We start from the raw sequence: 57,671 nt of genomic DNA on the forward strand, positions 1-57,671 counted from the left end.
AAAAGCAAATAATTCATCAGCACGCAACCCCACATGTCATCTTAGAAGCGCCACATCCGAGTCCATTAAGTGCATATAGAGGCTTTTTTGGTAGCAAACCGTATTCACAAGTCAATGCACAACTACTGGAGTGGGGAGAACAACCGATTGATTGGTGTTTAGTATAAAGTGGCACAAATCGTTTGCTTTATACACTAGAAAAATCATGGTACAGTTTATAATAGAAGAAAGAGGGGCACAGCGATGCAGGTAAATTGTTTTAAATGTCAATATTTTAAAGTAACGTGGGACCCGCAAACACCGCGTGCTTGTGTGGCATATGGCTTTAAAACGAAGCAAATGCCATCAGTTGTTGTTAAACAATCGTCTGGTATGAACTGCCTAAAATTCGTGCCAAAAGCAGAAGGTGAGAGAGCGCAATGATATCATATGAAGCTGTCATACAGCAGCTTGAAAAACAATTAGCTAGTGTAAAAAATGCAACGAATGAACAGCATATACGTGAAGCACTGACAGCTATTCGTGCATTATGCGATGTAGTGCTAGATTTACCTATAGAAACTTCCAATGTTCAGTCAAAACATCTACCGCAAATGTTAGCTACTGAACAAAAGCCGTCCAATTTATATACAGCAAAAATCCAACATGATGATGGCGCAAATGGTGATTCAATCTTTGATTTTTAATTAGTGGGCAACATTAGACTAAAAAATTGAGTAGTAGAGAAAAAGGTAGGGTAAATACGATGAAAAAATTTATTGTCACAGGGGCACTTCATGGCTTTTTAGCAGTGGCACTAGGTGCATTTGGTGCACATGCATTAAAAGATGTTGTAGATGAATATGGTCTTAGCATTTGGGAAACAGCTGTGCAATACCAAATGTTCCATGCTACAGGTCTGCTAGTCATCGGTCTTTTAATGAGCTCGAAATTGCTAGGTGAGGTAAAACAATTAAAGTTAGCAGGTATTTTCTTTAATTTAGGAATTGTTTTTTTTGCAGGAAGTTTATATGTGTTAGCAGTAAGTGGCATTAAAGTATTAGGGGCAATTACACCAATTGGTGGCGTGTTATTTTTAGCTGGTTGGGTGCTAATTATCGTTAGTGCGTTAAAACATGCAAAATGAGAAATGAATTTTTCCTCACAGGTATTTGTACAAAAAAATATGTAACGAGGGTATGGCCCTAAACTTTAAAATAGTATGCTAGGTAAACTGGCATACTATTTTTTTATCAATAGAACGTCTTTCCACAATAGAAATAGCATGTTGATTATATTAATTCCTATTGTTTTTGTAAGGATTTGTAGGGTACACTAGTATTACTAAAAAAAGGAACGAAAGTAGAAAGTGAGGTTAATGGTATATGGAAAAATTATTTGCGTTATTAGATGATGGCTATGAGGAAATGGTAGCAATTCGTCGTCATCTACATCAGTATCCGGAAATATCTTTTGAAGAAGTGGAAACACCTGCATACATAGCAGCTTTTCATAGAGCGTTAGGGCATGAAGTACGGGAACAAGTAGGCGGACGAGGCGTTGTGGCAACGTTACGCGGTGCAAAGACAGGACAAACCGTAGCGTTACGTGCTGATTTTGATGCATTAGCTATTCAAGAAGAAAATGATGTGCCTTATAAATCATTAATCGACGGTAAAATGCATGCATGTGGACATGACGGACATACAGCCACTTTACTTGGATTGGCTAAAGCGCTTAATGCAATGAAGGATGACCTGGTAGGTAATGTTGTGTTTATTCATCAACATGCGGAGGAAGTTGCACCAGGCGGGGCAAAGCCGATGATTGAAGATGGTTGCCTAGATGGGGTCGATGTGATCTTTGGGACACATTTATGGGCACCAACACCACTTGGGGATATTTTAGTAAGAGAGGGAGCTATAATGGCAGCCGCCGATAAAGCGGAAATTCTTATTCAAGGAAAAGGCGGCCATGGAGCAGAACCACACCATTCCATTGATGCAGTTGTACTAGCCTCTCAATTTGTTATCAATGTCCAGCAATTAGTCGCTCGACGAATTGATCCATTAAAATCAGCAGTTTTGACAATTGGACATTTTGAAGCCATTAATCCATTTAATGTTATTGCAGAACGAGTAGCATTAACGGGTACAGTACGGACATTTGAGGAACAGGTACGTACACAAATGGAACAAGAGCTTGAAGCGGTCTTAAAAGCTACTTGTTTGGCCTTCGGAGCAAGTTATGAATATCGTTATACAAGAGGGTATCCTCCTGTCTATAATCATGCAAATGAAACCCAGTTCGTTGCCCAGCTTGCGGCAGAAATTCCAGGGGTGGAAAATGTCATTACATGCCCGCCATTTATGATTGGTGAGGACTTTGCCTATTATCTTGAACAAGTGCCTGGTACGTTTTTCTTTACAGGTGCTAAAAAGCCCGAATGGCAAACAGCCTATCCCCACCACCACGCCCGCTTTGATTTTGATGAACGTGCAATGCTTATTGCAGCAAAAACATTAGGAAAAGCGACTTTGCAATATTTACAAGAAAATGAATAGCTGCTGATAGCCGTTGTATCGGATAATAAGTGCGCAGCAAAAAAGTGTTAGATTGATTGTGTCAATCTAACACTTTTTCTTTTTTCCTTACCCCATTTCAGTTATGGATTTTGATTGAAATAAGACATTTCCTCATCGTATTCTGCGAAATCAAAGTAAATCATTGGGAATAAAAAACGATGATTCGATTTGATTTCTCGTAAAATAACGTGATCCCGACCAGCTGCTTCTACAACACCTCTTACAGTCTTGGTGTTTTTCCCTTGCTCAATAGCATGTTCGAAGGAAAAGTGGAAAGTACCAGGTTTTCCTCGATTCAAACGTAAGATGTTTTCAATATACGATTCCTCACGTCCAGGTGGCCGTCCGCTTGGAAGCGTCACTGGAGGAGGCGTCATTTGTTGCTGTGTTGTCGGTGTCCAATAGTAAGGCATCATAAGTATCAACCTTCTTTCATTTAAATTTGAGGGCAATCTTCTTCCGTTGGAGAGAAGAAGCAATGCGATTTGAACCGTCCCGTATTCCACTGTCCATACCATTGTGCAGGGCAGTTACCCTCAGGTCTGAAAAACCACAGAGAGCGAGTAGCTGGATGAAATCTTTCACCTTCAATAACCCTTTTTGCTAATCGAAGATCTTGTTCACGTGCCCGTTGATAAAAATAACTTTTTGTTGTTGCTTCAAACCCCCCTGGTCGTTGATAAACCATTTGCTCCAGTGTTCGAATATCACCAAAATCTAGACAATCTGCTCGTACACGATTGACGCCAACATTGCCGACCATCAGCATGCCTAATTCACCTTCGCCTTCAGCTTCTGCACGCATAAGCCTTGCAAGCAAAGCTGTCTGTGCATCATTCGTCTTTATTACAGCGATTTTCAAACCTCCTCGCAAACAGTATATGCATGAAGGTATTGTAGACATGTTCAATTTTGATAAGAAAGAAATTCACAAATCAAAATGATGAAGCATATATTAGTAATAACGGGGGAGTCCGTCAACAAAAGGTCGTTTTCGATAGTTACTAATGAGGTAAAGATAAAATAAACATTACATTAGGGGATTATGAGAGAGAAAATTGCATGTGTATGAATACATGTGAGGTGACGAGAGATGGAGAAAGGTGTTTGGGTTGGAATTTTAATAAGTGCAGTGCTCGCATTTTTGCTTGGTAATATCTATGGTCAACCCCTCCATTGGTATCTTTTTATAATAATAATCTTGGTAGGTTTTTTCATTAATACGATTATTATAATTTTAAAAGTGAAGGATGAAGGCTCTTAAAGCTTTACGTAATGTACCATTCATAAGGTACTTCTTGTTGAATGTTCAACGAGGAGTACCTCATTACAATTAACAAGAAGATGTATATGCTCTCCCCACTTGAATAATGACCAAGTACAAGGGAAATAATAAATTTTTTATTATTTTTTTGCGAAAAAATGTGAAAAAACTTATGATTTGCAAGTATATTAAAAATGCATTGTGACATACTAAAGTGAAAATGATTATTGTTTTTATAAAAAGGAGTAGTACAATGCGTATTTTCGGTATGTTTGTAGCCATTATCGCAAGTGCATTTATGGCTGTTGGAATTGCTGAGTATTATGATCAGCCATATGATTGGTATTTAGTATTTTTCATGATTCTTATTGGATTTTTTATTCATACCATTATTTTAATAGTAGAATCGGAATACAGTGAGGAAAATGAAGTATAAAAAATGCGAGCCCATTCGATATGGACTCGCGTTTTTTTATTTAACTGATAGGAAATTAACCAATTTTTCGTTATCAAGTAGGTTACCGACGAAAAATTCACCGAACTCACCGTAACGAGCAGAAACTTCGTCAAAACGCATTTCATAAACGAGTTTTTTGAACTGTAATACGTCATCTGCAAATAATGTAACGCCCCATTCGTGGTCATCAAAACCTACAGAACCAGTGATAATTTGTTTTACTTTACCAGCATAGCCGCGACCAATCATACCGTGAGAACGCATTAATGACTTACGCTCGTCCATTGATAGCATATACCAGTTATCATTCCCTTGGCGACGCTTGTCCATTGGGTAGAAGCAAACATACTTAGAACGAGGTAGTTCAGGGTATAGTCGTGCACGGACATGTGGATTTTGGTATGGGTCTTCGTTTGATTCGCCAGCTAAGTAGTTTGAAAGCTCAACAACAGATACATAAGAATATGTAGGAATAGTAAAATCAGCAATAGCTAATTTATTAAATTCCGCTTCCAACTCTTGTAATTCATCCATTGTTTCGCGTAATGTCATAATCATAAAGTCGGCCTTTTGACCAACAATCGCGTAGAAAGCATGTGCACCTGTTTTAGCAACATCTGCTTCATTTAACTTTTCTAAATAAGCAATAAATTCTTCAACTGCTGCTTGACGTTCTTCTGCGGACACAAGTTTCCAAGAAGCCCAGTCAATTGAGCGGAAATCATGTAAAGCGTACCAACCGTCTAATGTAATTGCTGCTTCATTCATTATGCAAAGCACTCCTTTATAAGTGAAAATCATTCTTAATTTAGTTTATCATAGTTTGTACAAAATCCCTAAATTCATGATTGATTTTCACCAATTTGACACCATCTATGGATGATGTATGCTAAAGAGAAGAGATGATGGAAATAGAGGAGCTTTAAAATACATGAACAGTAATTTACAACAGCCCATTTGGCGTTTTTATGATCAATCTATTAGCTTGAAAAATAGCAGCCCCCTTGAATCATTTGCAACAGATGATACATTATGTCAATTGGTAGGACAGCTCGTATCACCCCCGACTATTCGTACATGGGTACATAATGCTTCGGTGGTACTTGGCATTCAAGATCATCGGTTACCTCATGTACAGCAAGGCATGAAGTTGCTTGAGAAGCGAGGCTATCATCCCATTGTTCGCAATTCAGGTGGTCTTGCTGTTGTGTTAGATGAAGGGATACTGAATCTATCAGTTGTTTTATCTGAACAAACAACAGCCATAGGCATTAATGATGGCTATGATGTCATGGTTGCGCTGATTAAAGCACTATTTCCTGAAGCTGCTGATAAAATCGAAGCCTATGAAATAGTCGGCTCCTATTGCCCAGGTTCCTATGATTTAAGTATTGAAGGCAAGAAATTTGCAGGTATTTCCCAAAGACGATTACGACAAGGTGTAGCAGTGCAAATTTATTTATGTATTGAAGGAAGCGGAGCGGAGCGTGCGGCACTAATTCGTGATTTTTACGCTGAAAGTTTACAAGGAGAGGTAACGAAATTTATGTATCCTCAAATACTACCAGATGTAATGGCTTCGTTAAGTGAATTAGTGGATGCCTCTTTGACAGTCAAAGACGTAGTAATTCGTTTACAGCAAATACTTCATACAATGGCTGAAGAAGTTCGGTTAGAGCCATTTCACGATGAAGAATTGCCATTATATGCATTTTATTTACAACGAGTATTAGAGCGAAATGCCAAAATGCTTGCGTTGAAGTAAATGTAATCATATTTTCTAGCAAAAAAAGGCGATGGTGCTAACTAAGCACATCGCCATTTTCTTTTTGATAGGTTGGACCGCTAACAACTAGATTTCCGTTTTTCTCCATTTTGAAAACAGGCGCAATACGTTCTTCCTCTTCATCTAACGTTACAAGGCGTCTAGCGCGGTTCATAATTTGTACAAACTGCTCATAGTCTTTGCGAATTGCACGGTTTTCTTCTTCTAGCAGTGCAATGGTTTTCTCTAGCTTTTTATTTTTCTCGGATGTTACGTGCACAAGTTGTCTCCATTTTGAAGACTCATTACCTATTTCACCAGAATGTTGTAAACGTAGTAAATATGCTATGACAATATCAAGAGATAGGGCAGATAAAGGAATTGACTTGCTATCTGTATCACTATTATTTATTGTAAACATACTTGTGGAACGACGTCTTGCTGGTGCACCCAACACTCGCATTCTCTCTTTTCTTTCTTTTTTCGCTTCAGCTAGTTGCTCCTCATAAGCTTTACGAACAACAGCATTCCAACGGAAACCACATGCAGCAGCCGTACGATTTAACGCATCACCAGCTTCTTCAAAAGCATTTAATTGTGTACTTCCTTCCGTTACGTGACGAATTACTGCCTCTGCTAGCAATTCATCATTTTCTTCTAACCAAGCATCTTGTCTTACTTTACTCATTATAAAATCCTCCCACCTTTATTTGGAATTTCTTTATTTATGTCTAGCATGACCAATCTTTTAACCTTTTATTCATCTATGTGAAAGGAATTATGCTTGAATACAAGGGGAATAATACGATACAATACCGATTGTAGGTTTGTGCGTATGCTACATACTTAAATATGTGAAGATTATGCGGACATTAGAAAATTTTATTGAAAAATACTATATAGAAAGGGTTGTTGACAAAATGGCAAACGAATTTAAAGTTTGCGATGAATGTCAGGCCGTTAACTTAAAAACGTTAATTCCAAAATTAAAGGAAATCGATCCTGATGCAACCATCGAAATTGGCTGTCACTCTTATTGTGGCCCAGGTCGTAAAAAAACATTTACATTTGTAAATAGTCGCCCTGTTGCTGCATTAACGGAAGAAGAACTAATGGAAAAAGTTTTAGCTAAATTAAAAAATAAGTAATAAAAGACTATCTTCACACGGTTGAAGGTAGTTTTTGTTTGTTTTAGGAAGATAATAACCTGTATGAAGTGGAAATTACGTTTAATTAGGTTGATAGTCTCTATAATTACAGTGTAATCTCTATGCTAGTTCTATCATGTTTGCATATAATAGAAGAAAGATGAAATGGAGGTGCTGTACAAATGACACATTATGCAAAGGCAAAATTACAAGAAGAAAAAGTATTTAAAGATCCTGTACATCGTTATGTACATGTACGAGATCAAGTTATTTGGGATTTAGTAGGAACAAGAGAATTTCAACGTTTGCGTAGAATTCGGCAACTAGGCACTACGTTTTTAGTATTCCACGGAGCAGAGCATAGTCGCTTTAGTCATTCACTTGGTGTTTATGAAATAGTGCGTCGCATTATCGATGATGTTTTTGTAGGTCGCCCTGATTGGGATGAAGACGAGCGACTGCTAGTGCTTTGTGCAGCCCTATTACATGATTTAGGACATGGTCCATTTTCACATGCATTTGAAAATGTGTTTGAGTTAGATCATGAATTTTACACAAGACAAATTTTGCTTGGGGATACAGAAGTACATGCAGTGCTAAAAAAAGTAGCACCCGATTTTCCTGAAAAAGTATCACAAGTAATTGAAAAAACATATCCGAACAAGCAAGTTATAAGCTTAATATCAAGTCAAATCGATGCGGATCGAATGGATTACTTACAACGTGACGCCTATTTTACAGGTGTAAGCTATGGTCATTTTGATATGGAACGTATATTACGTGTCATGCGTCCACGTAAAAATCAAGTAGTAATTAAAGCAACAGGCATGCATGCTGTAGAAGATTATATTATGAGTCGCTATCAAATGTACTTACAAATCTATTTCCATCCTGTATCGCGTAGTGCAGAAGTAATTTTGAATAATATTTTAAAGCGAGCAAAGCAATTAAGCAATGCAGGCTATAAGTTTAAGCATGAGCCCACACACTTTTTGGCATTTTTCCAAAATACTATTTCGTTGGAAGATTACCTTGCCCTAGATGAAAGTATTCTGTTTACATATTTTCAATTATGGATGCAAGAAGATGATGCGATATTAAGTGATTTAAGTCGCCGTTTTGTGAATCGTAAGCTATTCCAATACATTGATTTAGATCCAGGGGTAGAACTTGAAAAATATCAAAAGTTACAAGCATTATTTAAACAAGCAGACATCAACCCAGACTACTATCTTGTCCATGATACAACGGCAGATCTTCCTTACGATTTTTATCGACCAGGTGAGGAAGAAGTACGTGTCCCTATCTTTTTAGAAATGAAAAACGGAGAATTACGTGAATTATCACGCGAATCAATTATCGTGGATTCCATTTCAGGACGCATGAAACGAGATCATAAAGTATATTTTCCACTCGATATATTAGAGGACTCTAGTACACAAGTATCAGTGAAACAACAAATTTTAAAGTTATTACAAATACAATGAACACATCAAGTGTAAATCTATCTAATGCAGATATATATAAACTGCTTATTTTATAAATATAATACAAAAGCACTAAACTCACTAGAAAACAGTGACGGTTTAGTGCTTTTTCTTATGCATAATTACATATCCGATTATAAAAAGTGTCATTAATATAGGAATTGTTAATGAAAAAAATGGGAATGTTTAGAATTTGTTTAGAATCATTTTTTATAATGAATGAAAACTTAAAAGGGGGTGAGGCCATTCTATACAGCAGAAGGCGTCACACACCAGTTTTCGATACAAAAACGGTATGTGTACCGAGTGTATGAAGGGTTCTAATGTATCAATGAGACGACACGTTATTAGAGGGGAAGAGGGGCAAACCGAATGTTTGTAGCAAAGTTTTCGCATAGTGTGAAAGCTTATAATGTCGTCCGCAAACACTTTAAGGGATCTCTCTGAACTTAAAAAGGGAGAGAAACATGAAAAAATTAAATTTAGCAATCATTACATTATTGCTAGTGTTCCAAACGGTACTGTCGCCGATTTCCGTATTTGCGGAAGATACGGAGCCTGCTGTACCTCCAGCAGTTGAAGCCGGAAATGATGAAACTACTTCTAATTCGCCGGAAACAGGCAATCCAGATGCAACGGTGCCGACACCTGGGGAAACAGACAATCCAGATGCAACAGTGCCGACACCTGGGGAAACAGGTAATCCAGATGCAACAGTGCCAACACCTGGGGAAGTTGATGGGACTGATGCTAATACGGGGGGCACGGACAATTCAACTGTGACACCACCGGATGAGTCTGACAAAGTTGACGGAGCTGAAGGTGAAGAAAAGCCAAGTGAAGAGGCGACTGACGCAACGACACCGGAAATAGCACCTATGAACATAGCACCATTCGCGTTAACTGCTGGTGATATGCAAGGTAATGTAAGTGGTGTATCTGCGGGTATTCGACTAACTGGTCCAACAGGCGAGGTAATCGAGAACTCATCACAAATTCCAGCAGACGCTGCACCCAAAAAAGGTGACACAGTTTATTTAAACTATGTGTTTGAAGTGAAACCTACGCAAGGCTATGGTGTAGGTTCAACATTTACGTTTGATTTACCACAATATATGATTGAGCAAGTAGGTAACTCATTTTCAGGTTCGAAAACTACAGAATATGCTACTTATTCGTATAGCTATTCTGCTGGTAAAATACTCGTAACATTAGAGAGTGAGATTGAAGATGGCGTCGATGGAGAGATTGAATTTGATTTTATGGCCAAGTTTGGCAATTTCCAAGACGAGTCTAAACTTGAGCAAGAATTAGTAATGCCTGTGTTAGGCAAAGCGGATATTACGTTACCGTTCATATTTCAGCCTACTGGTAGTGGCGAACCAATCACTAAATCATCTGGTGCAATTACACGTGAAGCGGATGGCGCTGAAATTGATTGGACAGTCTGGGTCAACACAGAAGGTAAACCAATTGTTTCAGGTGCTACAGTAGACGATACGCCAGATGCCAATCATGCATTTATAGCAGGTAGTTTAGTAGTTGAGAAATATCCAATCGGTTTAAATGGTATTAACAAAAGTAATCCAGGAACGCCAGTAAGTTATAACAGTGGTTCAACAGCATTCCCTGTCAATTTGGATGCGGGAGGTTTTGCATACAAACTAACGTATAAAACGAAAGTTACAGCAGATCCAACAAGCTCCAATATGCAGTACAAGAACACTGCAGAATTCACGAATAATGGCGTTACTAAGGCAAGTCCAGGACAAGTAAATATCCCGTATGGACCAGCTTTACTAAAAACTATCACGTCGAATAATAAATACGAAGCATCTTGGGAAATTAAGTACAACTGGTTAGGAGAAGATCTTAGCAAAAAATCTTCCCAATCATTAACTGATACCATTCCAGCAAACAATAATGGGGCAAAGCACAATATACAATATGATGCTAATTTCCAAGTGTATCGTGTAACGTTAAATGATGATGGTCAAACAGCAGCGTCAGAAACACTGTTAACGAAAGATACAGATTATGCATTAAGTGATGATACTGCGCAAGGATTTACTATTGATTTTTCTAAAGATGTTGCTGCTAATCCGCGTGCAGCTTATTTGATTAAGTATAATACAGAGTTTGATCAAGAATTTGTCACAGATGCAAATGCAGGAAGTATCACCAATACTGTAAAGCGTTTAGATGATGATAGTTCAAAATCAGATACTGTAAGCATTGTATCGAATATCTTTAGCAAAGAGCGTGGCGCAATTGACTATGTCAACAAAACAATTACATGGAAACTAACAATTAACGCTGAAAAACCATTAACAAACTTTGTCATTGCAGATACTATTTCAACGAAAAATGCGAGCGGTAAAACGTTAAAGCATAAGTTAACATCGTGGGATGGTTCGAGTAAAATATTCCATGTTACAAATAGTAGTGCACCAACAATTAATAATGGGGGAGAAATCGGAGACGAAGCATTTACAATGACATTCGCATCGATCCCTTCAGGAACTGTAACAATTGAATACAAAACAAAGTTTGATATTGAATCAAACGGTGGCGTGGCACAAAGCTATGACAATGTAGCAGATGCTACGTGGGATGGTCAAACAAGTACAAATAATAAAGCACAAAAAAATGCTAGCTATAAACCATCCGCAACATCGCCTACAGGTAAAAATGGTTATAAAGACAATGCAATTGTCGATAATAGCAAACAAGAATTTTCTTGGAAAATTGGTATTAACATCAATAAGCAAAACATCGAAGGTGCCGTACTAATAGATACATTAGGTACAGGACACCATATTATTGTGCCAGATGGTCAAAGTTTAAAAGATGCTATTACTGTAAATCTTTTAAAATTAGGTGTGAACGATGAAAGAGGCACAAAAGATGCGCCACTAGATCCTACTAAATGGGATGTGAAATCTGTTACACAAGATGCCCAAGGCAATGTAACAAGTTATGAACTGACATTTACAGGGTTAACGGCTGCAGAAAATAATGAAGCGTACTTGATAGAGTACAAATCAAAAGATTCAGATGATGTTTACGGAAATGGAAGTACAGATGCTCGAAAATATACGAATAGTGCCGTTTTAGACACTCCAGATAATGGTAAATATTCGTATGATGCAATCGCAACGATTACAGATAAAGCGAACAAGTTAATTACTAAGACAGCTATTCCACAACCAACATCAGATACGATTGAATGGACAGTAACGATTAACGAATCCAACTCAAAGCTAGGTAATATTACGTTAACGGATACGCCTTCAGCTAACCAAAAGCTATTAACAAACACATTTACAAAGCAAGAAATTAAGTTAAATGCCACAGGAAAATCACAAAACGTTGGTACAGCAATTACGATTAGTCCTAGCGATATTCAAGTACAGCCAGATGGTACCTTTACATTAGATTTAGGAAATGTCGATGGTAAGGGCTATATTATTAAATACAAAACGTACTTTATGGGTGACCCGAATGAGGGTGAAAATGTATCTAATAATGCATCCATTAACTATGCAGGTGCTACTTCCGCAGGTACATCCGCTACAGGTGGAGATAAGAAGTTATTTAAGTACAGTACATCTGATACAAATGCTTCAGCTAAAAAGGGTACGTTTAAAATTAAGAAACAAGGTGTAAATCCGAATACAGGTGCAACAACAACACTTGATGGCGTAGAATTTAAGTTATTAAACCGTGATGGATCCATTACCTTAGCAGAAGGGTCGACAGTTGATGGTGAACTGACATTCGAAAATTTACGCTACGGTATTTATAAACTAGAAGAAACAAAACCTGCAGGCTATAAAGCAGTTTCAACAGTTGAAGTAAGGTTTAATGATAGCAACAACTTCGAGGTTACAAAGAAACCTTATACAATTGTTAACGTTGAAAATATTGCACCACCAGCAAATGCGTGTAAAGAATTTGAATTAACAATTAAAGATCTAGATGGTTCTGCTATAGCTGATCAAAATGTAACATTGAAAGATGCGAACGGTACAGTGAAATACACGGGTGCAACTACTAATGGTGTTGTAAAAGTGCCGAACACTGTATTAGCAGGACAATACGATGTTTATGATGCAAATGATACAAAAATTGGAAATGTAACTGTGAAATATACAGATGGCTGTAAAGATGAAATTGCGCCAATACCAGCTTGTCCAGCATTTACAATTACATTAAATGAGAAAAAAGCTGGAGTTGATGTACCTCGTGCAGGAGTAACTGTCACGTTGAAAGATTCAACGGGTAGCGAAATTGTAACTGTAACAACTGATAAAGATGGTAAGTTTACAGTTCCGTCAATTCAAGATGCAAATGGTGTTAAAGCAGGAGAATACTATTTATATGAGGGCAATCAATTTTTAAGTAAAGTTAATATCTCATACAAAGGGAATTGTGAAACTGCGATTACACAAGCACCAAAATGTGAAACGTTTAAACTAACTGTTAAGGATGTTGATGGCAACTTAGTTGCAGACGGTACTTCTGTAACAGTGAAAGATACAGATGATAAAATTGTTGCGACAAAACCGACAACGAATGGTGTGCTGGAATTAACAAATCTGCAACCAGGTATTTATAAAGTTGAAGTCAATGGCAAAGAAAATGGTAGCTTCCAATCGAATGTTGACTGTGAAGCAACAGTGCAACCAGCACCTTCTTGTCCAATCTTTACATTAACGGTGAAAGATGAAAATGGTAATGTTCGCCCGAATGTAAGTAATATTATGATTAAAGATAAAAATGGCGCAACAATTGCTTCAAACAAAACAACAGATGCATTAGGTCAAGTGACGATGCCATCTCAAGATATTCCTTCTGGGGACTATAGCGTGTATCAAGGCGACCTATTTATTGGTCAAATTACAGTTCAATATTCCGTTAATTGTCATGCAGAAATTGTAGCAGCACCTACATGTCCTTCGTTTACATTGACTGTACAAACTGCATTTGGTACGCCTCTTGCAAATGCGACAGTCACTGTGAAAGATGTGAAAGGAAATACGATTAAAGATGCGAATGGTAACGACAAGTTAACAACGACTGTTGCTGGAACAATTGTTTTACCAGATAAAGCAATTCAACAAGGAACGTATAATGTATACGAAGGAAGTCGTTTAATTGGCTCATTCGTTGTAAAAGATACATGTTCTGCACTTGTAAAACCGTCATTACCAGGTGATAACGGTGGAGGCGGTGGCGGTGGTTCAACACCACCAGAACCAGGTAAACCGGTGGAACCAAATAAACCAACACCAGAACCAGGAAAACCGGTAGATCCGAACAAGCCAACACCAGAACCAGGCAAGCCGGTGGATCCGAACAAGCCAACACCAGAACCAGGCAAGCCGGTGGATCCGAACAAGCCGACACCAGAACCAGGCAAGCCGGTGGATCCGAACAAGCCAACACCAGAACCAGAACAACCGGTGAATCCTGAAAATCCATCAACAAATACAGAAGAGCCAAGTAATCCAACGAATCCATCAACAGATTCAAAAGATCCAACAGCTCCTGGAAAAACAGAAACGTCTAAACCATCTGTACAAGATGTGATTGATCAAGGGAAAAACTTGCCGTCAATCAATCCTTCTACTGCAAATAAAGATACGCTAGATGCGTATAAAGATTTCATCAACAACTATAATCAATTATCAAAAGCAGAGCAGGAAGAAATTGCAAAATCACTTGATATTGATAAAATCAAAGCAGATGCAAAACGTTTAGAAACACAATTACAGGCACAAGGTAAGTTGCCTCAAACAGATGGAGCCAACCAAACAGCTCTTACACTAACGGGTGTAGCGCTTGTTTTAGGCGCATTGTTCTTCTTGCGTCGTCGTAAGGCAGAAATGAAATAATGTATAAAATAACCCCCCATGACCATTCAGTCTTGGGGGGTTTCCTATACTAAAAAGCTTCTGATAGCTTGGCAGGTGCATCGTTTAAAGGATATTGCTCCACGAAATCTGCATGGATAGCCAGGCGTTTTGTGCCATTATCTGCACATGTAATAAGGGTTAAAATAGTTTGATTTGGGATATCGTCAATGACATAGACATCTGTTGCTGCAATCACTTTTTTAGTTGTTAATTTGTACTCATAAATAGTTGTTAAATCCGTTACGTAAATCGCATCACCAATATTTGCATTATACAATGGACTAAATAATATATCTTTATTTTCAAAATAATGACCTGCTAAGGCGTAATTACCTTGCCCCAACGTTTGGTTTGCCTTCATCGTGCCTGCGCCAACAGCAAGGGAGGCATTCCCGACGCCTTTAATTATAGGAAGAGATAGCTCTACAGTCGGTATGGCAATACTGCCGATGACCGGTAAGTTATCCAGCTGTGTCTGTGCTTTTAAAACTTCAGCTATAGACAGGGATTGAACATCTTCAAATGCAAAATCTGCTGTCGCTTGATTGTTCTTTTCGATATCTTCAGCACTGTAATCGGTCGTATTTAATTGTTGACTTAAGTGCGCAATAACTGCATTTTGAATAGGATTAATAAAAATAAGTAGTAGACCGATTATCAATAAACAAATAAGTACTGCTATTTTAAACTTGTTCATATGGTAAGGTCACCTCCTTATATGTGAAAGAATCGCGGGTAGCAACGTGATTGATTTGGTTAAAAAAATGGGTAGAGCGGACTGTTGCTCTACCCGAATTATAGTTATTTATCGCTGAAGCGGACGCCTGCCACACCATAATGGTTTTTGGACATTTCCTCAATGAAAACTGTTACGTTTTCAACGGGTGCGTTTACTGTACGTGAAACGGCTTCTGTTACTTCTTTTACTAGTGCGCGTTTTTGCTCCTCGGTACGGCCTTCAATCATTTTTACTGTTACATATGGCATAATAGTGCCTCCTTTTAGAATTATGTTGTATAGTTAGTTTATAAGAAATTATAAACTTCTTACTTATGCACAAAAGCGCAAGAATATGCTTTACTTTATAATAGCAGAATGGAGGGAATTAAAGTATGGCAAATGAAGAGAAACCAAAACAAAAAATGGGCTTTACCATTATAAAAAATGACCCGACAGACGGCCATAAAGGATTCGGTATTGGTTCGCTTTCACTTGAAAACGTGTCACCAGTCATTATTGATATAGAGGAAGGTAAAGCTTCAGTTGAAATTGGGGCGATGCATGCACGTAGCGATGTAGAACGGGGCATTAAATTTACGACAGATCGTGCTGATTCAGAAGGTGGGAAGCCTTACTGGTTGGTTTGGGTAACGATTGACCATAAAGCGGATGGACCTTACTATGCTGGTGTAACAGCTTGTGAAATGGTAGTAAATCGTGAAAAACGCCGTGGATATAAAATTTTGGCAGATCACGTTAATAAAATGGATAAGTCGATGAAACGACAAATTATTGTAGACCATATGGATGAAGCGTCTAAAAAAGTATTAGCTTCTTTCCTAGAGGAGCTGAATCCAGAGCTGTGGATGCGCAGTGAGGAGCAATTACGTCAAGACTTATTTGTATAATAGAACTACAATGATTGAACAATCTGTGACATTTTGCAATCGCTTTCGATATAAGGTTGAAAGTAGATATGAAAAAAAGTACACTTGATTCAGAGCTTACATTTTAGTAAGCTAGGACACTTGGTCCCAGAATGTGATGAGTGCTATGCGGCATTTGAACAACCCAAACCCAAGCCAAATGCCCCATGATTCTCATCCTTTCCAGGACCAAAAATAAGAAAAGCTTTCTGTTCCCACGGACACGTCTCCGGGGAAGAGAAAGCTTTTCTTTTTCGCTTTATGTCTATAGCCTTTGTCGAGAGCTTTCATTAAATAAAACGATGATGACCCACTAAAGGTTGCGCATTATTGTTTATTATTGAAGAACGGTAGCATATTCCAAAATTCTCCCCACGTATTGCTATCCAGAATATCAAAGTTTGTACATTTTTCACTAGGTACATCTTTCGTTTCTAAATATACAAGACGTTGTTTAGGGCAGGCATCTGTTGCAAGCTTTCCTGTTTCAATATCAATTACTACTCCTTTAACGCCTTTTGGTTTTGTGAAATCTTCGTTTTTAGTCCCTTTATTGACGCTTTCCATAAAGTCGATCCAAATTTGCTTTGTTGCAGCTGAATCTTCTTTCGAAGTAAGGTTTTTACCTTGGTCGTAGCCGTTCCAAACACCCGCTGTTAAATTTGGTGTAAAGCCGATCAGCCACTGATCACTATTGGTAGAACCAGATTTTGCGGCATACGTATGGGTCATACGTGAACGAATACTAATCCCTGTAGCAGGTGAATAATCACTAAATACAGGATCGAAAATACCAGTCATCATTTCTGTTAGTATATAGGTATTTTCTTTTGACAGCACCGTTTCATTTTGTTTTTCAACGTTTTTATTATCGTAAATAACTTCTCCATTGGCATTTTTAATGGAGATAATCGTTGTCGGCACGGTTTTTTGTCCTTGTGACGCTAAAATATTATAAGCGTTGGTCATATCGTACAGTGTCGTTTCCATCGTTCCAAGAGCAAGTGATAGATTGTCTTTAGAGCCTATATTTACGCCAAAACGGTCTGCTATATTATGAAATGCCTTAAATCCTATATCCTCTAACGTTTTAACTGCATAAATATTATCAGAAATTGCAATTGCCTGAGCCATTGTCATGTCATGGTCTGCGAATTCACCGTTGACGTTTTTAGGAGAGTAAGTGCTGCGTCCATTATCAATAGTGAACGTAGTTTGTCCGACATCTAAAAACGTTAAAGGCGTATAACCATTTTCTAACGCTGCGGCATATAAAACAGGCTTAATTGTTGACCCTGGTTGACGTTTCGCTTGTGTCACACGGTTAAAAGAGCTTGCTGCATAATCTTTCCCTCCAACAAGCGCTGTAACAGCTCCTGTTTTCGATTGCATACTGACAAATCCTGTTTGCAAATCATTAGCTGGCATATTTTTAGCTACAGCTTCTTCTGCTGCTTTTTGATGACCTAGGTTAAGCGTTGTTTGAATGGTCCAACCGCCTTCGCTAATATCCAGATTTTTTGCTTTTAAAATTTCACTTGCTTCTTGCCAAGCTACATCTAAGAAATAAGGTGCCACGGATTTAGCGGCAACCCACATATCATTCTTTAAGACAAGTTGCTCTTCTTGTGCACGCGTTTTCTCTTCTTGTGTTATCGCGCCTTGATCTGCCATCAGTTTTAAAATGACGTGCTGGCGATTTGTTGCCTTTTCAAGATTGGCAATGGGTGAGTAAATACTTGGTCCTTTCGGTACACCTGCCAGCATGGATGCCTCCGCTAACGTCAAGTCTTTTGCTGATTTTCCGTAATAATAGCGACTTGCAGCTTCTACGCCATACATACCATGTCCGTAGTAAACCGTGTTCAAATAACCTTCTAATATTTCGTCTTTATTATAAAAAACTTCTAATCTATAAGCATACAATGCCTCGTTTGCTTTTCGAGTCCATGATTTTTCATGGGATAAATATAAATTTCGAGCATATTGTTGGGTGATCGTACTTGCACCTTGCACCTTACTACCAGCCTTAATATCAACTAATAACGCACCGGCAATACGAGAAAAGTCAAAACCGCTATGTTTGTAGAAATCTTTATCTTCTACAGCGACGGCTGCTTTTACTAAATAGGGTGACATCTCATCAAGACTTACCCAATAGCGACGTTCATTTGTAAAATGGTCTCCAATTTGGTTCTCGTTTTCATCTAAGAAAATAGAGGCTTTTGGTACAGTTAAAGGCGGTGCACCAGCCACTTGAACATAGACGCGTAGTGCAATAAATGCTACTACTATTGCAGATGCAAAGGCGACAAAAAGTGTAAGCGTTTTGCGTGTACGCTTTATACGCTTTTGCTTACGTTGATAGCTTTTTCTTTTCATCCGACTTCACCTCGATTTCTAACAACTTGCGTTTAGTATGTGTCTGAATATTCTTCTTTAATCGGAATTGTAAGCAAAAACTATTGCACTTTATTCAAAAACATCTATACTTTTTTTGTACTGATATGAAACGCTAGCTTTCGACAACAACATTGCACTTTGTAGATTTTAAATGAATTTTGCTAGACGTTCCAATAATGTATACGAGGATTTACTAAGTGAGGTTTCATTACAAACCTGTAAGTCCTTTTGGTGTAATGACTATAACAACTGAATTATAGGAAGTTCAGAGATTAATGGAGGCTAGATATGAGATTTGATGAAGCTTATTCAGGAAATGTTTTTATAAAAAGTCATCCTACTTATGAGGATGCGCAGGCAGTTATTTACGGCATGCCGATGGACTGGACAGTAAGTTACCGTCCAGGGTCACGTTTTGGTCCACAACGTATTCGTGAAGTGTCGATTGGCCTAGAAGAGTATAGCCCATATTTAGATCGCGAATTAGAAGAGGTCAAGTATTTTGATGCTGGGGATATTCCATTACCATTCGGCAATGCCCAACGTTCTTTAGATGAAATTGAGAAATTCATTGTGAAGTTATTAGAAGATGGCAAAATTCCTGTCGGTATGGGCGGCGAGCATTTAGTGTCTTGGCCTGTAATGAAGGCAGTGTCTGCAAAGTACGATGACTTAGCCATTATTCATTTTGATGCACATACAGATTTACGTGTGGAATATGAAGGGGAGCCACTTTCCCATTCAACACCGATTCGTAAAATTGCTGAGCATATTGGACCGAAAAATGTCTATTCATTTGGTATTCGTTCAGGTATGAAGGAAGAATTTGAATGGGCGAAAGAAAACGGTATGCACATTTCAAAATTTGAAGTGTTAGAACCGTTAAAAGAAGTGTTACCAACATTAGCAGGCCGCAATGTATACGTGACAATTGATATCGACGTACTAGATCCAGCGCATGCACCTGGTACAGGTACTGTAGATTGTGGGGGCATTACGTCGAAAGAGTTATTAGCTTCTATTCATGCAATTGCTGCAAGTGGCGTCAATGTAGTAGGCTTTGACTTAGTTGAAGTAGCACCAATCTATGACACATCAGAAATGACAGCCAATACGGCAAGTAAATTATTAAGAGAAATGATTTTAGGCTGGGTAAAATAATACAGGCTTTGTATAGGTTGTTATAAGGCGGTTTGAATGGGGTTAGCGAAGAGCTAACCCCATTTTTAGCTCCAATTGCCTTTAAACTCTCACTAAATAAGGATAAGGTTTGCTTCGCCATCTCTAACTATATAAAATGATTTTGAAAAACTATATGAGAGCCGTACTTACAGTCGAATTCTGATGTATTTGGTACGTTACGCAATGAGGAGTACTTAAACTTAAAGAAAGTTATTGCAACTAAAAAGGCTAGTGAAGAATATACAAGAAGTAGCTAACAATGATAAAGTTGGAGACGTTTCGAAGAACATTTTAAAATGATGATAGTAATTACCAAATAACTTTAAACAGGAACTACAACAATGATGAAAAGAAGATTCTTCACGGAATTATCGCATGGTATTCAAGAAGTTTCATCCCGATGCATGCGGTAATGATGGTAGCAAGATGAAGTTTTTGATGAAGTTAAAGGAGTAAAAGGGGTTATAAAGGAGAGGGAATAGATTTCTTCTATGCTTATTCCCTCTCTGACGAAGACTTCGATTTATCACAAACTAAATATTTACTGATTTAAAATAAAAAATTTTTAATTGTAAAGGGAGAATGCAGTGTATTCTATAGGTGAATTTTCAAAAATATGTGATATTCCAGTTAAAACAATACGTTATTATAGTGACATTGGATTACTAAAACCTTCTTACATAGATCCTGTAACAAACTATCGGTATTATGACTATGACAAAATTCAAATCATGAAAAAAATTATGCTTTTAAAGAGTTGTCAATTTTCTTTAACTACAGTTAAGGAATTTATTAACAGCACTGAACAAGTACAACTAAAAAGTATATTAGCATATAAAATTGATGAACTTGAGGGAAAAAAAGAACAAATCTCCGAACAAATAGAAGAATTGAAACGATTAAACATGCAAATAGAGAAAGAAATTTCTATAATCCCAGGGCCTTTTTTATCCGATTGCTTTATTGAAAACCGAGAGGAGACCCTAGTGTATACGATTCGTGAGAAAATAAAGGTCCAATTTATTGATGAATTGGTTAAAAATTTATTTAATCGAGTTTACGCTTTTAATCTCGTGATTACAGGGAAATTAATGGCTATCTTTCATGAAAGAGAATTTAGTCAAAAAGAGGCTGATATAGAGCTGCTTCTTCCAGTAGAACATATGAACAAAATAGAGGGCTTTAGGACTTTATCCAGCGGGATATACGCATGTATTACTGTTAAAGGCCCCTATTCGGAGTTGAATGAAGGCTATAAAAAATTGAATAGTTGGATCTTCGAACAAAATCTAACTCAGATAGGGAAAGAGATTGAAATTTATGAAGAAGGTCTTGTACCTGTCAATTTTAATAGTAGAGATATAAAACCAGATTTAAACAGACATCCATCAGAGTTTGTTACTAAAATTTGTATACCAGTAATTAAGAAATAAAGTTAGCTTATAGTTTTATATAAAAAACAGGGTAAACTCTCCACCAACTGGAGGGTTTATTCTTTTTATATACTAATATATTGGAGGGAATTAAAATGTATCATCCGAGATTAAAGGGAGATGCTTATGAGGCAGGAAAGCATTATGCAGAAATTCTTTATAAAAATGGATTTCGGTTTCCGAAAGTATCCGAAGAAAAATTAAAATTTGGAGAGTCATGCAAACATATTCTTACAGAATTTGATCCTAATGTTGTGAAAGAGATAAAAGGATTTGCAGAAGGCTGTCATACTTCTTATGAAGAAGTAAGTTCTTTTCTTTTAAGTATTGGGATATTTGAATTGGCCGGTCAATGTAGTATTTTCTCAGCTTTTAACGGGAGAGAAATTATTATTGGTCGAAATTATGATATGCTCTTTAATCTAAAAAATTTTACAGAGTCCTCACTTGTTTGTTTTGAAGGGAGAAATAAGTATGTAGGTCATTCAGATTGTTTTATTGGAAAAGTTGATGGTATAAATCAACATGGTTTATTTGTAGGAATTACATCAGTTCCTCATGAGGGAATTATGCCAGGATTGAATTTTTATTTTGCTGTTAAATATATTTTAGAAAATTGTTGTACTGTGGAAGAAGGCATAAAAGTGTTAAAAAGATTTCCAAGTTCGGTATCTAATAACTACTTGTTAGCAGATCCATTAGGGAATATGGCTGTTGTTGAAGTTACCCCTAATGATTATCAAGTCCGCCTTCCTACAAATAATTATATTCATTGTACAAATCACCATGAAAGTACATCACTATCTGAAAGTTGGAATTGGAGCAAATCAAAAGAACGTTTTGAAACATTAGATATACGTCTTAAAGAAAACGTCAATAAAATGAATCTTTCCACTGCACAATCAATTATGTCGGAAACCAAGGGACATGTTTGTTTAAATTTAAAAGAATATAATTTTGGTACGCTCTTCTCTGTTGTAGCAAACTTAAATACATTAGATATACTTAGAGCCGAAGGTCAACCAAACAAAGCAAAATATAAATCAGATAAACGATTGACAGATGCTGTTTTAAAATAACTTCCTTTTTTAAAAATAAATACATTAATCAAAAATTCGAATTGGAGAGTGATAAATATGAATTCAATTCAAGCTTCTATTTCTTATCTTAAAGGCACCAGTTATGAAATTGGTAGACTGCAAGGAGAGGAAATAAAAAAGAATCCTAATGCAATGAATGTCATTTTATCATCTGAATCAATAGATGAAACAAAATATAAGGATACGAAACAACTAATTGATCAATATGCTCCTGGTTTAAACGAAGAGCTACAAGGATTTGCAGATTCATTAAATATAAAGCCTAGTTGTCTTAACTTTTTTGATGAAACTTTACTACAACCAGGAGGATGTAGTTTAGGCGCTGTTTTACCATCTAAAACAAGTGATGGTAAAACCTATGTCCTTAGAAATTACGATTTGTCACCAGCTATATCTGATATGAGACTTTGTACAACTAAGGTAAAAGGGAAATACAGTCATACGGGATTCTCCGTTTCTTACTTTGGTCGAAGTGAAGGCTTAAATGAAGAGGGATTCTGTGTAGCTTTTGCCTCATGCGGTATTCCAGTTGGAAAACATCCAGGAATGAAAAAGCCTATCCTAAAAGGACTTCAGTTTATGGTAATAGTAAGAGCTTTACTTGAAAATTGTAAAGATGTTGAGGAAGGAATTATTTATTTAGGGAATATGCCTATTGGAACAAATATGAATTTGCTACTGTCAGATGCCAAAGGTAATGTAGCTTTAGTAGAAACGTATGATGGAGAAAAGGTCGTAAAAAGGGGCAATAAAAAATCAGGATTTCTGATTGCAACTAATCATGCTGTAATGCCAAAAATAATGAAGCTTGAAGACGGAAAATTAGAACAATCTGAAATACGTTATAATTTTTTGAAAAATAACTTAGAGAGTAATGATTTTTTTACAAAGAATAAATTACAACAATTAATGTTTAATGAATACCCTAATGGTGTAACAGTGCACAATTTCGAAGAAAATTTCGGAACTGTTCATTCTATTCTATTTAATCTTAACGACAAACAATTAGATATTTCTTTTGGTTCCCCTATAAATAATAAAATCTATAAATTAAAAGTAGGAGAAACCTTGCCTTTTAATGAATTAGAAGTTTTCATTGAGAACTCAAACTATGGACCAAACTTCTGGAAGTTAATCAAATAATAATATGGCCAAAGAAACACTTTCAGCTGCATGATGAGCCGAGAGTGTTTTTTTGTCATTCCTCTATTCAATAATAAATCTCTTATTTCACCTTCTTGGAGGTTTGAAAAATCCTCTTGTTTCATGAGGTTTCTGGCGTTTTCCTTTTTGACAAAGCACTGTTAAAGCTCTATCCTTTTTTGAAAAAAATATAGAAAATCAATTTTAATCTACCTTCCTCTCTACAAATGTGTTAACTTAATTATTATTAAGGTTAACTCAATTCAAAGAAGTTAGAATGGGAGGAATAGGAGGATGCGAAAGTTTTCTACATATGATCTTGCTCAGATTTCATTACTAGCTTGTCTTATCATCGTTACAGGCATGTTTAAGATTCCAACAGGTATTCCTGGGTCTGAGTTTCAATTATCAGCACCGATTGCCGTTGCGATTGCAGCAGTATTTGGATTTAAGCGATATTTTCTTGCGGGAATCATTGCAAGTCTAATCTTATTTTTACTAGGTATACACTCCATTTTAAATGTTGAAATTTCAATGATTTTCCGATTGACTGTTGGTCTAATCATTGTTTTATTAGGAACTTCAATTCCGGTACTAGTTGTGGCAGGACCGATTGGAACAATGGTTGCTAGACTTGGTTTGGCCTTTACATTAGGAACTCCGTTTTTGCCACTATTCGTTTTGGCGATTCCAGGGATGGTCATTACGGCTGTCAGTGTTTATCCGATAACGAAAATGTTACATGCAATTAATAAGAAAGTAGCAGGTGATCATCATGTCAGAAACGTGTTATAGCATTCGAATGCGTGCAGCTGAAAAAAATCTCGAAGTAGGAGAAAAGCATATATCTGGTGGTGAACGGATAGGAAATAATGTTCAAATAGAGCCAATTGTAAAACAGTTATTGAACAAAGCAAGAAATCATTCGCGCGGAGATGCTGACTTTATTCAAATTACCGTAGAAAAACTTACGGGTGATCAGATACTGTATATGCCACCGTTAGAAATTACGACAATTAATGAGGTTTCAATTGAAAAGGCACATAGTGAAGCTAGGAGTATATTAACCTCAGTAGGTGTTTCCAAGCAGGCTCAAAATGTTGCTTTTCATCTACTTGCTAGTAATCAAAATCTTCGTGGGGCCATCCTCCTTCATAGTCAAACTGGCTTGCGACTTGACAATCGCGGACTGAAAGGCGTTCGTGTATCACGAATCGATTGGCAAGACGCTAATGTGGGTTTCAATGAGCGTGTTCGTGAAGCGCTAGCTCTGGCAACGAAAGTGGCAAATTCTCCGTATACCATCGCAGAATTATGTTGGTCAGATGATCCAGAATATGTTACTGGCTATGTAAGTAATCATGAGATTGGTTATGTCAGAATTACGCCTTTAAAAAGGGCAGGCTGTGAAAGTGGCGGACGTATTTTTTTTGTGTCAGATGAAGTTGAGCTAGAATCCTATATACACTATTTAGAAAGAGAACCTATTCTCATTAGGGGGCATTAAAAATGGATGATCGCTTTCGAAGGAACCTACAAGTAATAGAAGAACAAGGATTGACAAGGAAGTTACGTTCATTTTCAACTGGAAATGAAAGCGAGGTAGTGATGAATGGTAAGAAATTTCTGCTGTTTTCATCGAATAACTACTTAGGCCTTGCAACAGATAGTCGGTTGAAAAAGAAAGCAACTGAAGGTATTAGTAAATACGGGACAGGGGCTGGCGGTTCTCGACTTACAACCGGAAACTTCGACATTCATGAACAGCTTGAATCTGAAATTGCGGCTTTTAAAAAGTCTGAAGCGGCCATTGTTTTCAGCAGTGGGTATTTAGCGAATGTTGGTGTGATTTCAAGTGTGATGAAGGCAGGGGATACTATCTTTTCTGATGCTTGGAATCACGCGAGTATTATAGACGGTTGTCGATTAAGTAAAGCCAAAACCATTGTTTATGAACATGCGGATATGGTGGATTTAGAGCGTAAATTAAGGCAATCACATGGGGATGGAATGAAGTTAATCGTAACGGATGGCGTTTTTAGTATGGATGGTGATATTGCGCCACTTCCAAAAATAGTTGAGCTAGCCAAAGAATACAAAGCGTACATAATGATTGATGATGCCCATGCAACAGGTGTTCTTGGCAATGATGGTCGTGGTACGGCTGATTATTTTGGTTTGAAAGAGGAGATTGATTTTACAGTAGGCACGTTAAGTAAAGCAATTGGTGCAGAGGGTGGATTTGTATCGATGTCATCCATTGCTAAGAACTATTTGTTAAATAACGCCCGATCTTTTATTTTCCAAACAGCTTTATCGCCAAGTGCAATTGAAGCAGCTCGAGAAGGGATTTCCATTATACAGAATGAGCCCGAGCGGAGAAAGCAATTGCTGAAAAATGCCCAGTACTTACGTTTGAAATTAGAGGAATCTGGTTTTGTAATAAAAGAAGGGGAAACACCTATTATTTCTCTTATCATTGGTGGTTCTCATGAAGCTATGCAGTTTTCTGCGAAACTAATGGATGAAGGTGTCTTTATTCCAGCGATTCGACCACCAACAGTGCCGAAAGGGTCAAGTCGGTTGCGTATAACAGTAATGGCTACACATACAATAGAGCAGCTCGATATGGTCATTAGTAAGATTAAGAAAATAGGAAAAGAAATGGGTATTGTATAAAAAGCATTAACATCGAGTTTTAGAGGCATTGTAAATGATGTTTAGGGAGCGTTTTTAGTAGGGGTAGGGTGCTAAATTTAAAAACATTGATACATCTATGTTTTATTAGTATTTCACGTTAATCTTGCAACAATTCCATATTAGGCACGGTGAAATAAAAATAGAGTAGCTATATGTGCTACTCTATCTTTTCACTTTCATCCATAAATAATACAGCTTTACTTAATCGCTAACTTAGATTCCATTAAGCGATATGTACCACTTCCATAAAGTTCTACTTTCATATGCGTGTTATACTCTACAGGAGCATATTTCAAAGCTTTAAAAGTGCCCATACTTGAAATTTCAACGACACTAGGATCCAATCTAGTAGCTTTCGTAGAATGTGTTTTACCATAAAAAGAACCATATAAAAAAGCATCATAAGAATAATTCCCTACTTTACCCGAACCCCACAAAAAACTACCTGTCAAAACATGGCCAAAATCAAATCCAGCTGTATTCTTTACCTCTGTTCTAAAAGTCTTTCTTTGTTGTACTGAAAATGGCGAAATACTAGAACCCGGTTCTTCGACTTGAAACGAAAGACTTATAGGTTCCTTCTGAAAACTCAAACTACCATACAAAGTTATATTTGTTTCACCATGTTCTAATCTAGTATTCACTTGATTTCTTAAAATCTCTAATACCACATTTATTTCTTCTATTTGGGCAGGCGTTAATACCTGAGTTTCTTCTTCTGCCGCTATTGCAGTTACATTGAACGATTCAAATGACAGTGACACAAAGACGGCAACAGCTAACAAAAAGCTGAAATAGAACTTTCAATCTCCTCCATTTCTATGAAACTATGTTATAATATATTGTTAATAATGTGAATATTCAGTTTATTAAAGTGGGAAGGGGCTTCTTCAAATGTATACAGTCATCCTAACATTTATTTTCACAACTATTACAGTGTTGATTCTCAATTATACTTTTCAAAAACTTATTGTGAATCCCTATAAATTTACGATAAAACAACTGTTTTTAGTTCCTTTAATAATATCTACAGTCATCACACTCTTGTTTATCGTTATATAATGCTCAATTTAACATTGCTAGACTTTACTAATAACATTGTCACAACCAGTAAAATAGCAAAGCTACTACTCTAGCCCAATGCATTTCAAACAAAATAATGGCTATGAAATCTTTTAGCCGAAGTAATTTTCCGTTAAACTTTTTAGATAATGATATTTTTCAGCCATGCCATTTAAAGTGTGTGTTCGGGTATCTTGTTGCCTTAACGTCAGGTATTGGCGTGCGCTAAGTAAGACTGCTTGAAGAAAGTCATATTCATTGCAAACTCCTTTGGTGATTTCCCCCCGACCATGCTTTGAGGAAAAAACAACCAAAGGGCTTGGTTTCGTCAGAATTTTTTCTAAAGTCCATTGAATGTCATTCAATGATGTAGCAGTTTCACCAAATCCATCATGCAAGTAATCAATGACCATCGTTAAAAACCCTGGCCATATTAAATCACAATCGTCCCAATCAAACAACGACGTAATTTGAACACCGTCTATTTCTACAATAATAGCACCATGTAAAAAATGACCTTTACTTTTCGTTAGATTTTTTGCAATAATCTGTAGTGCATTGTTACTTTGTATGCTAGTAAATTCCTGTTGAAGCTGTTCTATCGTTTGTGAATAGAAACTTTTTGTTTCGATTGCAATAAATGTATCTATTTTAATCATATAGTTCACCTATATGTGAGTAGCGTTGTTTATTAAATCAAAATCACTTGTTGCAGTGTTTGCTAGTGTGATACTACTACTCATAGGAGTAAGTACTATTGAAAAACATAAGTAGAAAGTTAAAATATAAGCTATTTTTTTCAAAACAAATTACCTCCTGTTTATACTTACTAAACATTCTTTTAAATGATAATTTGTTATAACAAATTTACTTATACTCGAGTTACTTAAAAAATATCATAATTAAAACTATTATTTCAATTATTTTGCGATAAATAATTTGAAAATTCGAAAAAGAGCATGTTTTGATGCTGTTTCTTATTAATTACCTAGCACTAACCTTTAAGTTCTGCAATTGCTTCTAATTCAATTAAGCAGCCATGGCTTAATTCTTTAATGGGGATAATGGCGCGGGCAGGCTTATGACTACCGAAAAATTGTGCATAAGCTTCATTTACGTCCGCCCATAAATCAGCAGATGTTATATAAACGCGACACATAACAACAGCCTCCTTCGTAAGACCGCTTGCTTGAAGCACGACTTCCATCTTTTGAAGAGCCATGAATGTTTCAGCGTGAATGCCACCAATTGCAGGTTTGCCTGTAGCTGGATTGACTGAAGTTTGCCCCGATATATATAAATTCCCGTTACTAATCATGCCTGGTGTATAATGCCCGATTGGCTCTTGTTCTATCAAAACTTTCTTCATAATAAGTTCCTCCTTATAAACGTTGTAATTGATTTAGCCCAATATTGCCACCTGAAATAAGGAAGCAAACATGGTCGTTTTTCGTAATCGGTAAAGTGCCTTGAAGAGCTGCTCCTATACCGATGGCAGAGGAGGGTTCAGCTAATATTTTGCCTTCTAGTAGCAATGTCTTCATCCCGTTAAGTATCGAAACCTCGTCTACACGCACAATGTCATCAACTAATTTTTCCACAATCGGGAAGTTTCGCTCACCAGGTTGTAAAGTTAATAGGGCATCAGCCAATGATTTTTGTTCTGCTAACTGCAATCTTTTACCAACTTGAATACTTTTGGAATAGCGTGGGACGACTGCTGGTTCAACACCGATGATTTTGATATGTGGTGCTAAAGATTTTACCGCAGTCGCGACACCACTTAGCAGACCACCACCGCCAATAGGAACAACAATTGCACTGACCTGAGAGAACTGTTCTAAAATTTCCAATGCTACTGTCCCTTGCCCTGCCATAATATCGTAATCATCATAAGGATGCACAATGGCATAACCATGTTCTACGCTTAGTGCTTCAGTCACTTGATGTCTTTCGGCAAGCGTACATTGGACAATGCGTGCACCAAGGGCTCGTATGCCTTCGACTTTGATAGGTGGCGCTGAATCGGGTAAAACGATGGTTGCTGGAATATTTAATAGTTGAGCCGCGAAAGCAACGCCTTTGCCATGATTACCAGAGGAAGCTGCAACAACGCCGTGTTGTAATTGTGCAACTGGCATTGACAGCAGTTTGCTAAGAGCCCCACGCAATTTAAAAGAGTTCGTTTTTTGCATATTTTCGGCTTTTATCGAAACGTTGCAATGTAATAATTCATCGAGTCCTTGCAAGCGAATAACAGGTGTTTCATAAATATAAGGCGCGACTTTCAGTTTGGCAGCTTGGATTTTTTCAAGCGTTAGCATAAAGTATACCTCATTTCTTTGAACAATTTGAAAATTCCAAAAGAATAATATAAATGTAGTATTGGAGTTAATATCTGTCAATGGTTGCTGGCATTGCAGATAAAAAGAAACTGCAAGACGTTTGCAAATATCGCAAAAGTTTCGCAGTTTCTTGTATAGAGAACCTAACATTAGCATCCTTTATGAAATTCACTATTGTTGGCATGTACTACTTGATTGCCACCTAAAGCTTTCACTTCTGTAGTAACCTGTGTGGCAATAATGGCAAGTTCATCAAAGTCTACAGCGTTATCAGGACTTGAACTAATACCAATAGAAACGGTCAATGGCGTAGTTTGCCTGTCATTAATTTTAAAAGAGTGATGTGCAATTACATGTCTTAGTTTTTCAGCATGATAGAGGGCGATAGCAGGTGGGGCATCTTTTAAAATAATATAAAACTCCTCACCAGCAACACGTGCGGCCATTCCGTTTTTCTTTTCAATATAGTGATGAATAATAGTAGCGAGTTGCTTAATAATCCCATCGCCAGCTAAATGGCCATACTTAATATTTATATCTTTCATATTGTCGACATCAAAATGAAGTACAGAAAAATTGTCCGTTTCTAGTACCATTTCTTGTGCAAATGATCGTATCGCCAAATTATTTGGTAGCTGTGTTAAATAGTCTTTTTCCTTAAGTCGATAAATGAGCTGTACTTTTTCACTGGTCGCTTGTAAACGTTTAATCACTGTGAAAATTGTAAAAAATGTAAAAAGAGCGTAGGCAATGAATCCTAAAATGGTCTCTATTTTCAGTATAGGTGGCAAGCAGATTACTAGTACGAGCATTACAATAATTTCTGCCATGACACTAAAAAAATAAGTTGTTAAAGTGTGAAGTGTAATAGGCTTTTTACAAGCGACAAGGGCAAGAATAATCGAAAGAACGATTAAATTAATGTTTGATAAACTTGATATGGACAATAAAGATTGTGTAGGAATGATATAGAGACTTCCTACACCCATGATTGCACCGCTTATTATAATTGACCACGGACCACCAATCAGTCCGCTATAAAGTAGCGGTACAATATGAATGTTTATAAGCGTCCCTTGTAAAAAACGTAACGATATAGCACTTAATACAAGGCCTGTCATACCAAAAATAATGCCGACTAAAATTGGTTTAAAATCTTTGATAAATGATTTTCTTCGAGTCGGATGAGTAAATGGCCAATACGTTAAAATAACTAAAGTAAAGGTAATACAAAAGCTGACATAAATATGAAGTAACATCTATTAATAGTAGTTCCTTTCTCGAACATATATAGATAATAGTAAATCTTTTCACTTTCTGTGCCAATGCTTGAAAACAATACGCACTTGTATCTTGAAAAAAAGCGGACATTTATCCTATAATAAAAAGGTTATAGTAAAAAGATTAAAAGGGAGCGTCCATGAAGGTGAACGAAGAAAAATCGCAGGTGAACATTAAGCTCATTTCGACGATTCGTCCGATTGATGGGGAGTCCGAAACCTTGGAAATGTGGTTGGATGGGCAGCTAATCAATAAAGCTGATTCCCTATATTTAAAATATGAAGAGATGCAGGATGACAAAACGATCCGCACGACGATGAAGTTAGACACGGAACGGGCACTTATTATGCGCGCTGGAGCAGTAAAAATGCGCTTACCACTCAATATTTTTGAACAACAAATTGGCCATTATGAAAGTGAATTAGGTTCGATGCCACTCGTAACACAAACAAAAAACATGCTATTTACTAGACATGAAATGCGCGGAGAGTTTCATGTGCAATACGATTTATTAATGGGTGGACAAAACGTTGGCAATTATACATTAGACATTACATTTACGGAGGTACAATGATGAACGCAGTAGAACAAGTACAACAAGCCATTAAAACGGCAATTGCGCAGGCTGTTGACAAAGCAGGCTTAGTCGAAGCTGGCACAGAGTTAACGATTCACCTTGAAACACCAAAAGACAAAGCAAACGGTGATTATGCAACAAATATTGCCATGCAATTAACAAAATTAGCGAAAAAGCCACCGCGTGCAATTGCAGAGGCAATTTTAGAAAACCTTGAAACAGCAGGAACTGATATCGAAAAAATCGACATCGCAGGTCCTGGTTTTATGAATATAACGGTTCGTAAAGATTTCTTAACAGGTGTTGTAACAGCTATCCTTGAACAAGGTGCTGATTATGGTCGTTCAAACGCAGGAGCTGGTGAAAAAGTGCAAGTTGAATTTGTTTCAGCAAATCCAACTGGCGACCTACACTTAGGTCATGCACGTGGAGCATCTGTAGGGGATACATTGTGTAATGTTTTAGATATGGCTGGTTATGCTGTATCTCGTGAGTACTATATTAACGATGCTGGTAATCAAATTAATAACTTGGCTTATTCACTGGAAGCGCGCTATAAGCAAGCATTAGGCCTTACTGCTGATATGCCTGAAGATGGCTATCATGGTCAAGATATTATCGACATTGCAGGTAAATTAGCGAGCGAGCATGGCGATTCGATTTTATCAAAATCAGATGAAGAACGTTTTGCATTTTTCCGTCAACATGGTCTTGCTTTAGAATTAGATAAATTAAAAACGGACTTAGCGAACTTCCGCGTGAATTTTGATGTGTGGTATTCTGAAACATCATTATATGACAACGGCAAAATCGAAGTAGCATTAGATAAATTAAAAGCGAATGGTCATGTATTTGAAGAGGACGGTGCGACTTGGTTCCGTTCAACAACATTCGGTGACGATAAAGACCGTGTCCTAATTAAAAACGATGGCTCTTTCACATATCTGACACCAGATATTGCTTACCATGAGGATAAAATTGTTCGTGGTTTCGATAAACTAATTAACATTTGGGGAGCAGACCACCACGGTTATATTCCACGTATGAAAGCGGCTATTCAAGCACTTGGCTATGACCGTGACACACTAGAAGTGGAAATTATCCAAATGGTGCAGTTATACAAAAACGGCGAGAAATTCAAAATGTCCAAACGTACAGGGAATGCTGTAACGATGCGTGAGCTGGTGGAAGAGGTTGGTCTAGATGCTGTGCGTTACTTCTTTGTGAAAACAGCTGGTGATTCACATATGGACTTTGACCTTGACTTAGCGGTTTCACAATCAAATGAAAACCCAGTGTACTATGCACAATATGCGCATGCACGTATTTCTTCTATTTTACGTTCAGCGACTGAACAAGGCTTTGCTACTTCAACAGCAAATTTAAGCCTGTTAACTGCTGAAAAAGAGATTGATTTATTGAAAAAAATTGGTGATTTCCCGAAAGTAGTGGCGGATGCTGCAAAACATCGTACACCACACCGTATCGCTAACTATATTCAAGAAACAGCAGCTGCATTCCATAGCTTCTATAACGCTGAAAAAGTGTTAGATGCATCGAATAAAGAGCTAACAGAAGCGCGTTTAGCACTGATTACAGCTGTTCGTACAACGATTGCCAACGCACTACGTCTAATTGGCGTATCTGCACCAGAAAAAATGTAATGTACATGTTTATCACCCCGACACAATTGAACTGCACCCCAATTGTTAGACACATCTAACAATTGGAGGTGCAGTTTTTTAATGGCTAAATATACTGCAGAGGAAAAATTACAAGCAGCTTTACGATACTTAGAAGGCAAAGAAAGTTCACATGAAATTGCTAAATCGATTGGGAAGATCATAAGGCTATTCTTAACTGGGCTAAACAATATGAGTATAACGGTGTTGAAGCGTTTATAAAATCATATACAAACTATACAGCACAGTTTAAACTAGACGTACTAAACTTCATGATTGAGCACGGCACGTCCTTAATAGAAACAGCGGCTATCTTTGGTATAGCAGCTCCATCGTCCATTATTCATTGGCGAAAACAGTTTGAAACAAAAGGATTCGATGCCCTTCAATCAAAGGAAAAGGGGCGTCCATCCATGAAAAAAGAAACCAATAAACAACCAAAACATACACCAGTAGAAGGCTCACCAGAAGCACTTCAAGCTCGTATCAAGCAGCTTGAAATGGAAAACGAGTATTTAAAAAAGTTGAACGCCTTAGTTCAAGCCAAAGAAACATCACCAAAGAAGACAAAGTAAAGGTCATCTATGAATTAAGGCATAAATACTCGGTGAAGGCACTTGTCGAATTCGCACAGATTCCACGTAGTACGTATTATGACATAGTGAAGAAACTGAATCGTCCCGATCCAGATACCGACTTAAAGGCTGAAATTCAATCCATCTATAACGAACATGAAGGCCGTTACGGATACCGTCGCATTCGTGATGAACTCGCAAATCGTGGACGAAGAGTGAATCATAAGAAAGTACAACGTATCATGAAAACACTTCGTTTAAAGTGCGTAGTCAGAATGAAAAAGTATAAATCATATAAAGGGACAGTCGGTAAAATCGCACCGAATATTTTAGACCGCAAATTTACAGCTGAAGCCCCTAATGAAAAGTGGGTAACAGATATTTCAGAGTTTAAATTGTTTGGTGAAAAACTCTATTTATCCCCTGTTTTAGACTTATTTAACGGAGAAATTATTACTTACACAATTGGTCATCGACCAACGTATTCACTTGTCTCAGAAATGTTGGAGAAAGCATTAGAGAAGTTACCAGAGGAACGCCAATTACTGATGCATTCCGATCAAGGCTGGCATTATCAAATGAAGCAATACCGTCACGCACTTGCATCAAAAGGCATTGTGCAAAGTATGTCACGTAAAGGCAACTGTTATGACAACTCGGTGATGGAGAATTTCTTTGGGATTTTGAAATCGGAATTCCTTTATTTAAAGGAGTTCGAAAGTGTTGAGCATTTTAAATTGGAACTTGAAAACTATATAACGTATTACAATACGAAACGAATTAAGGCAAAATTAAAACTGAGTCCGGTACAATACCGAACTCAGTTTACCCAAGCTGCCTAAATGAAATAACCGTGTCTAACTTTTAGGGGTCACTTCACAATTGCGTGTCGGGGTTTTTCTGTTTTTACGAACAAAATTGTTTGAGTGACTGGCACTCGTGTCAGGCACGCACGCAATTTTTGAAGCGCCTAGAATGGTGTCACTTTTTTTATCGTTCCCTATTTCTATTTTCATGTATAATAAAATCAACTGAATATTATAAAGGTTCTTTACTTAAGTAAAGTGAAAAGGGAAATCGGTGTAATTCCGATGCGGTCCCGCCACTGTAAGTGTGAGTTTTTTCAATGGATGCCACTGAAAGTTATTTTGGGAAGGCATGAAAAAGCATTTGGAGCACGAGCCAGGAGACCTGCCTTTATAGAACATTACATTTCAGCCTACGAGGATAGGATGGTGGTTTTTTGTGCAAGCCCGCCTCTCGTTAAATGGACGAGGGCTTTTTTTATGTTTTGTAAGGCGACTATCGATAACCATTGAAAATAAAAGGTGAGCAATCCCCATATTTAATAATGACAATCAACATACTATCGATCAATCAAGTTAACAGAGCTAAAAAATGCACATACAATCTAAGGAGGATTCTCAATGAAAAAGTATTGGAAGATAGGATTATCAGCATTTTTGGCAATGGGTTTACTTGCAGCATGTGGAGCACAACCGAAAAACGAGCAATCTACATCAGAACAGCAGGAGCAACAAGTAACCAAACAAGAAGAAGCAACATTTCCAGTGACAATAAAAGATGCTACTGGCAAAGATATCGTGCTAGAAGCACCGCCTGAAAAAATTGTTTCTCTTATTCCGAGTAATACAGAAATATTATTTGGGCTTGGCCTAGATGATGAAATTGTCGGCGTCAATGATTATGATGATTATCCACCGGAGGCAGCTAAAAAAGAAAAAGTCGGAAGTATGGAATTCAATATTGAACAAATTATCGCCTTACAGCCAGATATTGTGTTTGCTCATGAATCAGGAATGGCTTCTTTAGATGGAGCGATGGATCAGCTTGAAGCAGCGGGTGTAAAGGTATTTGTAGTGGCGAATGCAAGCGATTTTAATGAAACTTATACGACGATTGAGCAATTAGGACGCGCAACTGGTAAGTTACCGGAGGCACAAAAAATTATTGCTAATATGAAAGTCAAAGTGGAAGAAATCCAAGCGAAATTGCAAGATGTGGAACCAAAGAAAGTCTTTGTCGAAACGTCAGATGAGCCTGAAATCTACACACCTGGTAAGGATACATTTATGCAGGAAATGCTAAATATGATTCATGCTGAAAATATTGCAGCTGATACAACTGGTTGGTTCAAAATTGATGCGGAGCAAATTATTACAAAAAATCCAGATGTCATCGTTGTCACATACGATTATGTGCCAAATATTTTAACGAAAATTCCACAACGTGCAGGCTTTGATTCTATTACAGCTGTAAAAAATAAAGCAATTGTACAAGTAGATGAAAATTTAACAAGTCGTCAAGGCCCGCGTTTAGCAGATGGGCTTGAAGAGTTAGCGAAAGCTATCTATCCAGAGGCTTTCGAGTGAGTAGAGCATTTTTAGCCTATATTACAGCCATTACGTTACTTCTTGTTAGCATCTGGTGTGGCGTATCAATAGGCTCGGTTCATATTCCATTTGAAGTATTTTGGAATAGGGCGGCAGATGAAACAGCCGCTAATATTTTATGGAAAATTAGGTTGCCACGCGTATTGCTGGCAGGACTTGTTGGCGCATCGTTGGCGATTGCAGGGGCAGCCTTCCAAGGATTGTTAAAGAATCCATTGGCAGATCCTTATACGCTAGGTGTATCTTCGGGAGCGTCAGTAGGTGCTGTGGTGACATTATTTTTTGGTATCTCGATGCCTGTTGTCGGACTGTATGCATTACCAACGCTTAGTATGGTGGGTGCGGTACTAACAATGGTAGCTGTCATGAGCTTTGCCAGAATAGTCGACCGCGCACTGAAAATGGAAACACTTATTTTAACAGGGGTTATTTTTAGTTCTTTTTTAGGGTCTCTTATTTCCTTAATGATTGCATTATCAGGTGAAGAGCTCCGCCAAGTGATAGGCTGGTTGCTTGGTTCAGTATCAATGCGGGGCTGGCCGTATGTGCAGATGATTACACCATTTGTTGTTATAGGTTCTGCTATTCTGTGGACGCAAAGACGAGAGCTCAATGTTCTATTATACGGAGAAGAACGTGCGAAGCATTTAGGTGTCAATGTAAAGCGTAGTAAATATTTAATTTTAGTAGGGGGCTCCATGCTGACTGGTGCGGCTGTTGCTGTTTCTGGAACAATCGGTTTTGTCGGTTTAGTTGTGCCACATATGACACGTATGGTTTGGGGTTCGGATCACCGTCATCTATTGCCGTTATCATTTATCAATGGCGCAACATTGTTAATTATTTGTGATTTAGTGGCGCGGACAATCATTATCCCACGTGAATTACCAATAGGCGTTATTACTGCATTTATTGGTGCGCCTGTCTTTTCTTATATTTTCTATAAGCAACGTAGAAGCAAGGGGGTACGTGTATGATTATCGTCGAACACCTATCGGGTGGCTATGAGGACGTACCTATCGTCAAAGATGTTAGCTTTACCGTTGAAAAGGGGAAAATCCTTGGCATTTTAGGACCGAATGGTAGTGGCAAATCGACATTATTGAAAGTCATTAGCGGCCTATTGCCTGCAACAGCAGGAACGGTTTTTTTAGATGGCAAAAATATTAAACACTATAGCCCGCGCGCGCTGGCGAAAAAGATGGCCGTCTTACCACAATTACATGCCAATGCATTTTCAAATACCGTGCGGGAAGCGGTATCGCTCGGTCGTTATCCGCATCAAACTGGCTTTTTTTCCAATTGGTCAGAGCAAGATGAACGAGCTGTTCAATATGCTATGGACCAAACAGGGGTAGCACGCTATGAGCATACATCGATGGAGTTTCTATCGGGTGGCGAGCAACAACGGGTTTTTGTTGCGCAAGCTTTGGCGCAAACAGCAGAAGTATTATTGCTAGATGAGCCGACCAATCACTTAGATATTGCTCATCAACGTCAACTATTGGATATGGTGCGCAAAGAAGCAATCGAGTGCGGTTTAACCGTTATTATGGTGCTACATGACATGAACTTAGCCTCTCTTTATTGTGATGAATTATTGTTAATGGAGAGCGGCTCTGTGCGTGCTTTAGGTGTACCACATAAGGTGTTAATAGCTTCACAAATTGAGGATGTATATCAGGCACGGGTAACAACCTATGCCCACCCTGAAATACCGAAACCGCAAATTACAATTATGCCATCAACCAATGAATACCAGCAACGAGCTGACATAGTAAAAGAAGATTTTTGTGTAACGCCAGATTATATTCAACTAAAATCAACTATTCCTTTAAAAACCGTTTCTTCGGCTGTTCATAATCCTGGTATAGGATGGTATGACTGTCTATTAAATCGTTCAGTGCCAGGAGATTATGTTATTAGTGATGTTAAACAAGAAGTGGCGGACTTTTTACAAAGGGAGCATTTTTCACCGACAAGCACAGTTGTTATGTTAACGGCTGTTCCTACACAACTGTTTGCACTTAATGAATATAGCACTGCCTTTGGGAGTGTGTTTGTCGTAGTAACGGCAGGTGTGGGCAATGCTGTAGATGTCTCTCGTACACACGAACGGCAGGATACGCCATATATTGGTACTATCAATACGTGGGTTGTCATCAATGGCTGTTTATCGGAAGAGGCATTTTTTCAAGCATTGATGACTGCAAATGAAGCTAAAACAAAGGCTTTACAATCAGAAAATATTCGGGATCATCTAACTGATACGATTGCGACCGGTACTGCGACGGATAGTTTGCTTATTGCGGCAACGCAAAAGGGCGAGGAAATGCGCTATGGTGGACCAATTACGGCTGTTGGTAAGATTATTGGTAAAGGTGTTTATGAGACGACGGTGCAAGCAATTCAAAATTATAAAAATAAAGCATAGGAGTGGAACAGGATGAAACTTTACACAAAGACAGGTGATACAGGGAAAACAAGCTTAATTGGTGGGCGTGTCGACAAAGATAGTCTACGTGTGGAAACATACGGAGCAATTGATGAATTAAACTCATTTATCGGCAAGGCTGTTAGTGAATTAGATCGCGCGTTATTTAAAGATATTTTAGTGGATTTAGAAACGATTCAACATGAGCTTTTTGATGCAGGCGGTGATTTAGCGAACGTCATGAAGGAACGTCATTATAAGTTAACTGAAGCACCGATTGAAGTACTAGAGGTGCGTATTGATGCATTGTCTGACGAAGCGCCACCATTAGAGAAATTTATCTTACCTGGTGGAGCGCCGGCCGCTGCAACATTACACATTGCACGTACAGTTGCACGCCGAGCAGAGCGCCAAATGGTAACACTAATGAAAGAAATTGAAGATGTACCGACTATTGTACAAAAATATTTAAATCGTTTATCAGATTATTTATTTGCCGCAGCACGTGTTGTGAATGCACGTTTAAACTTACCTGATATTGAATATATTCGTAGTGGCAATGTCTTTAAAAAATAACTTAAGTAGAGAAGAAGGCAGCAACGCATAACAGCAAATAAACAAAAGATTTGAGCCTAACGATGCGAAAAAAGAATCATTTTTAAAATAAATATTTTAAGCGGAATTTATGACGATGAATTCAAGTAATTGAAGATAAAACGATAAATTTAAATGCAAAAAGCTACTCCGAAAGTAAAAATCAGGGTAGCTTTTTTTCTTATAAAATGTAAGAATATAAAATTATCAGAAATTTTTTCGTTTTATGTTGACTGAATGCTCACTCATTTATTAGAATGTGGATATAGTGGTGAAATGTCATACATTTACGTTTGAGCTAGAAATATTAACACAAAGAGAGAAAATTTACGACAAACTAAAGGGGGGACCAACCATGAGTCCATTAGTAATTGCAAACATTGTTCTAACAGTCGTGGTTGTGCTTTATGCAGTAGGGTTATTTATCTATCTGTTAAAAACACGCTATAAATTTGTGCAATTGGGGAAAAAGGTTGAGTTTGATGAAAGTGTCCAAGAACGCATTCGTTATTTAATGGTGAATGTGTTTGGTCAAAATAAGCTGTTAAAGGATCCTAAAAGTGGTTTAATTCACGTGATGTTCTTTTATGGTTTCTTAATGGTTCAGTTAGGGGCTATCGATTTAATTTGGAAGGGGTTAGTACCAGGCTCTCATTTACCACTTGGCATATTCTATGGTGTATTCACATTCTTCCAAGAGCTAGTAGTGTTAATGATTTTAGTGGCGGTTGTCTGGGCATTTTATCGTCGCTATGTGGAAAAACTAGTACGTCTAAAACGAGGCTGGAAAAATGGTCTTGTATTGATTTTTATTGGTGGCTTAATGCTTTCAACATTGCTGGCAAACGGTATGGGTCTTATCTGGCATGGCGAAGGTTTAACGTACACAGAGCCTGTTGCTTCTAGCATTGCAGCGATTTTTAGTTTTTTACCAACGTCTGCAGCAGCAACTGTTTTCTATATAGCATGGTGGGCTCATTTATTAATATTATTAACGTTTTTAATTTATGTACCGCAATCGAAGCATTTCCACTTAATTGTCAGCCCAATCAATGTGTATATGAACCGCTTAGATCGCACAGGTACGTTAACGCCAATTGACTTCGAGGCGCTAGAGGAAGCTGGAGAAAATGCTGAAAGTGAAGAAGATATCCCGTCTATCGGGGTAGGGCGTATTCAAGACTTTACGCAAAAACAAATGCTAGATTTATATTCTTGTGTAGAATGTGGCCGTTGTACCAATATGTGCCCAGCAACAGGAACTGGCAAAATGCTTTCACCGATGGATTTAATCGTCAAGCTTCGGGATCATTTAACATTTACGGGTGCGGTTGTAACAAAGCAAAAACCGTGGGTGCCTTATCAATTTTTTGCAAATACAAAGGGCAATCAGCTTGCAATGGCAGCAGGTGCTGAAGGTGCAGTAATTGAGGATATTTATAGTCCATCATTAATCGGGGATGTAATTACAGAGGAAGAGATTTGGGCATGTACGACTTGCCGTAACTGTGAAGATCAATGTCCTGTTATGAATGAGCATGTCGATAAAATCATTGACTTACGTCGTTATTTAACAATGACGGAAGGGAAAGTAAACTCAGATGCACAGCGAGCAATGACAAACATTGAACGCCAAGGCAATCCATGGGGACTAAATCGAAAAGAAAAAGAAAACTGGCGTGATTTAGACCCAACAATCAATATTCCAACCGTGAAAGAACTGAAAAAATCAGGCGAGGAAATGGAGTACTTGTTGTGGGTAGGCTCTATGGGTGCTTTTGATAATCGCTCTCAAAAAATTGCATTAGCCTTCTGCCGTCTAATGAACGAAGCGGGTGTGAAGTTTGCAATTTTAGGAAATAAAGAGAAAAACTCTGGGGATACACCACGTCGTTTAGGCAATGAATTTTTATTCCAAGAGTTAGCGACAGCCAATATTGATGAATTTGAGAAAAATGATGTCAAAAAAATCGTTACAATTGATCCGCACGCATACAATATCTTTAAAAATGAATATCAAGATTTTGGTTGGAAAGGCGAAGTCTATCACCATACGGAATTACTAAATCAGTTGATTGAAGAAAATCGTTTAGTACTGAACTATGAAGTAGAGGAAACTATTGTCTTCCACGACTCTTGTTATTTAGGTCGTTACAATGATGTCTACGATGCGCCACGAGAAATTTTACGAGGCATTCCAGGTGTGAAGCTGGTGGAAATGGAACGCAATCGTGAAACAGCCATGTGCTGTGGCGCAGGTGGTGGCTTAATGTGGATGGAAGAGCATGTTGGCAATCGTATCAATGTAGCGCGAACAGAGCAGGCTTTAGCAACAAATGCTTCAGTTATTTCTTCAGGATGCCCATACTGTTTAACAATGTTAGAGGACGGTACAAAGGCAAAAGAGGTTGAAGATACTATTAGCACATTCGATGTAGCAGAATTACTAGAACGCTCTGTGTTTGGGGAAAAAGTGAAAACTGTTGCAAACAATGTTGATGAACTAACAGAAGAAATGCTAGAAGAAGTGGTAGCATCTGTTGACTCACAAGAGCGAGACAAGAATGAAGAGCTAAACGCAGAGAAATGATAATTATTGTAGAAATATTTTCTTTATCTGAAAAATATAAATTGCACAATAATTAATTGTTTTGTAGAATAAGATTAATTGGAAATGGGAGTTATTAAAAAACTCCCATTTTTTATCGAGAAGAGTCGAGCGAGCGTTCAGTCAACAATGATTGCTTTGATACTTCTTCGAGTAACGTAAAACAAAAGGGGTGTTTTACTTGAATAGAGCTGTAATATTAGCAGGGGCAAGAACGGCATTTGGTAAATTTGGTGGTTCACTTTCCACGCTTAGCGCCAGTGACTTAGGTGCTATCGCCATTAAAGGGGCATTAGAAAAGGCAAATATCGCTCCAGATGCAGTAGGTGAAGTAATTTTAGGGTCAGTTTTACAAGGTGGGCAAGGACAAATACCATCGAGACAGGCTTCACTGAAGGCAGAATTACCAGTAGCAGTCAAAACTGAAACGATCAATAAAGTTTGTGCGTCGGGGATGCGCGCAGTAACATTAGCCGATCAGTTAATTCGTTTAGGGGACGAAGAAGTAATTATTGCTGGCGGTATGGAATCAATGTCAAATGCACCATATTATCTTCAAAATGGTCGCACAGGTTTACGAATGGGCGATTCAACAATGGTAGATGGCATGCTTTATGACGGTTTAACTTGTGCCTTTAATCAGTCAAGACCACCTATGGGGAGCTACGGTAATAAGGCAGCTAGTGAATTTTCCTTAAGTCGTCAAGAACAAGATGCGTGGGCTGTCCGCAGTCATGAACGTGCGATTGCAGCTATTGAAAAAGGCTATTTTGCCGAGGAAATTGTACCTGTACAAATCGCACAACGTAAGGGTGATCCACTTGTAGTCAATACCGACGAAGCACCAAGACCTGGCACTACACAGGAAGTGCTCTCTAAGCTCAAGCCAGCCTTTGAAAAGGATGGTTCCATAACAGCAGGCAATGCACCAGGTGTCAATGATGGCGCATGTGCTCTTGTCATCATGAATGAAGACCGTTCAATACGGGAAGGTAGGGAGCCACTTGCTGTCATTATCGGTCATACAGAACTGGCAATTGAACCAGAAAATTTCCCGCAAACACCTGGTCTTGTGATTAACAGTCTACTAAAAAAGACGGGGAAATCATTAGCTGATATCGATTTAATTGAAATCAACGAAGCTTTTGCAGCAGTAGCGCTTATTAGCAACCAGTTGGCAGACCTTGATGCAGAAAAAGTAAATGTCAACGGTGGTGCAGTAGCGCTAGGTCATCCGATTGGCGCATCCGGTGCACGCATTATCTTAACACTGGCACATGAATTAAAACGCCGTGGTGGTGGAATCGGTATTGCGGCAATTTGTTCAGGTGGCGGGCAAGGCGATGCCATAATGATTGAAGTACCAAAACAAAGGGGACATGAATAATGGGAATTCAAAAAGTAATGGTAATTGGTGCAGGGCAAATGGGCTCAGGGATTGCCCAAGTTTGTGCACAAGCTGGCTATGACGTGTTATTGAATGATATACAGCAATCATTTTTTGAGCGTGGATTAAGCGTTATCACAAAAAACTTAACACGTGATGTTGAAAAGGGTCGTAAAACAGCAGATGAAAAAATGGCTATTCTAAGTCGCATTCAGATGTCACTAGATTTAAAGGATGCTAGTGATGTTGATATTATTATCGAGGCAGCAGTTGAAAATATGGAAGTGAAGCAATCCATTTTCAAGCAATTAGATACAATTGCACCTGCTCACGCTATCCTGGCGACAAATACATCCTCTCTGCCGATTACAGAAATTGCGGCAGTCACAAATCGACCAGAGCAAGTAATTGGGATGCACTTTATGAATCCAGTACCTGTGATGAAGCTTGTCGAAATTATTAGAGGTTTAGCGACGGCTGACGAGGTGTATAAAGCTGTGGAAGAAATGACTGTAAAGTTAGCAAAAACACCAGTGGAAGTAAATGACTTCCCAGGCTTTATTGCAAACCGCATTTTACTGCCGATGATTAATGAAGCAATTTATGCACTATATGAGGGAGTCGCATCGAAAGAAGCGATCGACGATGTGATGAAACTAGGCATGAATCATCCGATGGGGCCATTAACATTAGCAGACTTTATCGGCTTAGATACATGTTTATCTATTATGGAAATTTTACATGAGGGCCTAGGTGATAGTAAGTACAGACCTTGTCCTTTATTACGCAAATATGTAGCAGCAGGTTGGCTTGGTAAAAAATCAGGAAGAGGCTTTTACGTTTACGAATAGTCCTATGGGGATGGGATATTCAGAATAATTACACCTAGGCGTAATGGTGTCCAGATTTTTGGGTGTATGCTCAATAAAAGTTGTGATAGCCGCCAAGGTCTTAACTTACTTTAGCTAGTCGTTATATTTTGAGGGCTGTTGTTAAAAGTAAGTTAATGTGTAATGCTACGTGACAGCATAGAGGGGTGACATTATAGATGCATTTACAATTTACAGATGAGCAATTAATGATGCGTGATATGGTGCGCAATTTCTCACTGGAGAAAATCGCACCTTGGGTAGAACGTATGGAGGCTGGTGAGTTTCCGCGTGAACTGCTTACACAAATGGGTAAATTAGGTTTAATGGGCATCACAACCCCAGAAGAACTAGGTGGCTCTGCGATGGATTTTACTTCGTACATTATCGCAATCAATGAATTATCAAAAGTGAGCGCAGTAATGGGTGTTATATTATCAGTACATACGTCTGTAGGTACAAACCCTATTATTTATTTTGGTAATGATGAGCAAAAACAACGTTATGTACCGAAGTTAGCAGCAGGTGAATATTTAGGGGCTTTTTGTTTAACAGAGCCAAGTGCGGGTTCAGATGCAGGCTCTTTACAATCAAAAGCAGTACGTGATGGTGATGAATATGTCATTAACGGCTCAAAAGTATTTATTACAAACGGAGGCGAAGCTAATGTTTATATTGTTTTTGCCTCAACTAATCAAGCTGCTAAAACACGTGGCATTTCAGCATTTATTGTTGAAAAGGGTACGCCGGGCCTAATTATAGGTAAGGATGAACACAAAATGGGCCTACATGGTTCACGTACGGTCCAATTAACATTTGATAACTGTCGAATACCAGTTGCTAATCTTCTAGGGGAAGAAGGAGAAGGCTTCAAAATCGCGATGGCAAATTTGGATGTTGGGCGTATAGGAATCGCAGCACAAGCTTTAGGAATTGCTGAAGCAGCTCTTGAAGCAGCGACTGCTTATGCCAAAGAGCGTGTGCAATTTAGTAAACCGATTGCAGCACAGCAAGGAGTCGGTTTTAAGCTAGCCGATATGGCAACGGCTGTAGAAGCGGCAAAACTGCTTGTTTATCGTGCAGCTGATTTACGTGCCAAAGGTTTACCGTGTGGAGCAGAGGCATCAATGGCTAAACTCTTTGCTTCTCGAACAGCTGTACAAACAGCGATTGAAGCTGTACAAATTTTTGGTGGCTACGGCTATACCGAGGATTACCCAGTAGAACGTTATTTCCGTGATGCTAAAGTGACAGAAATTTACGAAGGTACAAGTGAAATTCAAAAACTAGTGATTAGTAAATATTTAATTTAGTAGAGTGCCAACATCGTAAAACTTAGTTTATGCACACGTATTTATAGGCAATTTACTAAAGGAACAGGCGAACTTCATTAAAATTAAAGGGGAAATGGACAATGAACTTTCAATTAACAGAAGAACATGAACAATTACGTGAAATGATTCGCGATTTTGCTTTAAACGAGGTAGCACCAACAGCCGCAGAACGCGACGAAAATGAAGAATTTGATCGTGCAATTTTTGATAAGATGGCTGAATTAGGCTTAACAGGGATTCCGTGGCCAGAAGAATATGGTGGTGCGGGCTTTGACTACCTTGCCTATGTCATTGCTGTTGAAGAATTATCTCGTGTCTGTGCTTCAACAGGGGTAACATTATCCGCTCATACTTCTTTAGCTGGTTGGCCGCTATATAAATTTGGTACGGAAGAACAAAAACAAAAGTACCTGCGACCAATGGCAGAAGGTAAACATATCGGTGCTTATGGTTTAACAGAGCCAGGTTCGGGTTCGGATGCTGGTGGTATGAGAACGTATGCAAAACGCGATGGCGATGATTATATTCTGAATGGTTCAAAGATTTTTATTACAAACGGTGGCGTAGCAGATACATATATCGTATTTGCAGTAACAGACCCAGAAGCGAAAAATGGCACGTCTGCTTTTATCGTTGAAGCAGGTTTTGCAGGTTTTTCAGTTGGTAAAAAGGAGAAAAAACTAGGGATTCGTTCATCACCGACAACAGAAATTATTTTCGATAACTGCCGTGTACCAAAAGAAAACTTACTTGGGGCTGAAGGAGACGGCTTTAAAATTGCGATGACAACACTTGATGGTGGACGTAACGGCATTGCAGCTCAAGCAGTAGGAATTGCTCAAGGTGCTTTAGATGCTGCGGTTGAATATGCCAAAGAGCGTGTACAATTCGGTAAGCCAATTACTGCAAACCAAGGTGTGTCCTTTAAATTAGCGGATATGGCAACGCACATTGAAGCATCTCGTCTGCTTACATACCAAGCTGCTTGGTTAGAAACAAACAATCTTCCTTACGGTAAGGCATCAGCAATGGCAAAGTTAATGGCTGGTGATACAGCAATGAGCGTCACAACTGAGGCAGTTCAAGTCTTTGGTGGTTATGGTTACACGAAGGATTATCCAGTAGAACGCTTTATGCGTGATGCGAAAATTACTCAAATTTACGAGGGTACACAAGAGATTCAACGTCTTGTTATCTCGCGTATGTTGACGAAATAATCTATGACAGAAAAGAACAAAAGACCCCAAGTTCAGTCAACCGTGAAAGACGAAAATCTCATTGCCATTCGCCGAGAACAAATGATTCAAGGTGCTATTAAATTATTTAAAGAAAAAGGTTTCCATCGTGCTACCACAAGGGAAATTGCTAAAGCAGCAGGTTTTAGTATCGGTACATTATATGAATATATTCGTACAAAAGAAGATGTACTATACCTCGTTTGTGATAGTATCTACCACCATGCGATGGAACGTCTATCAAGCTATGAGATCAAGGCAGGAACGATAGAAGAGTTAAAAGAAATGATTCGTGAATATTTTTTACAAATTGATAGCATGGTAGATGAATTAACAATCATGTATCAGGAAACGAAATCATTATCAAAAGAAGCACAGCGTTATGTTTTTAGTAAAGAGTTTGAAATGGTTGCTACTTTTGAACGATTGTTAAAACGGTGCGTGCAGTCAGGGGAACTAACAATGACTGATCAGCAAATTCATTTAGCAGCAAATAATTTAGTTGTTCAAGGTCAAAGCTGGGCGTTCCGCAAATGGGCGCTTCACCGTCAACATACGCTTGACGAGTATATTGAAATGCAAACAACATTGTTCATTTCAGGCATTAAGGGGTTTTAATAAGTTCCAAAGGGGTTTGTCGGTAATTGCATAATGCGACATTGCAATTACCGATTTTTTTATAATGGCGTATGGCACAGAGCTGGTGGTATTTCACTAGGCTCATGAAAGCCCATACAATGTGTCGATTTTTCATTTGAACAGGGTGGAAGCTGGCATTAAACAGTGATTCACTGCTTGCTAGCAAAGCATCGGTATGAAGCAAAATGGTTCTGTGTTCGTACTTTTTAAATGATGAACTAAATGCAAACATTGATGAAAAGATTTACTAAGGGGAGAAAGTAGGGGTTTCATATGACAAAGGTAGAAGTGTATCGTCCAAAAAATCACGTACGTTTTGTTACAGCATCAAGTCTTTTTGATGGTCATGATGCTTCGGTCAATATTATGCGACGGATTTTACAATCGAGCGGTGTGGAAGTAATCCATTTGGGCCATAATCGCTCTGTAGAAGAAGTTGTAAATGCTGCGATTCAAGAGGATGCGCAAGGTATTGCTGTATCTTCTTATCAAGGCGGCCATATGGAATACTTTAAATATATGTATGATTTACTGCGTGAGAAAGGTGCACCGCATATTAAAATATACGGAGGCGGTGGCGGTGTTATCTTGCCACGTGAAATTAAAGAATTACATGCTTACGGCGTTGCAGGTATTTTCTCACCAGAAGATGGTCGTGTATTAGGGTTGCAAGGGATGATTAATGAGCAAATTAAAGGTACAGATTTTCCAACTGCAACTGGTGACTATTTAGAAAAGCTAGATGCTTTAACAACTGAAACACCAGAAATTTTGGCAAATTTAATAACAGCAGCTGAATCGAATAATGATGATGAAACGAAAAGAATGCTAGAGGAAGCACGAAAACGCTCAAAAGGAACACCGATTTTAGGGATTACAGGTACAGGTGGTGCTGGTAAATCCTCTTTAACGGATGAGCTTATCCGTCGTTTTTTAAAAGAATTCCCAGAAAAGCGTGTAGCTATTTTATCGGTGGATCCAACAAAGCAAAAAACAGGTGGCGCATTACTTGGAGATCGTATTCGTATGAATGCTATTTTCAATAATCGTGTCTATATGCGAAGTTTAGCAACACGTGGTTCTCGTACGGAGCTTTCGGCTTCTATTGGGGATGTATTAGATGTCGTACGTGTGGCAGGCTATGATTTAATCATCGTTGAAACAAGTGGTATTGGTCAAGGTGATGCAGAAATTACAAAATTCACTGATCTATCCATGTATGTAATGACGAGCGAATTTGGTGCACCGACACAACTTGAGAAAATCGATATGATTGATTTTGCTGATGTCATTGCCATCAATAAATTTGAACGAAAAGGCTCAGAAGATGCACTACGTCAAGTACAGAAGCAATACCAACGTTCTCGAGAGCTTTGGGATGAACCAATCGATAAAATGCCTGTTTACGGCACGATTGCCAGTCAATTTAATGATAAAGGAACGAATGCGTTATTTGCTGCATTGGTTCATATTATTAACCAAAAAACAGGAAGCGATTGGGAAACAGGTTATGAACAATTTGCCAAAACGCAAAAACAGGATGTTATTATTCCGAACGATCGTCGCTATTATCTACGTGAAATAACTGATACAGTGCGTGGCTATCATAAAAAAACAGAGCAGCAAGTGGCATTTGCTCGTCGTTTATTCCAATTAGAAGGAGCTATCGCGGCAGTACAGGAAAAGGCGCCAGATGATGCCCTTGTCGCATCACTTACTTCTTTAGCGGAAGGTGTCCGAGATGAATTAACAGCAGAATCGAAGCGCATTTTAGATAATTGGCAAGCATTGAAAGAAGCCTACGCTGGGGATGAATTTGTAACCAAAGTGCGCGATAAAGAAATTCGTACAATTTTAACGACAACGAGTCTTTCCGGTACAAAAATACCGAAAGTTGTATTGCCGAAGTTTGTAGACTACGGTGAAATTTTACGTTGGGTGTATCGTGAAAATGTACCGGGAGAATTCCCTTATACAGCAGGTGTATTCCAGTTCAAGCGTGAAGGAGAAGATCCGAAACGACAATTTGCCGGCGAGGGTACACCAGAACGTACTAATAAACGCTTCCACTATTTATCGAAAGATGATGATGCCAAACGTTTATCAACTGCGTTTGACTCGGTAACGCTTTACGGTGAAGATCCTGATTACCGTCCAGATATTTACGGTAAAGTGGGAGAATCAGGTGTTTCAATTTGTACGCTTGAGGATATGAAGAAGCTCTATGCTGGCTTTGACCTGTGTGCTCCTTCAACCTCTGTATCTATGACAATTAATGGACCAGCGCCAATTATTTTGGCGATGTTTATGAATACAGCTATTGATCAGCAAGTTCAATTACGAGAAAAAGAACTAGGAAGACCTTTAACAGTTGAAGAATTTACAGAGACGCGTGAGAAAACATTGCAGGTTGTGCGTGGTACAGTACAGGCTGATATTTTAAAAGAAGACCAAGGGCAAAATACATGTATTTTCTCTACGGAATTTGCGCTTCGCATGATGGGCGATATTCAACAATATTTTATCGACAAAAAAGTGCGTAACTACTATTCTGTCTCTATTTCGGGCTATCATATTGCCGAAGCAGGAGCAAACCCAATTTCACAGCTCGCATTTACACTTGCAAACGGCTTTACGTATGTAGAATACTATTTAAGCCGAGGTATGAATATTGATGATTTTGCGCCAAATCTATCATTCTTCTTCTCAAACGGTTTAGATCCGGAGTATACGGTAATTGGCCGGGTAGCACGTCGCATTTGGGCAGTTGTAATGCGCGATAAATACGGTGCAAATGACCGTGCACAAAAGCTTAAATATCATATCCAAACTTCTGGGCGAAGTTTGCATGCTCAAGAAATTGATTTTAATGATATTCGTACAACATTACAGGCGCTTATGGCATTGCAAGATAATTGTAACTCTTTGCATACAAATGCATATGATGAAGCCATTACTACGCCAACAGAGGAATCTGTACGACGGGCAATGGCGATACAAATGATTATTACAAAAGAACATGGCTTAGCGAAAAATGAAAACCCATTACAAGGTGCATTTATCGTAGAGGAATTGACGGATTTAGTAGAGGAAGCTGTGTTAGAAGAGTTTGACCGTATTAATGATCGTGGCGGGGTATTGGGTGCGATGGAAACCCAATATCAACGAGGTAAAATTCAAGAAGAATCCATGCATTATGAAATGTTAAAGCATTCAGGTGAATTACCGATCATCGGTGTTAACACATACTTAAACCCGAATCCGCCGACAGATGATGCGATTGACAATATGGAAATTGCTCGTGCGTCATCAGAAGAAAAAGAAACACAAATTCGTAATTTACAATTATTCTGGCAACAGCATGAGGGGGCAACAGAAGCAGCGATAGCACGCTTACAAGAGGTTGCTGTAAACAATGGCAATATTTTCGAAGAGCTAATGGAAACTGTAAAAGTAGCGAGTCTAGGACAAATTACAAAGGCTTTATATGAAGTCGGTGGACAATTCCGTCGCAATATGTAAATCAAAAGATTACGAATTTGCTTATAGAGGAACGGTAATGCTAGTTTATCTGAAATACTGCTGATTTTTTAGTGTCTAGTCATACGATTAGGCACTTCTTTTTATTTTCGTTATAATAGAAATGTAAAAAAGAGGGGGGCGCAGTAGAGGATGAAATCAATTATTCACTACATTATTGTTTTAGCTTTAGTATTAGGAGTCATTTTCCTGTATAATAAGCAAGTTGGCGCTATTCCTTTACTTTTATTATCGATATATTTGTTTTTTCTAGGGATAAAAAAAATGTGTAATATAAAAAACAGTAATTGAAGGTAGCAAAGAGACTAAAACATTGTATATAATGGGTATTATGCTTATGGTATGGAAAGTTACTTTTGTGCGGTCTTTTTTAGCTGCGCTCCGAAAATAAAGCACTATTTAATTTTAAAACGTCCATTGTGATGAGAGGAAGGAAGTGCACGAATTGAATTTTCGTGAAATGACAAAGGAACAATTAGCGGAAGAATCGTTAATTAACTTAGCTTATGCAATTTTAACAGAAAAACGTGCTTCAGTGTCATTTAATGACCTGCTTACAATTATTAAAGAGCTTGTTGGCTACAGTGATGAAGAAATAAAATCACGCCTACTACAATTCTACACTGATATGAACGTAGATGGACGTTTCTTATTCAATCAAGAAACTGGTTGGGGCTTACGTGAATGGTTTAAAGTTGAACAAATCGAAGAAGAAACAGCTCCTTCTGTGAAAACACATAAGAAAAAATCTAAAGCCGCTCTTGATGATGAAGAGGATTTAGAAGAAGATTTAGAAGAAGATGATATTGACTTCGATGAAGACTATGAAGAGTTTGTTGAAGAAGAAATCGACGAGGAAAAAGAAGATATCGATTTTGATGAAGAAGATATAGAAGATATTGATGAAGAAATTGATGAAGATTTCATTGAAGATGATGAAGAATTTGAAGAAGAAGAAGAGGAAGAAGTGTAAGATAAACATGCTTTGAATTTTCTTACTTTTTTACGTGTAGTAAAAATTCTTGACTTCTATCACGGTTACGTTTAATCTTTTACTTGGGCTCCTTAAAAAAAGGAGAAAGACCGTGTATATAATACGCTCCCCCTGCAAACCTATGCAGGAGGGGCGTTTTTTTGTTTTTAACTTGCTTTTAGGAAGCGGAATAAAGTTAAAGGCTTTGGCAGATGGTGCAGTTTTAATAGCCGCTTTTTAAGCAGGTTTAAATAAATCTGGACGCATACGCCGCGTGTGTAATTGATCAATATTCAGTCAAGCACTCCCATACGTATAGATAAGGATAGCAAGCTGTATGTTGCGAACTATTCATTCTGTATAGTAAATCGATGACTGAGTATATGTTAGTGCTTCTAGTGAAGGAATAATTGAATTGCTCACAAGTGAGCAAATGATGAATCACTTTACGATGAAGGACAATGTAGAAAAGGAAAGTAAAAAAGAGATAGAAACGATTACAGCTTCGAATTGACTGCATCTTATGTAGGCATTCTCGGCTTTTCTTATTTTAGGGATAGGAAAGCATAGATGTTTCTTATTCAGGTCCATAACAGTATTGAACGTTTACATTACCTTCCTGCAATTAGGCGAATCGGTAAACGTAAGTAACATTGGATGGACGCAATATACTTTTTTTACTAACAAGATCTAGAACAACATAAGGAGGAATTTTTCATGACAAAGTATATTTTTGTAACAGGTGGGGTAGTGTCATCACTTGGAAAAGGGATTGTTGCAGCATCTCTAGGGCGTTTATTAAAAAACCGTGGGTTAGAAGTCACAATTCAAAAATTTGACCCATATATCAATATTGACCCAGGTACAATGAGTCCTTATCAACATGGTGAGGTATTTGTAACAGATGATGGTGCTGAGGCTGACTTAGACTTAGGTCACTATGAGCGCTTCATCGACATTAATCTAGGGAAACATTCAACTGTGACATCTGGTCGCGTTTATCAATCTGTTTTACAAAAAGAACGTCGTGGTGATTACAACGGTGGAACAGTCCAAGTAATTCCTCATATTACAAATGAAATTAAAGATCGTATCCAACGTGCTGGACGTGAAACAAACGCAGATGTTGTTATTACAGAGGTTGGGGGAACTGTAGGAGATATCGAATCACTACCATTCCTAGAAGCTATTCGTCAAATGAAAACAAATTTAGGCCATAACAATGTTATGTATGTGCACTGTACACTAATTCCTTACATTAAAGCTGCTGGTGAATTAAAAACAAAACCAACACAACATTCTGTTAAAGAATTACGTTCTTTAGGGATTCAACCAAATATTATCGTTGTGCGTACAGAACAAGAAGTGCCACAAGAAATGAAGGAAAAACTAGCACTATTCTGTGACGTTCAACCTCACGAAATTATTGAATCTCGTGATGCAGAACATTTATATGAAGTACCATTAAATCTTCATGCACAAGACTTCGATGATATCGTACTTGATCATTTCGGTATTGAAGCACCAGAGGCAGATATGGAAGAATGGCGTGACCTTGTGGCAAAAGTGAAGAGCCTACCAAATAAACGCAGAGTGGCATTAGTAGGTAAATATGTTGAGCTACAAGATGCTTATATTTCAGTAGTAGAAGCGTTAAAACATGCGGGTTATGCGTTTAACTCTGATATTGATATTGATTGGATTAATGCAGAGCATGTAAATACAGATAATGTTGTAACGTTACTTAAAGATGCAGATGCTATTTTAGTTCCTGGTGGCTTTGGTGATCGCGGTGTTGAGGGTAAAATTTTAGCTACGCAATATGCTCGTGAGAATAATGTACCATTCTTAGGAATTTGCTTAGGTATGCAATTAGCAACAATTGAATTTGCTCGTAACGTATTAGGCTTAAAAGGAGCACATTCTACAGAGCTTGATGCAGAAACACAATATCCTATTATTGATTTCCTACCAGATCAAAACGATAGCGTAGATATTGGTGGAACATTACGTTTAGGTTTATATCCATGTAAGTTAAAAGAAGGCTCAAAAGCAAGTGATGCTTATGGCAAAGAGCTTGTCTATGAACGTCACCGTCATCGTTATGAATTTAACAATGAATACCGTGAAGCAATGGAAGCAGAAGGTCTTGTATTCTCAGGAACAAGCCCGGATGGAAAATTAGTGGAAATTATTGAGCTGCCAGAAAACAATTTCTTCGTAGCATGCCAATTCCACCCAGAGTTCGTGTCACGTCCAAACCGTCCACAACCATTATTCCGTGATTTCATCGGTGCAACATTTAAATAATAGTAAAAAGGATGTCTCGTAATAACGAGACATCCTTTTGTTTTTAGCGTTTTAGTTTGCATATTAAAAAACGATTACAGTTCCTCATCCAAGCCAAGCATTTCATCATAAATAATTTTTACAGCTTCATAAATGAACAGTGCAGCAATTGCATGCGGTACAACAATGCGCTCACCTAAATCATTAGGCATTAAACCACCACGCATACGAGTGGAGATATATGTATACGCTAAATCGGCTAATGGATTTTCGTTATTGGCTATTTCACTCGCTACTGCTGCAAACGGTATAAATTGAGCATTCAATTTTTGTGCCAACGCTAATGCTTCTTGATCATGTGCACTACGTGTAAAAATACAAATACGATCTGCTTCGCTAACGACTGTATCTTCGTTCCAAGGGAGGAGCTTAGAAAAACGCTCAACACCTTGAAGTGCATTTAATTCGACAACTTGCATTTCACCAAAGCAAGCAAAATAGACATTGCCTTCGCCTATCGCAGCTTGTGCAAGTAATCGTGCTGTTTCTTCAATAGCTTCTTCTTCATTTTGTGTTATTCTTTGTAATAATCCGCTCAACTGTGTTGTTAGAATTTTTGACATGATTCCACCTCAATCAATATTATATGGATGTGTGAAGCATAAAGCAAAAGAGTAGATAATTTATAATACTAGAAGGTATTAAGCTGTAAAAGGAGAATATTACATATATAGATCTTTTTGTGCAAGAATAATAATTCAAAAAGGGCGGAATGCAATGTGAAACGATTACTAATTGTTGATGATCAGCAGGGAATTCGTTTGCTATTAAATGAGGTATTAAAAAAAGAAGGTTACGTTACATATTTAGCAGCGAATGGCGCTGAGGCACTACGTTATGCAGAGGAAGAATCGATAGACTGTGTATTGCTAGACATGAAGATTCCTGGCATGGATGGCATAGAAATCTTAAAGCGTTTAAAAGAGAAATGGCCCGAATTACCTGTCTTTATGATGACAGCATACGGTGAATTAGATGTTGTTCAGGAGGCATTGGAATTAGGGGCAATACGATATTTTACGAAGCCGTTTGATATTTTTGAAGTACGTGACGAAGTAAATAAAACGTTAAAAACATAGTTAAGCAGGCAGTGGCAAACACCGCCTGTTTTTTTATACTTGTTGTAAATAAATAATGCTACCTAACTGTTTTGCACTAGACTTTCATTCGAAATTATACGATGCTCAGACATAACTATGGAATTTATAATTTTGATTTACTTTGTTTTGCAATAGAAAAAACTTTGCAGACTGCACAAGTTGATGGTAGCGAAGACGGTGACTCCTACGGGAACGCACAGAACGTAAGACGCGGGCATTCTGCGCGTTAGCGAGGGTTGCAGCTTATGGTAGGCTGGGACATAACTAAAAAAATTTAAGGAACAGAGGAAAGGTGTTCAAATTTTTGCTATATGGAGACCTTAGCTATTCTTGCTTTTGCAATTAAAAAATTAGAAGTATTCACTGGTTGTTGGTAGCGGAGGTGGTGACTCCGGCGGGAACAGCACATAATGTTAGACGCGGGCATTCCGCGCGTAGCGAGGGTTGCGGCTTACAGTGCTGAGCGGAAAGCACCGCCGTAGCGGACAACAACTGTACCAGCCTCTTTTTGAAAAAAGTGCCCCTGCCGCTACGTTGCACTCTGCTTTCGGTTCAAAATATAGTAGCCCCTGAAATTTCTTTTCAGAGGCTTATAGAAAAAAAGTGCCCCTGCCGCTACGTTGCACTCCGCTTTCGGTTCAAAATATAGTAGCCCCTGAAATTTCTTTTCAGGGGCTTATAGAAAAAAAGTGCCCCTGCCGCTACGTTGCACTTCGCTTTCGGGGCAAAAATAGTAGCCCCTGAAATTTCTTTTCAGGGGCTTATAGAAAAAAAGTGCCCCTGCCGCTACGTTGCACTTCGCTATCGGGGCAAAAATAGTAGCCCCTGAAATTTCTTTTCAGGGGCTTATAGAAAAAAGTGCCCCTGCCGCTACGTTGCACTTCGCTTTCGGGGCAAAAATAGTAGCCCCTGAAATTTCTTTTCAGAGGCTTATAGAAAAAAGTGCCCCTGCCGCTACGTTGCACTCCGCTTTCGGTTCAAAATATAGTAGCCCCTGAAATTTCTTTTCAGAGGCTTATAGAAAAAAGTGCCCCTGCCGCTACGTTGCACTTCGCTTTCGGGGCAAAAATAGTAGCCCCTGAAATTTCTTTTCAGGGGCTTATAGAAAAAAAGTGCCCCTGCCGCTACGTTGCACTTCGCTATCGGGGCAAAAATAGTAGCCCCTGAAATTTCTTTTCAGGGGCTTATAGAAAAAAGTGCCCCTGCCGCTACGTTGCACTTCGCTTTCGGGGCAAAAATAGTAGCCCCTGAAATTTCTTTTCAGAGGCTTATAGAAAAAAGTGCCCCTGCCGCTACGTTGCACTTCGCTATCGGGGCAAAAATATAAGCCCCTGAAATTTCTTTTCAGGGGCTTATATTTTTGCTATGATTGAATAGCACAATTATGTATAAAGAATAGTCCTAAAAGGAGGATTTTTAGTATGGCGTTAGTATCTATGAAAGAGATGTTAATTAAAGCAAAGGCAGAAGGTTATGCAGTTGGTCAATTCAACATCAACAACCTTGAATGGACGCAAGCAATTTTACAAGCAGCAGAAGAAGAAAAATCACCGGTTATCCTTGGCGTATCTGAGGGCGCAGGTAAATATATGGGCGGATTTATTTCAGTTGTACACATGGTAAAAGGTTTAATGGAATCTTATGGTACGACAGTGCCAGTAGCTATTCACCTTGACCATGGTTCAAGCTTTGAAAAATGTAAAGAAGCGATTGATGCAGGATTTACTTCTGTTATGATTGATGCATCACATCATCCTTTCGAAGAAAATATTGCAATTACTTCAAAAGTAGTTGAATATGCACATGCGAAAGGCGTTTCTGTAGAAGCTGAGCTTGGAACAGTTGGCGGAGACGAGGATGGCGTAATTGGTGGTATTATGTACGCTGATCCAGAAGAGTGCCGTAAAATGGTTGAATTAACAGATATTGATTGCTTAGCACCAGCGCTTGGCTCTGTTCATGGTCCATACAAAGGCGAACCAAACTTAGGTTTCAAAGAAATGGAAGAAATCTCTAAATTAGCAGATCTTCCTTTAGTATTACATGGTGGTACAGGTATTCCAACAAAAGATATTCAACGTTCCATTTCATTAGGTACGGCTAAAATTAACGTGAATACTGAAAATCAAATCGCTGCGACAAAAGTGATTCGTGAAATTCTTGACAACGATAAAGTTGTTTACGATCCACGTAAATTCCTAGCACCAGCGCGTGAAGCAATTAAAACAACAGTTATCGGTAAAATCCGTGAATTTGGTAGTGCACAAAAAGCATAATTTTTGCTTCATATATGGTACAAAAGCATAGATGAATACACATAATAAGAGAAGTGTTGATGCTAGCAATCGACCTTCTCTTGTTTTTGAAATTATAACTTTTTTGAAAAAAATTAATAATATAAATAAATAGGGTTAGGGAGGAAATATTATGAAATTTTTTATTGATACAGCAAACTTTGAT

49 protein-coding genes, 1 pseudogene and 1 riboswitch (2 of these 51 cut by a window edge) are annotated in these 57,671 nt (G+C 38.2%); of the genes and pseudogenes, 37 read left to right on the plus strand and 13 right to left on the minus strand.

From position 1 onward, the window contains the following. The 5 genes from MKY08_RS02135 to MKY08_RS02155 form a co-directional block, all read left to right on the plus strand. Nucleotides 1–167: the final stretch of a uracil-DNA glycosylase gene (locus tag MKY08_RS02135; protein ID WP_069512871.1), read on the plus strand. It extends 511 nt beyond the left edge of the window; only the last 167 of its 678 coding nucleotides appear in the window; its start codon lies beyond the left edge, outside the window; its stop codon occupies nucleotides 165–167. Nucleotides 168–243: 76 nt separating this feature from the next. Further along, entirely contained in the window at nucleotides 244–423 is a 180-nt protein-coding gene (locus tag MKY08_RS02140; RefSeq protein WP_024362832.1) for a hypothetical protein, read from the plus strand. Further along, a complete protein-coding gene (locus tag MKY08_RS02145; RefSeq protein WP_069512870.1) occupies nucleotides 420–686 on the plus strand; it encodes a YwdI family protein in 267 nt (88 codons plus the stop codon). The genes MKY08_RS02140 and MKY08_RS02145 overlap by 4 nt, the downstream gene beginning before the upstream one ends. Nucleotides 687–745: 59 nt before the next feature. Then, nucleotides 746–1,126 carry a DUF423 domain-containing protein gene (locus MKY08_RS02150; protein WP_024362834.1) on the plus strand — a complete coding sequence of 127 codons (381 nt, stop codon included), beginning with the start codon at nucleotides 746–748 and terminating at the stop codon, nucleotides 1,124–1,126. A 238-nt stretch (nucleotides 1,127–1,364) separates the two neighbouring features. Next, a complete protein-coding gene (locus MKY08_RS02155; RefSeq protein ID WP_069512869.1) occupies nucleotides 1,365–2,543 on the plus strand; it encodes an amidohydrolase in 1,179 nt (392 codons plus the stop codon). Nucleotides 2,544–2,644: 101 nt separating this feature from the next. On the opposite strand, the gene gerQ is transcribed toward MKY08_RS02155, so the two are convergent. Together gerQ and MKY08_RS02165 are read right to left on the minus strand one after the other, a co-directional pair. Next, nucleotides 2,645–2,980 (minus strand): spore coat protein GerQ, encoded by a 336-nt coding sequence (gerQ, locus tag MKY08_RS02160; protein ID WP_069512868.1) that lies wholly within the window; start codon nucleotides 2,978–2,980, stop codon nucleotides 2,645–2,647. A 20-nt stretch (nucleotides 2,981–3,000) separates the two neighbouring features. Then, on the minus strand, nucleotides 3,001–3,426 hold the full coding sequence (locus MKY08_RS02165; protein WP_081328013.1) for a cell wall hydrolase: 426 nt from the start codon (nucleotides 3,424–3,426) through the stop codon (nucleotides 3,001–3,003). A 655-nt stretch (nucleotides 3,427–4,081) separates the two neighbouring features. On the opposite strand from MKY08_RS02165, the gene MKY08_RS02170 reads away from it, so the two are divergent. Further along, nucleotides 4,082–4,264, plus strand: coding sequence for a hypothetical protein (locus MKY08_RS02170; protein WP_025218558.1), 183 nt, complete (start codon nucleotides 4,082–4,084; stop codon nucleotides 4,262–4,264). A 36-nt stretch (nucleotides 4,265–4,300) separates the two neighbouring features. Here the strand turns inward: MKY08_RS02170 and hemQ are convergent, their stop codons facing one another. After that, nucleotides 4,301–5,053, minus strand: coding sequence for a hydrogen peroxide-dependent heme synthase (gene hemQ / locus MKY08_RS02175; protein ID WP_024362841.1), 753 nt, complete (start codon nucleotides 5,051–5,053; stop codon nucleotides 4,301–4,303). A 163-nt stretch (nucleotides 5,054–5,216) separates the two neighbouring features. Here hemQ and MKY08_RS02180 point away from each other — a divergent pair, with 163 nt between their 5' ends. Beyond that, on the plus strand, nucleotides 5,217–6,050 hold the full coding sequence (locus tag MKY08_RS02180) for a lipoate--protein ligase family protein (protein WP_069512867.1): 834 nt from the start codon (nucleotides 5,217–5,219) through the stop codon (nucleotides 6,048–6,050). 37 nt (nucleotides 6,051–6,087) lie between these two features. Here MKY08_RS02180 and MKY08_RS02185 read toward each other — a convergent pair whose 3' ends face one another. Continuing rightward, on the minus strand, nucleotides 6,088–6,738 hold the full coding sequence (locus MKY08_RS02185; RefSeq protein WP_069512866.1) for an RsfA family transcriptional regulator: 651 nt from the start codon (nucleotides 6,736–6,738) through the stop codon (nucleotides 6,088–6,090). 232 nt (nucleotides 6,739–6,970) lie between these two features. On the opposite strand from MKY08_RS02185, the gene MKY08_RS02190 reads away from it, so the two are divergent. From MKY08_RS02190 to MKY08_RS02200, 3 genes are all read left to right on the plus strand, one after another. Beyond that, a complete protein-coding gene (locus MKY08_RS02190) occupies nucleotides 6,971–7,198 on the plus strand; it encodes a DUF1450 domain-containing protein (RefSeq protein WP_024362844.1) in 228 nt (75 codons plus the stop codon). Nucleotides 7,199–7,380: 182 nt separating this feature from the next. Then, complete coding sequence (locus MKY08_RS02195) at nucleotides 7,381–8,685, plus strand: HD domain-containing protein (protein ID WP_069512865.1); 1,305 nt, start codon at nucleotides 7,381–7,383, stop codon at nucleotides 8,683–8,685. A 467-nt stretch (nucleotides 8,686–9,152) separates the two neighbouring features. Next, nucleotides 9,153–14,585: a collagen binding domain-containing protein gene (locus tag MKY08_RS02200; protein WP_069512864.1), complete on the plus strand. Its 5,433-nt coding sequence runs from the start codon at nucleotides 9,153–9,155 to the stop codon at nucleotides 14,583–14,585. Nucleotides 14,586–14,634: 49 nt separating this feature from the next. On the opposite strand, the gene MKY08_RS02205 is transcribed toward MKY08_RS02200, so the two are convergent. Continuing rightward, the gene (locus MKY08_RS02205; protein WP_069512863.1) at nucleotides 14,635–15,303 is read right to left on the minus strand and encodes a class A sortase; all 669 of its coding nucleotides are present in this window, start codon (nucleotides 15,301–15,303) and stop codon (nucleotides 14,635–14,637) included. Between the two features lie 104 nt (nucleotides 15,304–15,407). Next, nucleotides 15,408–15,593, minus strand: coding sequence for a 2-hydroxymuconate tautomerase (locus MKY08_RS02210; RefSeq protein WP_024362848.1), 186 nt, complete (start codon nucleotides 15,591–15,593; stop codon nucleotides 15,408–15,410). Between the two features lie 125 nt (nucleotides 15,594–15,718). Here MKY08_RS02210 and MKY08_RS02215 point away from each other — a divergent pair, with 125 nt between their 5' ends. Then, entirely contained in the window at nucleotides 15,719–16,234 is a 516-nt protein-coding gene (locus tag MKY08_RS02215) for a YwhD family protein (RefSeq protein ID WP_024362849.1), read from the plus strand. A 345-nt stretch (nucleotides 16,235–16,579) separates the two neighbouring features. On the opposite strand, the gene MKY08_RS02220 is transcribed toward MKY08_RS02215, so the two are convergent. Beyond that, nucleotides 16,580–18,634: a PBP1A family penicillin-binding protein gene (locus tag MKY08_RS02220; protein WP_069512862.1), complete on the minus strand. Its 2,055-nt coding sequence runs from the start codon at nucleotides 18,632–18,634 to the stop codon at nucleotides 16,580–16,582. A 309-nt stretch (nucleotides 18,635–18,943) separates the two neighbouring features. On the opposite strand from MKY08_RS02220, the gene speB reads away from it, so the two are divergent. The 7 genes from speB (at nucleotide 18,944) to bioF (ending at nucleotide 26,192) form a co-directional block, all read left to right on the plus strand. Further along, on the plus strand, nucleotides 18,944–19,816 hold the full coding sequence (gene speB, locus MKY08_RS02225; RefSeq protein ID WP_069512861.1) for an agmatinase: 873 nt from the start codon (nucleotides 18,944–18,946) through the stop codon (nucleotides 19,814–19,816). 608 nt (nucleotides 19,817–20,424) lie between these two features. After that, the gene (locus MKY08_RS02230) at nucleotides 20,425–21,270 is read left to right on the plus strand and encodes a MerR family transcriptional regulator (protein ID WP_069512860.1); all 846 of its coding nucleotides are present in this window, start codon (nucleotides 20,425–20,427) and stop codon (nucleotides 21,268–21,270) included. Between the two features lie 95 nt (nucleotides 21,271–21,365). Beyond that, the gene (locus MKY08_RS02235; RefSeq protein WP_069512859.1) at nucleotides 21,366–22,349 is read left to right on the plus strand and encodes a C45 family peptidase; all 984 of its coding nucleotides are present in this window, start codon (nucleotides 21,366–21,368) and stop codon (nucleotides 22,347–22,349) included. 57 nt (nucleotides 22,350–22,406) lie between these two features. Beyond that, nucleotides 22,407–23,513 carry a C45 family peptidase gene (locus MKY08_RS02240; RefSeq protein ID WP_069512858.1) on the plus strand — a complete coding sequence of 369 codons (1,107 nt, stop codon included), beginning with the start codon at nucleotides 22,407–22,409 and terminating at the stop codon, nucleotides 23,511–23,513. Between the two features lie 294 nt (nucleotides 23,514–23,807). Further along, a complete protein-coding gene (locus MKY08_RS02245; protein ID WP_069512857.1) occupies nucleotides 23,808–24,308 on the plus strand; it encodes a hypothetical protein in 501 nt (166 codons plus the stop codon). Then, the gene (bioW, locus tag MKY08_RS02250) at nucleotides 24,289–25,020 is read left to right on the plus strand and encodes a 6-carboxyhexanoate--CoA ligase (protein ID WP_069512856.1); all 732 of its coding nucleotides are present in this window, start codon (nucleotides 24,289–24,291) and stop codon (nucleotides 25,018–25,020) included. The genes MKY08_RS02245 and bioW overlap by 20 nt, the downstream gene beginning before the upstream one ends. Nucleotides 25,021–25,022: 2 nt before the next feature. Continuing rightward, the gene (bioF, locus tag MKY08_RS02255; RefSeq protein WP_069512855.1) at nucleotides 25,023–26,192 is read left to right on the plus strand and encodes an 8-amino-7-oxononanoate synthase; all 1,170 of its coding nucleotides are present in this window, start codon (nucleotides 25,023–25,025) and stop codon (nucleotides 26,190–26,192) included. A gap of 218 nt (nucleotides 26,193–26,410) precedes the next feature. On the opposite strand, the gene MKY08_RS02260 is transcribed toward bioF, so the two are convergent. From MKY08_RS02260 to MKY08_RS02280, 5 genes are all read right to left on the minus strand, one after another. Continuing rightward, the gene (locus tag MKY08_RS02260) at nucleotides 26,411–26,977 is read right to left on the minus strand and encodes a hypothetical protein (RefSeq protein ID WP_141705606.1); all 567 of its coding nucleotides are present in this window, start codon (nucleotides 26,975–26,977) and stop codon (nucleotides 26,411–26,413) included. A gap of 411 nt (nucleotides 26,978–27,388) precedes the next feature. Next, nucleotides 27,389–27,934 (minus strand): hypothetical protein, encoded by a 546-nt coding sequence (locus MKY08_RS02265; protein WP_069512853.1) that lies wholly within the window; start codon nucleotides 27,932–27,934, stop codon nucleotides 27,389–27,391. Between the two features lie 335 nt (nucleotides 27,935–28,269). Further along, the gene (locus tag MKY08_RS02270) at nucleotides 28,270–28,644 is read right to left on the minus strand and encodes a RidA family protein (RefSeq protein ID WP_069512852.1); all 375 of its coding nucleotides are present in this window, start codon (nucleotides 28,642–28,644) and stop codon (nucleotides 28,270–28,272) included. Nucleotides 28,645–28,657: 13 nt separating this feature from the next. Continuing rightward, nucleotides 28,658–29,599 carry a threonine/serine dehydratase gene (locus MKY08_RS02275; protein ID WP_069512851.1) on the minus strand — a complete coding sequence of 314 codons (942 nt, stop codon included), beginning with the start codon at nucleotides 29,597–29,599 and terminating at the stop codon, nucleotides 28,658–28,660. 170 nt (nucleotides 29,600–29,769) lie between these two features. After that, entirely contained in the window at nucleotides 29,770–30,879 is a 1,110-nt protein-coding gene (locus MKY08_RS02280; RefSeq protein WP_069512850.1) for a diguanylate cyclase, read from the minus strand. Nucleotides 30,880–31,046: 167 nt separating this feature from the next. Between MKY08_RS02280 and MKY08_RS02285 the strand changes: the two genes are divergently transcribed. The 16 genes and pseudogenes from MKY08_RS02285 to MKY08_RS02360 all read left to right on the plus strand — a co-directional run bounded on the left by MKY08_RS02285 (nucleotide 31,047) and on the right by MKY08_RS02360 (nucleotide 54,072). Further along, nucleotides 31,047–31,475, plus strand: a complete 429-nt coding sequence (locus tag MKY08_RS02285; protein ID WP_339261445.1) for a DUF1934 domain-containing protein — start codon at nucleotides 31,047–31,049, stop codon at nucleotides 31,473–31,475. Beyond that, complete coding sequence (gene argS, locus MKY08_RS02290; protein WP_069512848.1) at nucleotides 31,475–33,142, plus strand: arginine--tRNA ligase; 1,668 nt, start codon at nucleotides 31,475–31,477, stop codon at nucleotides 33,140–33,142. The genes MKY08_RS02285 and argS overlap by 1 nt, the downstream gene beginning before the upstream one ends. Before the next feature lie 81 nt (nucleotides 33,143–33,223). Next, a pseudogene (locus MKY08_RS02295) lies at nucleotides 33,224–34,577 on the plus strand (IS3 family transposase). A gap of 185 nt (nucleotides 34,578–34,762) precedes the next feature. Continuing rightward, a riboswitch (cobalamin riboswitch) is annotated at nucleotides 34,763–34,949 on the plus strand. Between the two features lie 213 nt (nucleotides 34,950–35,162). Further along, on the plus strand, nucleotides 35,163–36,128 hold the full coding sequence (locus tag MKY08_RS02300; RefSeq protein ID WP_069512846.1) for an ABC transporter substrate-binding protein: 966 nt from the start codon (nucleotides 35,163–35,165) through the stop codon (nucleotides 36,126–36,128). Continuing rightward, on the plus strand, nucleotides 36,125–37,126 hold the full coding sequence (locus tag MKY08_RS02305) for an iron ABC transporter permease (RefSeq protein ID WP_069512845.1): 1,002 nt from the start codon (nucleotides 36,125–36,127) through the stop codon (nucleotides 37,124–37,126). Before MKY08_RS02300 ends, MKY08_RS02305 begins: the two co-directional genes overlap by 4 nt. Beyond that, nucleotides 37,123–38,583 carry an adenosylcobinamide amidohydrolase gene (locus tag MKY08_RS02310; RefSeq protein ID WP_069512844.1) on the plus strand — a complete coding sequence of 487 codons (1,461 nt, stop codon included), beginning with the start codon at nucleotides 37,123–37,125 and terminating at the stop codon, nucleotides 38,581–38,583. The genes MKY08_RS02305 and MKY08_RS02310 overlap by 4 nt, the downstream gene beginning before the upstream one ends. Before the next feature lie 12 nt (nucleotides 38,584–38,595). Then, entirely contained in the window at nucleotides 38,596–39,159 is a 564-nt protein-coding gene (locus MKY08_RS02315; protein ID WP_069512843.1) for a cob(I)yrinic acid a,c-diamide adenosyltransferase, read from the plus strand. A 373-nt stretch (nucleotides 39,160–39,532) separates the two neighbouring features. After that, nucleotides 39,533–41,767 (plus strand): heterodisulfide reductase-related iron-sulfur binding cluster, encoded by a 2,235-nt coding sequence (locus tag MKY08_RS02320; protein ID WP_069512842.1) that lies wholly within the window; start codon nucleotides 39,533–39,535, stop codon nucleotides 41,765–41,767. 199 nt (nucleotides 41,768–41,966) lie between these two features. Further along, nucleotides 41,967–43,172, plus strand: coding sequence for an acetyl-CoA C-acetyltransferase (locus MKY08_RS02325; protein ID WP_069512841.1), 1,206 nt, complete (start codon nucleotides 41,967–41,969; stop codon nucleotides 43,170–43,172). After that, nucleotides 43,172–44,023: a 3-hydroxybutyryl-CoA dehydrogenase gene (locus MKY08_RS02330; RefSeq protein WP_024362872.1), complete on the plus strand. Its 852-nt coding sequence runs from the start codon at nucleotides 43,172–43,174 to the stop codon at nucleotides 44,021–44,023. The genes MKY08_RS02325 and MKY08_RS02330 overlap by 1 nt, the downstream gene beginning before the upstream one ends. A 197-nt stretch (nucleotides 44,024–44,220) precedes the next feature. Next, entirely contained in the window at nucleotides 44,221–45,354 is a 1,134-nt protein-coding gene (locus MKY08_RS02335; RefSeq protein WP_069512840.1) for an acyl-CoA dehydrogenase, read from the plus strand. 101 nt (nucleotides 45,355–45,455) lie between these two features. Then, nucleotides 45,456–46,592 carry an acyl-CoA dehydrogenase gene (locus tag MKY08_RS02340; protein WP_069512839.1) on the plus strand — a complete coding sequence of 379 codons (1,137 nt, stop codon included), beginning with the start codon at nucleotides 45,456–45,458 and terminating at the stop codon, nucleotides 46,590–46,592. Nucleotides 46,593–46,595: 3 nt separating this feature from the next. Beyond that, entirely contained in the window at nucleotides 46,596–47,228 is a 633-nt protein-coding gene (locus tag MKY08_RS02345) for a TetR/AcrR family transcriptional regulator (RefSeq protein WP_024362875.1), read from the plus strand. Between the two features lie 294 nt (nucleotides 47,229–47,522). After that, a complete protein-coding gene (gene icmF, locus MKY08_RS02350; protein WP_069512838.1) occupies nucleotides 47,523–50,771 on the plus strand; it encodes a fused isobutyryl-CoA mutase/GTPase IcmF in 3,249 nt (1,082 codons plus the stop codon). 463 nt (nucleotides 50,772–51,234) lie between these two features. Beyond that, nucleotides 51,235–51,762: a DNA-directed RNA polymerase subunit delta gene (gene rpoE / locus MKY08_RS02355; protein ID WP_176723217.1), complete on the plus strand. Its 528-nt coding sequence runs from the start codon at nucleotides 51,235–51,237 to the stop codon at nucleotides 51,760–51,762. Between the two features lie 717 nt (nucleotides 51,763–52,479). Continuing rightward, nucleotides 52,480–54,072 carry a CTP synthase gene (locus MKY08_RS02360; protein ID WP_069512836.1) on the plus strand — a complete coding sequence of 531 codons (1,593 nt, stop codon included), beginning with the start codon at nucleotides 52,480–52,482 and terminating at the stop codon, nucleotides 54,070–54,072. Nucleotides 54,073–54,146: 74 nt separating this feature from the next. Here MKY08_RS02360 and MKY08_RS02365 read toward each other — a convergent pair whose 3' ends face one another. Beyond that, entirely contained in the window at nucleotides 54,147–54,674 is a 528-nt protein-coding gene (locus MKY08_RS02365; protein ID WP_069512835.1) for a DUF2529 family protein, read from the minus strand. A gap of 156 nt (nucleotides 54,675–54,830) precedes the next feature. Between MKY08_RS02365 and MKY08_RS02370 the strand changes: the two genes are divergently transcribed. From MKY08_RS02370 to fsa, 3 genes are all read left to right on the plus strand, one after another. Continuing rightward, nucleotides 54,831–55,190 (plus strand): response regulator, encoded by a 360-nt coding sequence (locus tag MKY08_RS02370; protein WP_024362880.1) that lies wholly within the window; start codon nucleotides 54,831–54,833, stop codon nucleotides 55,188–55,190. A 1,442-nt stretch (nucleotides 55,191–56,632) separates the two neighbouring features. Further along, nucleotides 56,633–57,487: a class II fructose-bisphosphate aldolase gene (locus tag MKY08_RS02375; protein ID WP_024362881.1), complete on the plus strand. Its 855-nt coding sequence runs from the start codon at nucleotides 56,633–56,635 to the stop codon at nucleotides 57,485–57,487. Between the two features lie 151 nt (nucleotides 57,488–57,638). Next, nucleotides 57,639–57,671, plus strand: the beginning of a protein-coding gene (gene fsa, locus MKY08_RS02380) for a fructose-6-phosphate aldolase (protein WP_024362882.1). 618 nt of this gene lie beyond the right edge of the window; 33 of the gene's 651 nt are visible here — the first part of the coding sequence; its start codon is at nucleotides 57,639–57,641; the stop codon falls past the right edge of the window.

It is taken from the genome of Lysinibacillus sp. FSL M8-0337 (genome assembly GCF_038593855.1).
GTDB classification, from domain to species: domain Bacteria; phylum Bacillota; class Bacilli; order Bacillales_A; family Planococcaceae; genus Lysinibacillus; species Lysinibacillus sphaericus_D.

Bases quoted from the DNA above. Each gene is read 5' to 3' on its own strand.
- MKY08_RS02140 (WP_024362832.1), top strand. From the start codon at position 244: ATGCAGGTAAATTGTTTTAAATGTCAATATTTTAAAGTAACGTGGGAC.
- MKY08_RS02145 (WP_069512870.1), top strand. From the start codon at position 420: ATGATATCATATGAAGCTGTCATACAGCAGCTTGAAAAACAATTAGCT.
- MKY08_RS02150 (WP_024362834.1), top strand. From the start codon at position 746: ATGAAAAAATTTATTGTCACAGGGGCACTTCATGGCTTTTTAGCAGTG.
- MKY08_RS02155 (WP_069512869.1), top strand. From the start codon at position 1,365: ATGGAAAAATTATTTGCGTTATTAGATGATGGCTATGAGGAAATGGTA.
- gerQ (WP_069512868.1), bottom strand. From the start codon at position 2,980: ATGATGCCTTACTATTGGACACCGACAACACAGCAACAAATGACGCCT.
- MKY08_RS02170 (WP_025218558.1), top strand. From the start codon at position 4,082: ATGCGTATTTTCGGTATGTTTGTAGCCATTATCGCAAGTGCATTTATG.
- hemQ (WP_024362841.1), bottom strand. From the start codon at position 5,053: ATGAATGAAGCAGCAATTACATTAGACGGTTGGTACGCTTTACATGAT.
- MKY08_RS02180 (WP_069512867.1), top strand. From the start codon at position 5,217: ATGAACAGTAATTTACAACAGCCCATTTGGCGTTTTTATGATCAATCT.
- MKY08_RS02185 (WP_069512866.1), bottom strand. From the start codon at position 6,738: ATGAGTAAAGTAAGACAAGATGCTTGGTTAGAAGAAAATGATGAATTG.
- MKY08_RS02190 (WP_024362844.1), top strand. From the start codon at position 6,971: ATGGCAAACGAATTTAAAGTTTGCGATGAATGTCAGGCCGTTAACTTA.
- MKY08_RS02195 (WP_069512865.1), top strand. From the start codon at position 7,381: ATGACACATTATGCAAAGGCAAAATTACAAGAAGAAAAAGTATTTAAA.
- MKY08_RS02200 (WP_069512864.1), top strand. From the start codon at position 9,153: ATGAAAAAATTAAATTTAGCAATCATTACATTATTGCTAGTGTTCCAA.
- MKY08_RS02205 (WP_069512863.1), bottom strand. From the start codon at position 15,303: ATGAACAAGTTTAAAATAGCAGTACTTATTTGTTTATTGATAATCGGT.
- MKY08_RS02210 (WP_024362848.1), bottom strand. From the start codon at position 15,593: ATGCCATATGTAACAGTAAAAATGATTGAAGGCCGTACCGAGGAGCAA.
- MKY08_RS02215 (WP_024362849.1), top strand. From the start codon at position 15,719: ATGGCAAATGAAGAGAAACCAAAACAAAAAATGGGCTTTACCATTATA.
- MKY08_RS02220 (WP_069512862.1), bottom strand. From the start codon at position 18,634: ATGAAAAGAAAAAGCTATCAACGTAAGCAAAAGCGTATAAAGCGTACA.
- speB (WP_069512861.1), top strand. From the start codon at position 18,944: ATGAGATTTGATGAAGCTTATTCAGGAAATGTTTTTATAAAAAGTCAT.
- MKY08_RS02235 (WP_069512859.1), top strand. From the start codon at position 21,366: ATGTATCATCCGAGATTAAAGGGAGATGCTTATGAGGCAGGAAAGCAT.
- MKY08_RS02240 (WP_069512858.1), top strand. From the start codon at position 22,407: ATGAATTCAATTCAAGCTTCTATTTCTTATCTTAAAGGCACCAGTTAT.
- MKY08_RS02245 (WP_069512857.1), top strand. From the start codon at position 23,808: ATGCGAAAGTTTTCTACATATGATCTTGCTCAGATTTCATTACTAGCT.
- bioW (WP_069512856.1), top strand. From the start codon at position 24,289: ATGTCAGAAACGTGTTATAGCATTCGAATGCGTGCAGCTGAAAAAAAT.
- bioF (WP_069512855.1), top strand. From the start codon at position 25,023: ATGGATGATCGCTTTCGAAGGAACCTACAAGTAATAGAAGAACAAGGA.
- MKY08_RS02265 (WP_069512853.1), bottom strand. From the start codon at position 27,934: ATGATTAAAATAGATACATTTATTGCAATCGAAACAAAAAGTTTCTAT.
- MKY08_RS02270 (WP_069512852.1), bottom strand. From the start codon at position 28,644: ATGAAGAAAGTTTTGATAGAACAAGAGCCAATCGGGCATTATACACCA.
- MKY08_RS02275 (WP_069512851.1), bottom strand. From the start codon at position 29,599: ATGCTAACGCTTGAAAAAATCCAAGCTGCCAAACTGAAAGTCGCGCCT.
- MKY08_RS02280 (WP_069512850.1), bottom strand. From the start codon at position 30,879: ATGTTACTTCATATTTATGTCAGCTTTTGTATTACCTTTACTTTAGTT.
- argS (WP_069512848.1), top strand. From the start codon at position 31,475: ATGAACGCAGTAGAACAAGTACAACAAGCCATTAAAACGGCAATTGCG.
- MKY08_RS02300 (WP_069512846.1), top strand. From the start codon at position 35,163: ATGAAAAAGTATTGGAAGATAGGATTATCAGCATTTTTGGCAATGGGT.
- MKY08_RS02310 (WP_069512844.1), top strand. From the start codon at position 37,123: ATGATTATCGTCGAACACCTATCGGGTGGCTATGAGGACGTACCTATC.
- MKY08_RS02315 (WP_069512843.1), top strand. From the start codon at position 38,596: ATGAAACTTTACACAAAGACAGGTGATACAGGGAAAACAAGCTTAATT.
- MKY08_RS02320 (WP_069512842.1), top strand. From the start codon at position 39,533: ATGAGTCCATTAGTAATTGCAAACATTGTTCTAACAGTCGTGGTTGTG.
- MKY08_RS02330 (WP_024362872.1), top strand. From the start codon at position 43,172: ATGGGAATTCAAAAAGTAATGGTAATTGGTGCAGGGCAAATGGGCTCA.
- MKY08_RS02335 (WP_069512840.1), top strand. From the start codon at position 44,221: ATGCATTTACAATTTACAGATGAGCAATTAATGATGCGTGATATGGTG.
- MKY08_RS02340 (WP_069512839.1), top strand. From the start codon at position 45,456: ATGAACTTTCAATTAACAGAAGAACATGAACAATTACGTGAAATGATT.
- MKY08_RS02345 (WP_024362875.1), top strand. From the start codon at position 46,596: ATGACAGAAAAGAACAAAAGACCCCAAGTTCAGTCAACCGTGAAAGAC.
- icmF (WP_069512838.1), top strand. From the start codon at position 47,523: ATGACAAAGGTAGAAGTGTATCGTCCAAAAAATCACGTACGTTTTGTT.
- MKY08_RS02360 (WP_069512836.1), top strand. From the start codon at position 52,480: ATGACAAAGTATATTTTTGTAACAGGTGGGGTAGTGTCATCACTTGGA.
- MKY08_RS02365 (WP_069512835.1), bottom strand. From the start codon at position 54,674: ATGTCAAAAATTCTAACAACACAGTTGAGCGGATTATTACAAAGAATA.
- MKY08_RS02375 (WP_024362881.1), top strand. From the start codon at position 56,633: ATGGCGTTAGTATCTATGAAAGAGATGTTAATTAAAGCAAAGGCAGAA.